This is a genomic window from Halomonas daqiaonensis, assembly GCF_900109725.1.
Lineage (GTDB): Bacteria > Pseudomonadota > Gammaproteobacteria > Pseudomonadales > Halomonadaceae > Halomonas > Halomonas daqiaonensis.
On the sequence record NZ_FOBC01000014.1, the window covers coordinates 56,380 to 97,488 of the forward strand.

Genomic DNA, 41,109 nt, shown 5'->3' on the forward strand with positions numbered 1-41,109 from the left:
CTGAAGCAGGAAGTCACGCGAGATATCCATGCCCAGGTAGCGGCTGGGACGCATCGCCTCCAGCAATAACCTGACCTTGCGGCTGGCGCCGCTGCCCAGCTCGACCATCAGCGATTCCGACCCGACCAGCGCGGCAATCTCGTCGGCGACCGCGGAGAGGATGCCCTCCTCGGTGCGGGTCAGGTAATACTCGGGCTGCTCGCAGATCGACTCGAACAGCCGCGAGCCCCGCTCGTCATAGAAATACTTGGGCGACAGGGCCTTGGGCGAGCGGCCGAGCCCGGCGAGCACCTCATCGCGAAACGAGAGCCCCGCCTCGTCGAGGTGCTGGTCATGAAACTGCACGGCAGTGGACATCACGGACCCTCGCTGGCGAATGATTCGGGTGGTAGGCGTCGACGCCACGTCAACGAACGGGATGGCGTTGTACCATCGATTCGCCTTTAGACTATGGCGGCAATGCCTCAGCCTCATCACGCAACTGCTTCACCAATCTAGAGCGAGCCTGACCATGCAACAACCGCAGCAGCCCCCGGAGTTACATGCGTTACGGGATATCGTCCTGGTCGGCGGCGGCCACACCCACGTGGGCGTGCTGAAGCGCTTCGCCATGAAGCCCGAACCGGGCGTCAGGCTCACTCTGATCTGCCGCGACACCCATACACCCTACTCGGGCATGCTGCCGGGCTACGTCGCCGGGCATTACACTTACGACGAGGTGCATATCGACCTGCGACGACTGGCGGAATATGCCGGGGCACGCTTCTTCCGCGACGAGGCCATCGGCATCGACCACGATGCGCGAACCATGCTCTGCCGCTCGCGGCCCCCCGTGCCCTATGACTGGTTGTCGGTCAATATCGGCTCGACGCCGCGTATGGATGCGGTCGATGGCGCCGGTGAGCATGCCGTCCCGGTCAAGCCGATCCACCGGTTCAACGACCGCTGGCAGGCACTGCTCCGGCGTATCCAGGAGCATCCCGGTCAGACCCGCATCGCAGTGGTCGGCGGCGGGGCTGGCGGCGTCGAGCTGCTGCTGGCCATGCAGTACCGGCTGGGCAGGGAGCTGGCCGCCCGGGCCGAGCTCTCCTTCGCCCTCTTCACCCGCGGCGAGCGGATACTGCCGACCCACAATGCGCGGGTGCGGGCACATTTCCGCGACACCCTGGCCAGCCGCGGTGTCGAGGTACACACCGCTACCGAGGTCGTCGACGTCGAGGCGGGCCGGCTGCAGGCCGCCGACGGCACCTGGCACTCCGCCGACGAGATCGTCTGGGTGACCAACGCCGGCGGCGCCGCTTGGCTGCGCGACACCCGGCTGGCCCTCGACGCCGACGGCTTCATCGAGGTCGACGACACCCTGCGCTCACCGTCGGACCCGCACATCTTCGCCGCCGGCGACATCGCCCGCCAGGTCAACCATCCGCGCGAGAAGGCCGGGGTCTTCGCCGTGCGCCAGGGCCGCCCGCTGGCCGACAACCTGCGCGCCGCCGCGACCGGCCGTTCCCTGACGCCCTACCGCCCCCAAGCGAAATGGCTGGCCCTGATCAGTACCGGCGACCGCCACGCCGTGGCCTCCCGAGGTAAGCTCTGCCTGGCCGGTGACTGGGTATGGCGCTGGAAGGACGGCATCGACCGGCGCTTCATGGCCAAGTTCAACGACCTGCCCCCCATGGACGAGAAAAGCAAGCCGGCCAGGAAGGCCAGCCGGGTGGTGCTGGACGAGGAGGAGAGTGCCCAGGCGATCTCGGCCATCGCCATGCGCTGCGGCGGCTGCGGGGCCAAGGTAGGCGCCTCGGTGCTCTCCCGTGCGCTGGCCACCCTCGAGCCGGTGGCGCGCGAGGAGGTGCTGGTCGGGCTGCATGCCCCGGACGACGCCGCCGTGGTGCGTGTCCCACCCGGCAAGGACATGGTGCATACCATCGACTTCTTCCGCGCCTTCATCGACGACCCCTACGTGTTCGGCAAGATCGCCGCCAACCATGCCCTGGGCGACATCTTTGCCATGGGCGCCGAGGCACAGACCGCTACCGCCGTGGCCACCGTTCCCCAGGGGCTCGAGGCCAAGGTGGAGGATACCGTCTACCAGTTGATGCGCGGCGCCGTGGAGGTGCTCAACGAGGCCGGTTGCGCCCTGGTCGGCGGGCACACCGGCGAGGGCAGCGAGCTGGCACTCGGGTTCGCAGTCAATGGCCTGATCGATGCCGGCGGTGCCAGCATCTCGAACGACACCGCCCTGACGAAAGGCGGTCTGCGCCCCGGCCAGGCGCTGATCCTGACCAAGCCCATCGGCACCGGCACCCTGTTCGCCGCCCACGCCCGGCTTGCCGCCCGCGGGCGCTGGATCGATGCCGCCCTGGAGAGCATGTGCCAGTCCAGCCGCCAGGCGGCGAGCAGCCTACGCGAACACGGCGCCACCGCCTGCACCGATCTCACCGGCTTCGGCCTGCTGGGGCACCTGGTCGAGATGACCCGCCCCTCGGGCGTGGATGCCGAACTCGACCTGGCCGCACTGCCACTGCTGGAAGGCGCAGAGGAGACCGTCGCCGCCGGCATCCTGAGCTCCCTTCAGCCAGCCAACGTGCGCCTGCGCCGCGCCATCCGCGACCAGGCCGACTGGGTCGAGCACCCCCGCTACCCGCTGCTCTTCGACCCCCAGACCGCCGGCGGCCTGCTGGCCAGCGTGCCGGCCGAACGCGCCGCGGGCTGCCTGGACGCCCTGCATGCCCTGGGCTATGACCGGGCCGCCCTCATCGGCCGGATCCTCGAACCCGGCGAGGCGCTGGAGCCCATCCATCTGATCGATGGCAATAAACACCCTCTCAGGGGGTGAGGCCACAGGCAGCGATGACCCTCGCCAGCCCATAGCGCTCAGCCTCGGGCCGGAATTGGGGCGCGCGCGCCAGCACCTGGCGGCGCAGGGTGCCGAGGAAGGCCGGCTCAACCTCGGTACGGCGCAGCAGGTCGCGCAGTGCTGCGGTATCGGCCACCGAGAAATAGCCGGCGTAGTCGTTCCCCAGCAAGCCGCGGTTGCCCGGGATATCCGAGGCCAGCACCGGCAGGCCAGCCACGCAGGCCTCGCTGACCACGTTGGCGCCCCCTTCCATGCGCGAACTGATCGCCATCAGCCGAGCACGAGCCATCCACTGGCGCACCCGCCAGCGGGGCAGGTCACCCAGCCAACGGTAGCGGGGATTGACCGCCATCTCGTCACGCGCCGCGTCGGCCCAGGCATCGTCGAGGGTGCCGCCCAGCTGGATGACCCTCAGGCGCGAATCCGCCGGCAGCTCGCGCACCGCCCGGGCGGCACGCAGCGGGTCCTTCTCTTCGCGCAGGTGACCGGCCACCAGCACGTCCAGGTGCCGGCGACCCGGCCGCGGGGCACGCGGCGGCAGGGGAAGCGCCGACTGGTGGACGACCTGCAGCCTCGGCAGGAAGCGAGAGGGAAGGTCCTCGGCCAGGCAGTCATGCAGGCCGACCAGCACATCCGCCGCGGCGAGGCTCTCGTGGAACACCTCGGGATGGCTGTGCTGGAAGCGATAGACGTCGGTGCCCGTCAGCACGACCACCAGGGAGCAGTCCGGAAAGGCTCGGCGACAGGCAAGAATGGCAGCATGGCTGCGCCAGGCATGCAGCGCCATCACCAGGTCGGGCGGGCGGCCGGCGATGCGGCATTGCGCCATGTCCTCCTGCGAGCCGGCCACCTTCACCTGGCAGCCCAGCGCGCGCAGCAGACCCACCCAGCGTGTCGCCGTTGCGCGGTTGCCGGCGCGTGACCCTCGACCCGTCGGGGTGATCAGGGCTACCTTCAATGCCATGCCGTCTCCTTGAAGAGGTCGAGATGCACGCTACAACACTCAGCACACCGCCGACGCCACCCCGGGCCGCCGATGAGCTGGCGGAGATGCTCGTAGATGCCCATACCCGCAGCCTGGCGCTGATGCGTGACACCCTCGAGGCCCGCGAGCTCGGCCCCCGGCTGGCGATCGTCAACCCGCCGCTCTGGGAGCTCGGCCACTTGGGGTTCTTCCACGACCATTTCGCCCTGCGCGGCCTGTATGGCCTGCCCGAGTACCAACTCGCCGACGCCGAGCGGCTGTTCGATTCCAGCAGCATCGCCCACGACGACCGTTGGGCGCTACCGCTACCTTCCCGCGAGCAGACCCTGGACTACCTGTCGCGGGTACAGCAGGCGATGCTCGAGCGACTGCCCGACGGCATGGCCAGTGCCGCCCAGAGCTATGTCTACCAGCTCACCATCCTGCACGAGGACATGCACGGCGAGGCCTTCCTCTATACCCGCCAGACTCTCGGCGACCCGGCTCCGGACCTGGGCTCGCCACCCCCTGGCCAAGCCGCCGAAGGTGGTCCCGCTGGCCCGCTGCCCGGCGATGCCGCCATCCCCGGCGGGCGCCATCGACTGGGTTCAGACGAGGGGGTTCCCTTCCGCTTCGACAACGAGAAGCCGCCCATGCAGGTCGAGGTGGCACCCTTCTCGATCGCCCGGGCGCCGGTCACCAACAGCGAGTTCGCCGCCTTCGTCGAGGATGGCGGCTACGCACGTCGCGAGCTGTGGAGCGAGGCCGGCTGGCGATGGCGCGAGCGGCAGACGCTGCAGGGACCCATCTACTGGCGCCGTGACGCCAATGACGGCTGGCAGGAGCGCTGCTTCGACCATTGGTTTCCATTGGCCCCCCACCAGCCGGTCGTGCACGTCAGCTGGTACGAGGCCGAGGCTTGGTGCCGCTGGGCCGGTCGGCGGCTGCCGAGCGAGGCCGAGTGGGAGGTCGCCGCCAGCCGTTCGCCCTCTCCGGACGGGGGCTCGCTCACACCCGGCAAGCGACGCTTCCCCTGGGGCGAGGCGCCGCCGGATGCCCGCCGCGCCAACCTGGACGGCTGGCGCCTGGGTCGGCTGGACGTGGCAACGCTGCCCGAGGGCGACAGCGCCTTCGGCTGCCGCCAGATGCTGGGCAATGTCTGGGAGTGGACGGCCTCGCCTTTCGCCCCCTTCCCGGGCTTCGAGCCCGAGCTCTACCGCGACTACTCGGCCCCCTGGTTCAAGGAAGGGCGCTACGTGCTGCGCGGCGGCGCCTGGGCCACCCGCTCGCGACTGGTCCACAACGGCTTCCGCAACTTCTTCACACCGGACCGCCACGACACCCTGGCCGGCTTTCGCACCTGCGCCCTGTAACGCAGGATGCCCCTGCCGGTCTCCCGACAGGGGCATCCTGCGTTGGCGGCTTGTCGTCCAGCTCACCTCGAGAGGCAGCCGTCACCGGTCCGCGACTCGCTCAGGTCACGAATGCCAACTTGGCACCTGACTTCTCCAGGCTATCCTCACTCTTCGTGCTGCTCGTACTCCTCCGCGGCGCGGATGGCTTCCGCTTCGGTTTCATGCTCCGAGACAGCGATCTCGTTCTGGGGGTCCGTCTCGTCGATGACATTCCAGCCGACGACCGGCAGGTTCGGGTCTTCGGCTTCGCGGATCGGCTCGACTCGGGCTTGCTTGGGTCCAGATTTCGGCATGCTGCCTCCTTTCGCTGAGTGCTGTTGCTGACGTATCGGCCAAAAGATCAGTGGTAAGCGTACAAGGCTGACCTCGGATAGGGAAAGCCCCGCACGTGCCATCCCTTTCACTTGTTCCCTTCACTCCGGCAGGTCTGTCACCGCCCCGGTGGAGGCCGAGCTCACTGTCCTGGCGTACTTCGACAGCACCCCCCGCGTGTAGCGCGGTGCCGGCTGTTGCCAGGCGGCGCGGCGGCGCATCAGCTCCTCGTCGGAGAGGTCGACGTCGATGGTATCGGCCTCGGCATCGATGGTGATCAGGTCACCATTCTCCACCAGCGCCAGGGGACCGCCGTCGAAGGCCTCGGGCGTCACATGGCCCACCACGAAGCCATGGCTGCCACCGGAGAAACGCCCATCGGTGATCAGCGCCACCTCGCTGCCCAGGCCACGGCCCATGATCGCCGAGGTCGGGGTGAGCATCTCGCGCATACCGGGTCCGCCCTTGGGCCCCTCGTAGCGGATCACCAGCACGTCGCCGGCCACCACGGTACCGTCATTGATGCGTGCCTGGGCCTCCTCCTCGGAGCCGAACACGCGTGCCGAACCCGAGAAGCGCGTGCCCTCCTTGCCGGTGATCTTGGCCACCGCCCCTTCCGGCGCCAGGTTGCCGTGCAGGATGCGCAGGTGGCTCTCGGCCTTCACGGGCCGATCCAGCGGGGCGATGATCTGCTGGTCGTCCGGGTAGGGCGCCACGTCCGCCAGGTTCTCGGCAAGCGTTTTTCCGGTCACCGTCAGGCAGTTACCGTGCAGCAGGCCAGCGTCGAGCAGCGTCTTCATCAGCGGCTGGATGCCGCCGATCGCCACCAGCTCGCTCATCATGTAGTGGCCGCTGGGCCGCAGGTCGGCGACCACCGGCACACGCCGGCCGATTTCGGTGAAGTCCTCTAGGGTGAGTTCCACCCCGATGGTGCTGGCCATGGCGATCAGGTGCAGCACCGCATTGGTGGAGCCGCCCAGCGCGATCACCACGGTGATGGCGTTCTCGAAGGCCTTGCGCGTCATGATGTCGGAGGGCTTGATGTTGCGCTCGAGAAGCTCCAGCACCGCCGCGCCGGCCGCCTCGCAATCGGCGCTCTTCTCGCCCGAGATGGCGTTCTGGGCCGAGCTGCCCGGCAGGCTCATGCCCAGCGCCTCGATGGCCGAGGCCATGGTATTGGCGGTGTACATGCCACCGCAGGAGCCGGGGCCGGGAATCGCCGTCTCCTCGATCTGCTTCACCTCGATCAGGTCCAGGTCACCTCGGCTGTAGGCGCCCATGGCCTCGAACACGGAGACGATGTCGGTATGGCCCTCACCGGGCAGGATGGTGCCGCCGTAGACGAAGACGCTCGGCCGGTCGAGCCGCGCCAGCCCCATCAGGCAGCCCGGCATGTTCTTGTCGCAGCCGCCGATGGCCACCAGGCCATCGAAGCCTTCGCAGCCGGCCACCGTCTCGATGGAATCGGCGATCACCTCCCGCGACACCAGCGAGTACTTCATGCCCTCGGTACCGTTGGCGATGCCGTCGGAGATGGTGATGGTGTTGAAGATCACCCCCTTGCCGCCGGCCGCATCGGCCCCGTCGCTGGCCCGGCGGGCCAGCTCGTCGATGTGGCTGTTGCAGGGCGTGAGATTGCTCCAGGTGGAGGCGATGCCTACCTGGGGTTTCACGAAGTCCTCGTCGGTGAAACCCACCGCACGCAGCATGGCGCGGCTGGCGGACTTGCCGACCCCGTCCACCACCTCGGCGGAATGACGGCGGCGGGGATCCTTCGGCGTATCGGACATGGGGGACTCCTCTGGTCGATCATCGGTGATGTACAAGAGTGGACCTCGGACCTGACGGCTGTCCATATCGCCACCGCACGACCTAGCCGCTTTCCTCGACTGAGCATCGCATGGACCGGACGGATGATTGGCGAGGGCCATGCTCCTTCTCACTGACCGACCCGCTCAGCGCGGCTGCACGGCGTCATGGAAGGCGCGCTCCTTCGCCACGGTGTCGCGGAAGCGCTCGGTCATGCGGGCGAAGGCAGTTTCGTCCAGCGCCATGGCCTCCTCGTCCAGGCGACGGCGCAGCCAGGCCACGAACTCCTGGAAAGGCGGATTGTCGTGCAGGTCGATCCATTCGGCCATCAGCGGGTGCAGCCCCTCGACACGCGTGACGCGCAGCGCCCACTCGAGATAGAGCCACTCGGTGACCACCAGCACGGCCAGGATCTCGGCGTAATGGCCGCCCTGGCCGATATCATGCAGCAGCTCGCGAAACGCCCGGGTCTCGGGCAGGTAGTCCGGCGCCTCATGCTGGCTCCCGGGCACATCGAAGGCCTCGAAGGTGCGCTGGAAGGTGCTGTTCTCATCGCTTGTGAGCATGCCCATGAACTGCCCCAGCACCACCCGGTCATCCATGGTCGGCGCCTGGCCGATGGCATGACCGATCAGAGCGGTGAAGGGGTCGACGAAGCCGTAGTCCTGCACCATGTAGGTGGCGAAGTCGTCACCCGATAGCCGCCCCTCTGCCAGCGCATCGAACAGCGGGTGGTTCACCGTGGCAGACCAGTCGGGCTCGCTGATCTCGCGCAGCCAATCGGTGATGCGGGCCGATTCTCGGCCGGCGGCCCAGGCGTTCCAGTCAGAACGGATCGTCATCAGGCGTCTCCCTTGCTTGCCAGGTAAAATCTCGCCCCCGGCCGAAGCCAGGCGATCAGCAGGCTGACCAGGGTGGAGGCGAGCAGCGCGCCCAGGAAGGGCGCCAGGGTCGGGATGCTGCCGGGGAAGCTCGCCGCCAGCACGCCGGCAGAAAGGCTGCCCTGGCTGACCCATCCCGGCAGCACCGCGCCGAACAGCCCCGCCAGGCCGCCACCCACTGCCGCCAGCGGCGACATGCGTTGCCACAGTCCCAGCAGCACCGGCACCACGATGGCGGCGCACAGCAGGTCGGCGATCAGGAACAGGCGCAGCACCGAGAAGCCCTGCAGGGCCACCCATACCACCGGCACCATCATCGCCACCGTGACCAGCCGTGCCGCCCGCACCGAAAGCCCGCGCCGCCCGGAGCTGGCCACCGCCATGGAGGCAATGGCGTTCTGCAGGGTATCCACGCTGGAAGCCACCAGGGTTACCGCCAGCACCAGCGCCGGCAGGCCCAGCCAGGCCGGCGCGGCGGAGAGCAGCGCAAAGAAGGGGATCGGTGGCTCGCCCAGCGCCAGTCCCTGCATGGCCGCCAGCATCCCGAGCCCGCCGATGGCCATCACCACCAGCAGGCTGCTGGTCGCGCCCAGCAGCGCCCCACGACCCAGCGCTCGGTCGTCCTCGGCCGCCCAGATACGCTGCCAGTAGCCCTGATGGAAGAGGTTGGCCGCGGTGACCGCAATCACCAGCGTCAGCGCCACGGAGAGGGCGCTACCGGCGGGCACCGAGGGCATCACCGCCTCGGCCGGCATGGGCGGCAGCCACCACCAGGCCACGCCGCCGACCAGCACCAGCAGGGCCAGCAGCAGCCACGCCTGCCAGCGATCCGTCGCCAGGCTTGCCCGCAGGCCACCCACGGTGGTGTAGGCCAGGGTGACCACAGCCAGGCCAAGAATCACCAGCGACGGCGGCACATCGGAGAGCAGCGCGGCGATGGCGCCGATGGCGGTGAGCTCGGCGGCCAGGAAGCAGGCCATGTAGGCCACGGAGACGAAGGAGACCCAACGCCGCACTCCGGCGCCGTAGCAGGCCTCGGCGAACTCACCGATACTGCGACCTTCCGGCAGGTAGCGGCGAATGGCGGGGCCATAGAGCCCCAGAACGATGAACGGCAGCGACGAACCGATGGCATAGCCGGCCAGCGCCACCGGCCCCACGAAGGCGCCGATCTCGGGGGGCGCGAAGAGGATCCAGGCGCCCATGCTGGACGCCAGGAACGACAGGCCGATGGCCTGGGCCCCCTGGGAGTTGCGGGCCGTCACGTAGTCATCGAGGGGGCCATCGGCCCGACGGGCCCTCAGGCCCAGGACAGCAAAACAAAGCAGCGCCGCGCCGAGCACGGCAGACGTCAGGTAGGGCATGTCGCACTTCCTCCGCCGGTATGAACCGGATCAGGTTCCAGGGTCAGCGCAGTGCGCTCTCTCAGCCCAGCCGACGCATACGGCAGCGGGACTCCCCTGGCGACAAATGAATGGATTGTGGGATCGCGCCTCAAGCCGTAGCCGGGATGGCCGATAGAGACGGGATCGAGGAGCATCATAGCGCCACCTCGTCATGACGACCACCCGTGCCGGAACCCCCGAGATGCCCTACACCGAAGCCAAGGAACATGTCCCGGGTCGCTTGCATGCGATCTTCATTGATCCCTACAGCGCCTTCGAAAACGCTGCCACAGAGCGCTTGCTGCACCTGCGCGTGGCTACCCAGGCGCTGGTACTGGCACCAATGCGAGACGCCAGGCTGGTACTTCGCGTCATCCACGGCTGGGCGAACGGCAGCTTCGAGCCCTCTGAGCTATGCCACAGCGATCATCGGCTGGGCTCCCTGGCGGAATTTTGCCGGGTGGCCGACGACTACCAGAACGCCTTCGAGAATCTGAAGCCGCTGCCCCGTGACGCCGCTTCCCTACTGGCCGAGCCGCTGGAACGGGCTATCGCAGCCGCCGAGGCGAACGGCCAGGCACTCGAAGAGGAAACCTGCACCATCCCCGCCCGCTGGCCCGCCTTCCCACAGGGCCTGACCCTCTACACCTTCTTCAAGGTCTACCACCGCCTCACCTACGGGGAAGATGATACCTACCGTTCGGTCCTCTGCCAGACCGCCGACGGGCCCCGTGAGATCCACGAGTTTCATCTGGAGGAAGGTGAATGTGCCGTGGTGGCGCCTCGCGAAGGCGAAATCGGCGACAGCGTGCTGATCCTGCACGAAAGCCAACTCAGGCCCATATTGCGGCTGATGGAGGAGAGCCAAGGCAGTTAGTGCCGATAGCACTCTCGAAAATGCCAATCGAGATAGTCGCGATTGGGAAACACTGAAGCCGTCAATTTCAAAGGCTGTCCATCGATATCGCTGAGCTGCCCTTTTAGCTGACCATTCAACCCTCCCTCAGCCAACTCTGGAGAGATTCGGATACATCCTCGGCCATCAATAGCCAATAAGCCTTTGTCGAAGGCACGATCATGCAGCGCATTGAGGCAGAGCCCGTTGGCAGGGTCAAGGCGACACTCGGGGCGCACCTGCCAGGGCACAATATGACTAGCAATCAGCAAGTCCTCATGACGAAGTCCCGTAATAACGCAGCGGGTGTCATAACGAATCATCACTGCTTTGCGGAATAGCGACTGCCCTACTCGCCGCTTCTGGATACTCGCTACGTCCTGTCCGGTGTAGTCAACCTCGACGTCGGATGGCGCCACTTTTTCGCCAAGGATCGACCAAATCTCCTCGCATTCACTGGCCAGAGCTTCTGGTTCGGCCATGAAGCGTTGCCATAGCAAGCGGTCCTGCTGGGAAGCGCCGGATAGCCCCTTCTTGCCAAGTGCCAATACTTCAGGATCGAGACTCGCATAGTTGGAAAGCTTCATCGCAACGGAATTGGCCGAGCGCCCCATCTGTTCAGCCAACTTGATAACCTCAGGCCGCCCCCGGTGAAGCTGCCCAAAGGTGAGTCGACAGTAGAGGGATAACACCAGCAATCTATCTTGATCCATCCATGTCTTTCTTTCCGCCGCCATGTGGGCCTCCCCAGTCTGGTTATCTTGAGCCTACGCTGGCGCCTCAATGGTGGCCAATACTGCTCACTTCTCCCGCGGCACCCTCCCCATCAGGTAGAACTCCTCGTTGGGCGGGGTGCCGGTGAGGGTGACCAGGCGATTGGAGAGGCCGAAGAAGGCGGTGATGGCGCCGATGTCCCAGATGTCGTCCTGGGTGAAGCCGGCCTCGGTGAGCCGGGCTTCCCATTCGTCGGTGAGCTCGCCCACCTCCAGGCCGCAGTACATGGCGAAATCCAGCATGGTGCGATGCCGCTCGCTGATCGGCGCGGTGCGGTGGTTGATGGCCACCTGGTCGGCAAGCAAGGGGTTCTTGCTGTAGATCCGCACCAGGGCACCGTGGGCCACCACGCAGTAGAGGCAGTGGTTTCGGGCGCTGGTGGCCACCACGATCATCTCTTTCTCGGCCTTGGTGAGCGTGTCGGACTCCCGCTCCATCAGGGCATCGTGGTAGGCGAAGAAGGCACGAAACTCGGCCGGCCGATGGGCCAGCATCAGGAAGACATTGGGGACAAAGCCGGCCTTCTCCTGCACGGCCAGCATGGCATCGCGTACGTCTGCGGGCAGGTCCTGGATCGATTCGGGGACGGGAAAGCGGCTGATCGGTGGGGTCATGGTGGCTCCAGGGATTGTTGTTGCTGGGCAAGCCGTCAAGATAGCAGTTGACGTTAACGTAAGCATATAGCCTTTGGCTCAAGATCAACCGAACCGCCGAGAGGGTGCAGCCCTTCATTGCCACAGGCTGGCAGCAAGGCTAGCATTACCGTATTACTTAAAAAATTCGGAAGGAGGCGAGCCATGTCCACCGCCAGCAGTCGTCTGACCAGCAAATACCAGGCGACGATTCCCGGTAACGTCCGCAGGGCACTGGACCTTCATGCCGGCGATACCATCTGCTTCGAGATCGAAGACGGTGAGATTCGACTTCGCAAGGCATCACCGCTCGACCTGGCCTTTACCCATGCGGTGGAAGAAACCCTGAGCGAGTGGAATTCCGAGGCCGACGAGGATGCCTACCGTGATCTTTGAGGCCTTCGATGTTGTGGTTGTGCCGTTTCCTTTCACCGACAGGAACACGACCAGGCGTCGGCCAGCGCTGGTCATCTCTTCTAACGAGGACTTTCATCGCTCTACAGGACAGCTCCTGATGGCCATGATCACCAGTGCCAACAACTCCTCCTGGCCGCTGGATATCGAAATCCAGGGTCTCGATGCCGCAGGCTTACCCGCGACTTCCATCGTGCGCATGAAGCTCTTCACTCTGGATGAACGCCTGATCATCCGCCAGGCTGGACGACTTGAGCAGGACGACCGACGCCGAGTGATCAGCGCCCTGAGGGCCCTGATGCCAGCCATCGTCCAGTAAATCGAGTAGGAGGGGGAGTCGCCTCCCCCGTCCTCTCACACCACCGGGCATACGGTTCCGTACCACGGCGGTTCACGAAGAACGGCTGAGCCCTCTTACCGTATCGAGTACCGTGATCATGCCCTGCCGGTCGAACCACTTGCGTGGCAAGGCCTGGTTCATGTGCGAGGCACCGGAATTCCACCAAGGGCCTCGCCCATTCCCCGCCGATTTCCAGGCACGATGCTCGTCCAGACCTAGCGCCAGAAGCTTCCGGCGTCGGGTCCTTGGCCGTTTCCACTGTCGCCAGATCAGGCAGCGCAGTCTACGGCGTATCCATCGATCCAGTGCTTCCAGCGGGCGCTTCACGTCGACAAGGCTGAAATAGCTGGCCCAGCCCCTCAGGACCGGGATCAACTCTTGGATGACTCGCCGAATATTGCGCCCGTTACCGCGCTTCAGGATCTCGCGGACACGCTGCATCAAGCGTGTCAGACTGGCCTTGGCCAGCGTCAACTTCGGCAGCTTGTGCCGGGTCAGCGTGTAGCCCAGATACCCTCGGTTCCAGGGACGATCCACCGCACTCTTGTCGCGATTGACCGTCAGCCGGAGCGAATTCTCGAGAAAATCACTCAGGCTGGCCATGACGCGCTCTCCCGCCCGCCGACTCTTGACGTACACCTGCATATCATCGGCGTAACGGCAGAAGCGGTGGCCCCGGCGTTCCAGTTCCTTGTCCACGTCGTCCAGCAGGATATTCGCCAGCAGCGGGCTTAACGGCCCGCCCTGGGGCGTACCCTGCTTGCGTGGCGTGGTCAGGCCATGCTGGAACATACCGGCTTCCAGATAGCGGCGGATCAAGCGCAGCACCCGCGTGTCGCGGACGCGGCGCGCGACCCGTGCCATCAGCAGGTCGTGGTTCACTCGGTCGAAGAAGGCTTCCAGGTCGAGGTCGACCACCCAGCGGTGGTCGGCGGTTACATGGGCCTTCATGGCCGAGACGGCCTGCTGGGCACTGCGTTTCGGGCGGTAGCCGTAGCTCGATTCGGAGAAGCCCGGATCGAAGAGCGGCGTCAGTACCTGCAACAGCGCCTGCTGGATCAGCCGGTCGCTGACCGTGGGAATGCCGAGCTGTCGGGTCCCACCCTTGGGCTTGGGAATCTCGACGGCTCGAATCGGGCTGGGATGGTACTCACCGGCCAGCAGCCGCTCGCGCAGCGTTGGCCAGTGCTGTTTCAGGTGATCCGCCAACTGTTGCACCGTCATGCCATCGGCACCCGGCGAACCTTGGTTGGCGACTACCTTACGGTAAGCCTGCGCCATGTTGGCTTTATCAACCACGGCCTCCATGAGCAGGGTTGGCTCCGCTTTCGTCCACGATGACGACGCCGGGACCGTCTCGACGCCCACCGGCCGGGACTCGGGGTGCCGCCCCTGCCCCTCTGGGTGGGTGGCGGTATCAGCGCCAGTTTCGGTCTTCATGATCGATCCTCGAGACGTCATTGCCTACTCGCGGTTCTTCATGTTCGGCCCTTGGTGCCGCGGTGAACCGGCACGTACTATGGCCTCTGCTGACGTCTGGTGGCCCATCCCGTCGCCTCTCGACGCCGGTAGCACCGTGGCAGACCACCAGACCTCCCAGGGTAAGACGCGCGACCTTCCTCCCACCTGCCCGCCGCATTTACTGCCGCCCCTCTGGATAGCTATTGGGCTTCGGGTGTCGTGGCCCCCTCGCCCAGGTGCGACAGCCTCGTATGCGATTCCTGTTCGTCGGGCCGGGAGTTTGCCTTAAGCTTCCTTCAGATTCCGCCTCGCGGCAGACACCCTTGCTGTTTGGCTAACGGTTCCCGCTATCAGGGTCCGTAGGGGACTTGCACCCCCAAGTCATCCCAGGGCACCACCCCCGGGAACAGCACCTGTCGGTGCTGCGCGCCATGCCTGGCGCACCACAACACGGCCCCGCCTCATGCGAGGCGGGGCCGCAGGTTCGCAGCGCTGGAAGGATCAGCCCAGCGAGATGGTGCTGTTGATGCCGCTGGAGACGTTTTCCGGCTCGAACCAGCGCGCGGTGACGGTCTTGGTCTGGGTCCAGAAGGCGATGGCCTGCTTACCGTTGGGGCCCAGGTCGCCCAGCTTGGAGCCGCGCGAACCGGTGAAGCTGAAGTAGGCGACCGGCACCGGAATCGGCACGTTGATGCCGATCTGGCCGACGTCGATGTCGGTCTCGAAGCGACGCGCCACCCAGCCGGAGTTGGTGAAGATGGAAGTGCCGTTACCGTTGGGGTTGGCGTTGATGAACGCGATCGCCTCGTCCAGGGTCTCGACGTTCACCACGCACAGCACCGGGCCGAAGATCTCCTCGCGATAGATGGTCATCTCCGCGGTCACGTCGGCAAACAGGGTGGGCCCGACGAAGTTGCCCTTCGGATAGCCTTCCACCTGGCAGCCACGGCCGTCGACCATCAGCTTGGCACCTTCCTTCTCGCCGGCGCTGATCAGGCGCTCCACGCGCTCCTTGGCCTGCGGAGAAACCAGCGGGCCCAGGTCGGCGTCACGCTGGGTGCCGGGGCCGACCTTCATGTTGCGGGCGCCCTCGACGATGTCGTCCAGCCACTCGCGGGCCTCGCCCACCAGCACCACCACGGAGTTGGCCATGCAGCGCTGGCCGGCGGCACCGAAGGCGGAGCCCAGCAGGTTGTTGATTGCCTGGCTGCGGTTGGCATCCGGCATCACCACACAGTGGTTCTTGGCACCCATCATCGATTGCATGCGCTTGCCGGCGGCTGCGGCGCGGTTGTAGAGCAGCGAGCCCACGTGGCTGGAACCGATGAAGGAGAGCGCCTTGATGTCAGTATGGTCGGCGATCTGGTTGGCCACGTCCGGCCCGCCATGGACCACGTTGAGCACGCCGGCCGGCACGCCCGCCTCATGCGCCAGCTCGACCAGACGCATGGTAGAGGTCGGGTCCTGCTCGGAAGGCTTCAGAACGAAAGTGTTGCCGGTGGCGATGGCCAGCGGGAACATGAAGCACGGCAGCATGATCGGGAAGTTGAAGGCGGTGATGCCGGCGCCCACGCCCAGCGGCTGGTGCATGGTGTAGACGTCCACCTCGCTGGCGGCGTTCTCGGCCAGCTCGCCCAGCTGCAGGGAGGTGATCGAGCAGGCATGCTCCACCACTTCCAGGCCGCGGCCCACCTCGCCCTCGGCGTCGGGCAGGGTCTTGCCGTGCTCTTCGGTGATCAGCGCGGCAAGCTCGGCGGTATTGTCGCGGATCAGCGCCTGCAGCTTGAGCATGATGCGCATGCGCTTGCCCAGCGGTACCTTGCGCCAGGTCCTGAAGGCCTCCTTGGCGCTGGCGACGGCCGTCTCTACCTCCTCGGCAGTACAGAACGGCACGCGGGCCACCACTTCCTGTGTGGCCGGGTTGACCACATCGCGCCACTCCTGGCTCTGGGACTGGACGGGCTGGCCGTCGATATACATGGGGATTTCGCGAACGGACATGGGGCGTACTCCTTTTTATCTATGCGGTCACTGCCGGGAATCGACTTGTGGCTGGATCGCAGCCGCGGATCGCCCAGGCATTAGACTTTGTGTGTATAAATACACGGAAGATCATGATAATGAGTCTATCCGCACGCCGGATAGCGTGACAACGGGTACTCGGGCACATTGTTTGTGCGTTAATGCACAACACTTCGATGGCCAGGGCTCGGGCACAAACTACGAGCGCGAGGACCTCCATGCTTGACTGGCAGGACATCCAGATCTTTCTCGAGGTGGCGCGCAGCGAGCGCCTCACCGATGCTGCCCGCCGCCTGGGGCTGGACCACTCCACCCTGTCGCGGCGGACACGGCGCTTCGAACAGGCGCTCAATACCCAGTTGTTCGAGCGCAGCACCCACGGCTACCACCTCACCGAGGCCGGCCAGCAGCTTCTCGCCCACGCCGAGGAGATGGCCCGCCACGCCTTCGAGGCCGGTGAGAGCCTTACCGACAAGAATCACCAGATCAGCGGCCAGATCCGGCTGGGCGTCACCGAGGGCTTCGGTACCTGGGTGATCGCCCCGCTGCTCTCCGCCTTCTGTGAGCGCCACCCGGGCGTCACCCTGGACCTGCTCGCCCTGCCGCGGGTGGTCAACCTGAGCCGCCATGAGGCCGACCTGGCCATCACCGTGGAGCGGCCGGTGAGCCCCGGCCTGGTGATCTCGCGACTGTGCGACTATCGGCTGCGGCTCTACGGCAGCGACGCGTACCTGGCCCGCCAAGGCATGCCGGAGCGACTCGCCGAGCTGGGCGCCCACCGACTGGTGGGCTATGTGGATGACCTGATCTTCAGCGAGCAGCTCAGCTACCTGGAGCCGCTGCTCGATCCCGCCGTGGTGGGCCATCCCGGGCCACACTTCGCCATGCGCAGCACCAGCGTCACCACCCAGCATGCCGCCTGCCTCCACGGGGCGGGGCTCGCGGTGCTGCCCTGCTTCATGGCCAGCGCCTCGGAAACGCTGGTGAACGTGCTGCAGGAAGAAGTAGCGATCGATCGCCAGTTCTGGATCACCGCCCGCCAGGAGCAACGCCGCCTGGCCAGGGTACGCCTGCTTTGGGATTTCCTGCGCGAGGCCCTGGAGGCCAACAGCTCCTTCCTGATGGGCGAGACACGCACCCTGACAGTGCCGGCCCTGCCTCCAATACAGAATAGCTATCGAGATGGTCGGTAATGTCACATTGAGCTGTTGGACTATCGGAGCGTAAGTTGGAGGGAGGGGGCAGTGAGAACCGGCCGTGGCGCATGGTTGAGAGGACTCATTGTCCCGCGGGACTGCCATCGTCTATATACAGGTAGCAGCTCAAACAACGTAGCCAGATTGGAGAGTGAAATGGGAGATCAGCAGAGTGCCGGCAAGTGCCCGGTGATGCATGGAGGCCAGACCGCAAGCGGTCATTCCAACACCGACTGGTGGCCGGAGTCCCTGAATCTGGACATCCTTCATCAGCACGATCACAAGACCGACCCGATGGGCGAGGACTTCGACTATCGCGAGGAGGTCAAGAAGCTCGATTTCGACGCGCTCAAGAAAGACATGCATGCCCTGATGACCGAGAGCCAGGAGTGGTGGCCGGCCGACTGGGGCCACTACGGCGGCCTGATGATCCGCATGGCCTGGCACGCGGCGGGCACCTACCGCATCGCCGACGGACGCGGCGGCGGCGGCACGGGCAACCAGCGCTTCGCTCCGATCAACTCCTGGCCGGATAACGGCAACCTCGACAAGGCGCGGCGCCTGCTCTGGCCGATCAAGAAGAAGTACGGCAACAAGATCAGCTGGGCCGACCTGATCATCCTCGCCGGCAACGTGGCCTATGAATCCATGGGCTTCAAGACGTTCGGTTTCTCGTTCGGCCGCGAAGACATCTGGCATCCCGAGAAAGACATCTACTGGGGGGCAGAGAAGGAGTGGCTGGCGCCGTCCGACGAGCGCTATGACAGTGTCGATAAGCCCGACACCATGGAGAACCCGCTGGCCGCGGTCCAGATGGGCCTGATCTACGTTAACCCCGAGGGGGTCAACGGCCAGCCCGATCCGCAGAAGACCGCCGAGCAGGTTCGCGAGACCTTCGCTCGCATGGCCATGAACGACGAGGAGACCGCGGCGTTGACCGCCGGCGGCCATACGGTCGGCAAGACCCACGGCAACGGCGACGCCGAAGCTCTTGGGCCCGAGCCGGAAGCCGCCGACGTCGAAGCGCAGGGCTTCGGCTGGCTCAACCCGAACCTGCAGGGCAAGGCCACCAACGCCATCACCTCGGGCCTTGAGGGTGCCTGGACCAAGAACCCCCTCGAGTTCGACATGGGCTACTTCGACATGCTGTTCGGCTACGAGTGGGAGCTCACGAAGAGCCCCGCCGGTGCCAACCAGTGGGAGCCCGTCGACATCAAGGAAGAGGACAAGCCGGTCGATACCAGCGACCCCTCCGTTCGCCGCAATCCGATGATGACCGACGCGGACATGGCAATGAAGGTGGACCCGACGTACCGGGCCATCTGCGAGAAGTTCATGAAGGATCCGGAATACTTCAAGGACTGTTTCGCCCGCGCCTGGTTCAAGCTGACCCATCGCGACATGGGCCCGAAGCCCCGCTACATCGGTCCGGAAGTGCCGGCCGAGGATCTGATCTGGCAGGACCCGGTACCGGCCGGCAACACCAACTATTCCGTCGAAGCCGTCAAGGAGATGATTGCCGAGAGCGGTGTGTCCATCAGCGAGATGGTCAGTACCGCCTGGGACAGCGCCCGCACCTTCCGCGGTTCCGACATGCGCGGCGGTGCCAATGGGGCGCGCATCCGCCTGGCCCCGCAGAAGGACTGGGAAGGCAACGAGCCGGAGCGCCTGACCAGGGTGTTGAAGGCCTATGAGAAGATCGCCGCCGACAGCGGTGCCAGCGTGGCCGACGTGATCGTGCTGGGCGGCAGCGTGGGCATAGAGCAGGCGGCGAAGGCCGCCGGCCACGAGATCCTGGTACCCTTCTCCCCGGGCCGTGGCGACGCCTCCGACGAGATGACCGACGCCGACTCGTTCGAGTACCTGGAGCCGCTGGTCGATGGCTTCCGCAACTGGCTTAAGAAGGACTATGTGGTCAAGCCGGAGGAGATGCTGCTCGACCGCGCCCAGCTGATGGGGCTGACCGGCCCGGAGATGACCGTACTGATCGGCGGCATGCGCATGCTCGGCACCAACCACGGCGGCAGCAAGCATGGCGTGTTCACCGATCGCGAGGGTCAGCTGACCAACGACTTCTTCGTCAACCTGACCGACATGAACAACACCTGGAAGCCGGCGGGCAACAATCTCTACGAGATTCGCGACCGCAAGAGCGACCAGGTGAAATGGACGGCCAGCCGCATCGACCTGGTGTTCGGCTCCAACTCCATCCTGCGCTCCTATGCCGAGGTCTACGCCCAGGACGACAACCAGGAGAAGTTCGTCAAGGACTTCGTCAAGGCCTGGACCAAGGTGATGAACGCCGACCGCTTCGACCTGGAGAAGCTCCAGAAATCATGAGGCGTTAAGCGTGCCATGAGGCCAGGCGGCAAGCCTGGCCAGTGATAGAGACGCTCGGGTGAAAGCCCGGGCGTCTTCTTGTCTGCCCCCTGCCAGCACCCTGGGTCGAGCTGTTCCAGGCACGAATCCATGCCGGTGCAGGTGACCCCCCTTCCCGTCTTTGACAGCCTCCTGTCGTTGGACGACAACTATTTACAAGGAACCGCGTCATCCGGACACCTTCAGCCTGCGAGCCTCCGTGTGCGAGGAGATTCGAACATGGCCCATGCCACAGGAGAACCATTATCCCCGGCCCCAAGAGAGGCCGGGTGGCAGTGCCACCGGTATTATCCCGGAGTCCGCCTGAACGAGGGTATCGGCCGGCTCCAGGCATTCGCTGTGCACCTGGCCAGTCCCGTCCAGCTTCTGGAACCTCCACGCGGCCATGTCGCACTGGTTATCGGCTTCGGCAATCCCATCCGCATCACTCCCTTGACCACACCGGATACGGAAGGCACCTATGACTCCTTCGTGGTCGGTCCAGACCATCCGCCCCTGATCATCAGGTATGGCGGAGAACGCACTTGCTTCGAGATTCTCCTCTCCCCTTGCGCCGCCTATGAGCTGTTCGGGGGTGGGACCCAAGGGCTCGATGGGCGAGTGATACCACTCGACGCAATTCTCGGCGACACAGCGAATCGGCTTACCGAACAGCTCATTGTGGCTGCCTCCTGGGGACAACGGTTCGCCTTGCTGGAGAAAACGTTGGCCAGGTACCTGGACCGGCAACCCTGGCAGGTGCGTACAGAAATCCACTGGGCCTGGCACTGCCTGGAGCAGGCCGGGGGCGCCATGCCGGTCTCAGCCCTCGTCAGCGCCCTGGGCTGGAGCCACCGCCACTTCGTGCGCGCCTTCCAGCACTACACCGGCATGACGCCCAAGGTATCCGCTCGTTACCTGCGGCTCGCCCAAGCGCTTGCTTGCCTCGACCAATCGCCGGAAGAGGCACTGGCGGAAGTGGCACTGGAGTGTCACTACTGCGACCAGAGCCACCTGACCCGGGAGTTCCAAGCCCTAGCGGGTTGTACGCCAGCAACCTACCGTCAACAGTGCCTTGGACACTTCCTGCCCGCACCCCCTCCTGCGGCAAGGTCAGATTTTTTCAAGACGCCGCCCGCGCCTTCAGCCTAGGCTTGCTGCACCGCTGAAGGGCTCGATGCCCTGCATGGCGGCAAGAGGTGATCCCGTCTGAATGGAGGTAGACACCATGAACCAGACACTGATGACCCTAGGTGGCGCAACAGCACTCGTTGTCGCCAGCGCCCTGACCCCGGCCCAGGCGGACACAACGTCAATCCTGAAGACGACGTTCGAGGACCTGGAGGGCATGGAAGCGAACATCGTCCGCTTCGACGTAGATAAAGATTGGGTAACCGATCGCCATATCCACCCTGGCCACGTCTTCGTCTACGTAACCGAGGGTAGTATCGAGATCGACGTCGAGGGACAGGAAGCCAGGACCGTTTCCGCCGGCGAGGCCTTTCAGGAGCCACCCGACAGACCAATGGTGGCGCGCACCCTGAGCTCTGACGGTGCGAGCTTCATCGTCTTCCAGATCGGGCCGGAAGGCGAACCACTGATGGTCGCCCAGCCGGAGTGAATCAAGCTTCACCGAGGAAAGTGGCCAGGGGCATTCCCGAGACATGATGCCCCCGGCCACTACTCTGCCTGGCCAAAAAGATTACTCAGGTGTCCGTGACGCTGAAGCATCACTGGCTGGTCACCCCAGGCACATAAGTGCGCCGCTCGAGAAGGCCAAGTAAGCTCGCCACCGTGGAAGTAAGCACCAGATAGATCAGACCTGCCCAGAGGAAGACCAGGAAGAAATCAAGGGTGCGTGAGCCAATGTCATAGGCGATGGAGGTAATCTCCACTACGCCGATGGTGTAGGCGATGGAGGTGAACTTGAGTTCAATGATCGCTTCATTCGACCATTGCGGAATCACCCGGCGTAGCGCCTGGGGCACCATGATGTGCCGAATCGCCTGCCACTGGGTCATGCCGCAGGCCCTCGCCGCCACGAGTTGGCCCTTCGGTACCGACAACACCGAGCCACGGAAGTACTCAGCCTGATAAGCCGCGCTGTTGAGGGTGATGGCGATCACCGCGGCAGTGAAGGCGTCGAATACGATACCCACATGGGGCAGGCCCAGGTAGATGAAGAACATTTGTACCAGCATCGGCGTACCACGAAAGAGTTCCACGTAGACGGTGCTGAACCAGTAGAAGAGCCTATTGCCGTAGACCCTGGCCCAGCAAAGCAAAAGCCCGAGGAAAAATCCCAGGGTGATGGCGATCACCCAAAGCGCCAACGCTACCGGCACGCCCTTGAGAAGCTCGGGAAGCCACTCGATGCCGAAATAGATGAATTCCAGCATGGCTCACCCGTGCTCCGCGATGACATTGAGGAAGGCCCGAGTCCGCTCGTGCGTGGACTCGGTAAACATGGCTTCTGGTGGCCCTTGCTCGACGATGTGGCCCTTCTCGATAAAGATAATCTCGTCGGCAGCCTGGCGAGCGAAGCTCATCTCGTGGGTTACCACCACCATGGTCATACCCTCGACGGCCAGTTGCTGCATCACCCTCACCACCTCACCGGTCAATTCCGGATCCAGGGCCGAGGTAGGCTCATCGAACAGCAGGACGTCCGGGTCCATTGCCAACGCCCTTGCGATGGAGACGCGCTGCTGCTGGCCGCCGGAAAGCTCGGCCGGATAAGAGTCGGCCTTGTCGCCCAGGCCAACCCGCTCCAGTTCACGATGCGCCCGCTGGGTAGCGGTCTCCTTGTCCGCTCCGTTGACCTTAATCTGGCAGATGCGCACGTTATCGAGCACCGTCAGGTGAGAGAAAAGGTTGAAGTCCTGGAAGACGAAGCCCATACGCGCACGCATGGCATCGATGTTGGTATTCAGCACTTCCTCACCGTTGAGGTAGATGCGCCCCGCATCCGGCACAGTGAGGTAATTGATACAGCGCAACAAGGTACTCTTGCCCGAGCCGGAGGGGCCGATCAGCACCTTGGTCTCACCCTTTCTCAGACTGAAGCCAATACCCTTGAGAACCTCCAGGCCGTCATAGGCCTTCTTCACATTCTGTACGTCCAGAATCAGGTCGTCGGCCATTATCGGCGTTCCTCTTGCGTCATTTCTCGAACCCCGGCACAGCCAGCTTGCGTTCAAGGGAATACAGCAGGCTATTGCCTGTCCGATTGAGAATGAAATACAGCAGCGCCACCACGGCAAATACCGTCAACACGTTGCCCTGGGTGCTGGTGATGATGTAATGAGCCTGACGGGTCAGCTCGACCACCCCGATGACATAGGCTAGGGAGGTCTCCTTGATTTCCGAGGAGAACTCGTTGGTCCAGGGGCCGATAGCATGCCGAGCCGCCTGGGGAAAGAGGATATGGCGGATTGCCTTGACCTTGGACATGCCCATGGCCCGGGCAGCCATCATCTGGCCGGTTGGTACCGACTGAAAGGCGCTACGGAATATCTGGGACTGGTAGGCCGCCGAGCGTAACCCCATGGCCAGTATCGCGGCACCGAAGGCCGAGATATCGAAAATACCCGACATGCCATAGAAGAAGATGAACAACATTATGATGATCGGCACGCCCCTGAAGACACGCTCATAGAGCGTCAGTGGCCACTGCACCAGCCGTGTCCTTGGGCCATAGAGCTGCACCAGGCAGATAGCAATTCCCAGCACGAAGCCGATCAGCAGCAGGGCGGCCAACAGCACGATGGCCACCCCAAGCCCCTTCAACAGGAAGGGAAAATCGCGTAGCAGTACGTCGTATATATCCATGCTGACTTCCCTGACATGACGGGCGCCCTGCCTTCAGGAAAGGCGCCCGACGTCATAGCGACTTATTCGTTACCCAAATCGGGAAGGCCGGCTACCGGTTTCTGGTAGGTATCGACGAAATTCGGCATGTGCCCCGGAATCGCAGGGATGGTCACACCCGGGATGTATCCATTGACAATATCCCCCCATTCACCGGATTCATAGATGGCCAGGATTCCCTGATTCAGGTCGCCGAGAATCTCCTGGGGGTCATCCTTGGATACCGCCAGCGCCAGCGGTGCACGTATGAAGATCTTGCCCGCCATCTTCACTGGCTTGCCAGCGTTGATGTACTCTTGGGCGGAGGTGTCGTCGACGATCACGGAAGAGATACGACCGATCGCCATGTCATCAACTGCGGTAACATAATTGTCGTATTTGGCCAGCTCGACATCGATATCACTGGAATTCACCACGTTCTCTTCCATCCAGGCCTGCTGGGAAGAGCCGCCCTGCACGCCCACGCGGGCCCCGCAACAAACGGCGGTAAAGACGTTGAGTTCGGAATCTTCGGGCACCAGCACGACGTCGTTGGTTTCCCACCAGGGGATAGTGAAGTCGATGTTCTCGCTACGCTCTTCGGTGACAGTGAGGCCGGTGGCAAGAATATCGATCTTCTCCGCCGCGAGTGCCGGAATCAGCGATGGGAACGGCATATCCTGGAACTCTATCTCGATGCCTCTCTCCTCGGCGATTGCCTCCATGGCATCAATGGCAATCCCCTTGAACTCTCCCCCTTCAACATAGGCCCAGGGTGGGAAGGAGGCCTCGACGCCGACTGTGTAAGGATCCTGTGCAGAGGCGGACGACGCCATTCCGCTGCCGATAACCATGGTCCCCATCAGGGCGGCAGGCAGAAGCGATGCTTTTATTCCTTTCATGATCGTCTCACTTGTTGGTGGATTTTGTTATTTCACCAACTACATATGAGTACGTCGTTTCACAACTGTCAAATCAAAGGGGGAATCCACTCCACGGCTCCTATGCAGGGAACCCGTGTGGCCATGCCCACGAAGACGTGACCCCTCGAGCTCCTGGCACAGTGACATGCCGAACGGCTGATCGAATACCTGCAACGGATGGCGTTACAGATTCTTCGGAAGAGTGGAGTGCCACCAAGCCTCAGGAATCGTTTCGATTGGCGGAGGAGGCGCTTATTGCTGCAAGCCTGCTCAGGTCCCGCAGAAGGTGCGGAATACGGCCTCGGTGGGCGGTGCCGGCAGGGCATATGCCTCGCGGCCGGGCTGCTCGGTGAAGGGATCGGCCAGCACCTCACGCAGCGTCTCGAAGTACGTGAAGTCCCCCTCGGCGGCAGCGGCCAGGGCCTCCTCGACCTTGTGGTTACGGGGAATATACAGAGGGTTGACCGTGCGTATTTGCTCGGCGATCGCCTTCCTGTCGACGTCCTCCCGAACCAGCCGCTCGCGCCAGCGGGGCAGCCATTCCTCGATGCCTTCCCGAACCTCGAACAGCTCGAGCAGCGCGGGGGCATCCTCATCGACCGCCTCGCTCAGGCGGCGGAAGGCCAGCGTGAAGTCGGCACGACCGGCCTGCATGGCCTCAAGGAAGGCCTCGACCAACACACGGTCGCCCTCCTCCTCCTTCTCCAGCCCGAGCTTCTCGCGCATCACCGCCAGCCACTCGGCCTCGTACTGCCCCTCGAAGGCCTCGATCACCGCGGTGGCACGTTCCACCCCGCGCTCCTGGTCATCATCGATCAGCGGTAACAGGGTCTCGGCGAAACGCGCCAGATTCCATCGGGCGATCCACGGCTGGTTGCGATAGGCATAGCGGCCACCCTCGTCGATGGAGCTGAACACCGTGGCCGGGTCATAGGCCTCCATGAAGGCGCAGGGGCCATAATCGATGGTCTCGCCGGCGATACTGCAGTTGTCGGTGTTCATCACCCCATGGATGAAGCCCAGGCCCATCCACTTCGCCACCAGTGCCGCCTGGCGAGCCTGTGCCGCTTCCACCAGGGCCAGGTAGCGCTCGCTTTCCTGTCTGTCGGCAAGCTCGGGCCCCAGAAGATGTGGATAGTGACGCTCGATGGCCAGGTCGGCCAGGGTACGCACGGCATCAAGGTCTTCGCGCGCGGCGAAGTACTGGAAGGTGCCCACTCGCAGGTGGCTGGCGGCAACGCGGGTCAGCACGGCACCGTGTTCCGGCACTCGCCGGAACACGCGTTCGCCGGTGGTCACCGCGGCCAGGGCCCGAGTGGTGGGCACACCCAGGATAAACATCGCTTCGCTGACCAGGTATTCGCGCAATACCGGGCCCAGGGGGGCACGGCCATCGGCGCCGCGCGAGAAGGGCGTGCAGCCGGCACCCTTGAGCTGGATATCGCGCAGCCGGCCCTCGCGGTCGGTCACCTCGCCGAGCAGCACCGCCCGGCCGTCGCCCAGGCGGGGGTTGAAGTGGCCGAACTGGTGGCCGGCATAGGCCTGCGCCAGCGGCTCGGCGCCTTCCGGCACGGTATTGCCCGCGAACCACTCGGCGGCCTGGCGCTCGTCGAAGACGGCCAGATCGAAGCCCAACTGCTCGGCCAGCGGCCGATTGAAGGCCACCAGCCGCGGCGCCTTCACCGCCACAGGATCGAAGCGCAGGTAGAAACGCTCGGGCAGGCGGGCGTAGCGAAGGGTGAACTCGGGAAACATGGCGACTCCGATCGGCGGCCGAGGCCCGGCCTGGGATGAATACCCGAGTATAACGCTCAGGTTTGCAGCTTTCGACCTGTCGCCGTCCTGGCCTGCCTCAGGCCAAGGGGCCTGCCGGAGAAAGTTGCTCGCGAATCAGCTCGGCCAGGCGCCGGGCCGGCTCGGTGGGCCGCCGGGCGGCACGGTGCAGGGCCAGCTCCACGGAAGGCAGCGGCGGCAGGCCGCTCGTTTCGTCCAGGGCGCGCAGTTGAGGCGTCAGCATGCTGCGGGTCACCACCACGATGGCCAGCCCCGCCTGCACCACCGGGCCCAGCCCGACCATGGATTGGCTCATGTAGGCCACCCGCCAGTCGCGACCGGCGGCGGCCAGCGCCTCCTCGGCGACCTCGCGGAAGAGGTCGGCACCGGGTGAGTAGAGCCCCAGGGGAAGCGGGTCGGACAGCGCAGGCTGGTACTGCAACCCGACCGCCCAGGCCAGCGGCTCGCGACGGATCATCTCGCCTCCCGGAGAGTTTCGCTGGCGGGTGACCAGCGCCAGGTCCAGCTCGTCGGCGCGCACCCGCTCAAGCAGGTGAGCACTGGTGCCGCAGGTCACCTGCAGGCGAACCTCGGGGTAAAGCTGGTGGAACCAGGAGAACACCGAGGTGAGCAAGCTGGCGTAGTCCTCGGGAATCCCCAGGTTCAGCTCACCGGTGACGCGCCGCGCCCGCATGTCGGCCAAGGCCTCGTCATTGAGCGCCAGCAGCCGCCGAGCATGGCCCAGCAGGCGATCCCCTTCGGCGGTGAAGCGCAGGCGGCGGCCCTCCCGCTCGTGCAGGGAAATGCCCAGCGCCCCCTCCAGCCGCTGCAGCTGCATGCTGACGGTGGACTGAGTATAGGCAAGGCGCCGCGCAGCACCGGTGACGCTGCCCGTGTCGGCGACGGCCACCAGGGTACGCAGCAGGACGAGATCCAGGGTCGGGGCGCGCATCGATACATCACCAATCTTGATGAACAGAATCAACAATGATCGTTATCGTGATGTTTGTGAACCCCCTAGGATGGCCTCGTCACCCACAGAGCAAGAAGGTCATCACCATGTACAGCCAGACATCCGGACTCACACGCTTCTCCTGGCATGGCGCCGGCGCCGCCGGGCTGGCGGTGGTGCTCTGGGCGCTGGTACCTCTGCTGGTGAGTGCCGCCGGGGAACTGCCGCCGCTGCGCCTCTCGGCCCTGGCGCTGCTGGCCGGAGCCCTGGGCACCCTGCCCATGGCCCGCGGCCGCAAGCGCCGCGAGGGGTCGCTCTCGAAGGGCCATGGCGTGGTGGTCCACCTCGGCGTTCCGCTGCTGATGGCCGGGGCGGTGGGGGCCAGCTTCGCCAGCCTTTCCTTGGCGCCAGCCGCCGAGGCGGCACTGATCATCTACTCCTGGCCGGTGCTTTTCCTGCTGGCCAGCCGCTGGCTGGTACTGCGCCACATCCCGCGCACCACGGTGATTGGAGCCTTGCTGGCGTTCTCGGGTGCCGCCCTGCTGGTCGCGCCCCAGGCCCTGGCGAGCGGCTTTTCAGGCGCCTGGAGCGGCTACCTGCTGGCGCTGGTGGCGGCGCTTTGCTGGGCGCTCTATTCGCTGGCCTGCCAGGTGCCGAGCTATCGGCTCGGCGAGCGCATGCCACACCTGCTGCTGATTGCCAGCGTGATGACCGGCGTCGCCAGCCTGGCCCTGGAGGGAGTGAGCGAACTGCCCTCGCCATCGGCACTGCTGGCTACTGCGGCCCTGGGCCTGGGCCCCTACGGCATCGCCATGCTCGCCTGGGATCGTGCGATGCGCGACCCGCAGGCGGGCCGGGTCGGCAACCTGGCCCACGCCGTGCCGGTCCTCGCTACACTTTTCCTGGTGCTGGCCGGTGTCACGGCGCCGGACTGGCGGCTACCGGTGGCGGCAGTGCTGGTGCTCGCCGGCAGCATGACCGCCTCCCACCGATAGCAGCACGCGTTGCGCGTCACTCAAGGAAGGGACGTCCCGGCAGTCCTGTCACGGGCCACGCCAGACGCCTGACCGGCCCCGTCAGACGGCGCCGAGCCGGGTCCCGAAACGGCGCACGCTGGAAACGAAGTCGCTGAAGCGCTCACCCTGGATCAGCACGTGCTCACGCAACAGGCATTCCGCCCCCTCTGCGTCGCCGCGCTCGATGGCTGCGAGGATCTCGCGGTGCTCGGCCAGGGAGCGGCTCATGCGCTTGCGGACCTGCAGTTGCAGGCGGCGATAGGGCTTGAGGCGTTGCTTGAGCTGGCGCGCTTCCTCGGCAAGGAAGCCATTGTGGCTGGCCGCGTAGATGGCGTGATGGAAGCCCTCGTTCTCGTAGTAGTACTCGTCGGTGTCGCCGGCCCTTGCGGCGGCTTCGCAGCGCACCATGGCCTCACGTAGGGCGACAAGCTCCTCCTCGGTGTTGCGCCGTGCGGCGAGCCGTCCGCACATGCCCTCCAGCTCCGCCATCACCTCGAACATCTCGATCAACTGGTCGAGGCCCACCCGGGCGACGAAGGTGCCCTTCTTGGGCGTCACCGTGACCAGGCCGCTGGCCACTAGCTGCTGGATGGCCTCGCGCACCGGCGTGCGCGAGACCTCGAAATCCTGGCACAGGGCCTCGGGGTCGAGACGCTCGCCGGGCGCCCGGCGGCCATTGATGATGTCGTCCTCCAGGGCATCCCGGAGCCGCTGGGCGTTGGACCGTTTCATGCGTTTTCCCCCTCCTTCCCTGCACCGATTCGGTGCCGAATACGGCAGGGCTTCCACCTTTGTCTAGCCCGTCCGAATTGACACTAGTATAGCTAGAGGTCTATTGAAGTATACATCAGCATTGCTGATGAACATTTCACAACAACAACGTCCCTGGAGATGCCATGAAATCCTCACTCACCCCCATTGTGGCGGGCCTGGCCCTGGCCGCCATCGCCGCAAGTTCCACCGCCTCCGCCCAGACCGTTCTGCGCGCCTCCCACCAGTTCCCCGGAGGACAGGGAGACGTGCGCGACGAGATGGTGCAGATGATGGCCGACAAGGTCGCAGAGGCTGACGTCGGTCTGGAAATCCAGGTCTATCCCGGCCAGTCGCTGTTCAAGGCCGACGAGCAGTGGGGGGCCATGGTTCGCGGACGCCTGGACATCACCGCCCTACCGCTGGATTACGCCAGCGGTCGCCATCCCGAGTTCTCCGCCACCCTGATGCCCGGCCTGGTTCGCAACCACGAGCACGCCCAGCGCCTCAACGACTCCGAATTCATGGGCATGATCAAGGAAGTCATCCGGGAAGGCGGTGCCCGGGTACTGGCCGATGCCTGGCTCTCGGGCGCCTTTGCGTCCAGCCTGAACTGCATCACCTCGCCGGACACCGTGGAAGGACAGAACTTCCGCGCCGCCGGTCCTGCCTTCGAGCAGATGCTGGAGGCCGCAGGCGCCTCGATCGCCTCCATGCCTTCCTCGGAGATCTATACCGCCATGCAGACCGGCGTTCTGGATGCCGCCAATACGTCCTCCATGTCCTTCGTCTCCTACCGCCTCTACGAGCAGGTGGACTGCCTGACCGCGCCGGGCGAGCACGCCCTGTGGTTCATGTACGAGCCGATCCTGATCTCCGAGCAGGTCTGGCAGGATCTCGACGAGGCGCAGCAGGAGGCTCTGATGTCGGCCAGCCAGGAGGCCGAGGCGTTCTTCGCCGCCGAAGCCGCCAACCTCGACCAGCAGATGGTCGAGGTGTTCGAGGAGAACGGCGTCGAGGTGGTCAACATGAGCAAGGAGGACTACGACGCCTGGCTGGAAATCGCCAAGCAGAGCTCCTACAAGAACTTCGCCGATAGTGTCGAGAACGGCCAGGCACTGATCGACGCCGCCCTCGCGGTGGAATGACACCAACGCGCCGATCCAATCGGACCCGACCGGCCGCCCCTGCGAGGGCGGCCATCCCGTCATATCGGAGGGCCTAATGGAACACTCCCGCGCTGACGCCACGACGCCCGGCGGGCTCGTCGGCGGCTATATACGCCTGATGGACAGGCTCTCTCGCGCTACCGCCTATCTCGCCGCGGTGCTGTTCGTCGCCGGGGTAGTCGTTGTATGCCAGATGGTGTTCGTGCGCTATATCCTCGGCATGAGCACCAGCTGGCAGACCGAATTCACGGTCTTTTCCGTGACCGCCGCGATGCTGATGGGCAGTCCCTACGTCCTGATGACTGGCGGCCATGTCGCCGTCACCGTGCTGCCCGACGCTCTCTCGGGACTGCCGCGGAAGCTGATGCGCCTGGCGGCCTCCCTGGTGGGTCTGGGTTTCTGTGCCGCCCTGGCCTATGCCTCCTGGGTGTATGTCGCCGAGGCCTGGCACGGCGAATGGACCACCGGCTCCGTATGGAATCCGCCCCTGTGGCCGGCCCTGCTGCCCATGGCCGTCGGCATCACCTTGCTGACGCTGCAGTACGTCGCTGAAATCCTGCGCGGGGAGGAGTGATCATGGATCCCGTCACTGCCGGCATTCTCGTCGCCATCGGCCTGATCGTGCTGATGGCCATCGGCACGCCAATCGCCTTCGCCCTGGGCGCCATTTCCCTGATCGCCCTGGTCGCCGACCGCGGCATGGTGGAGCTGACCTATTTCGGCGAGACCTTCTTCGATCGCATTGCCGAGTTCGGCTTCGTCGCTATCCCCATGTTCATCATGATGGGTGCCGCGGTAGCCTCCTCGCCCACCGGACGCGACCTCTATCGTTCGCTGGATCTCTGGCTCGGCAAGCTGCCAGGTGGCCTGGCGATCTCCAACATCGGTGCTTGCACGATCTTCTCTGCCCTCTCGGGCTCATCACCCGCCACCTGTGCCGCCATCGGCAAGATGGGCATCCCCGAGATGCGCAAGCGCGGCTATCCGGATGGCGTGGCCGCCGGTTGCATCGCCGCGGGCGGCACCCTGGGCATCCTGATCCCGCCCTCGGTGACCATGATCATCTATGGCATCTCCACCGAGACCTCGATCGGACGCCTGTTCATCGCCGGCGTGGTGCCCGGCTTCATGCTCGCCGCACTCTTCATGATCTGGACCCTGATCGCCTGCAAGCTGGCCGGTGGCTACGACAACCCCATGGCCATCAACAGCGAGAAGGTCAAGCAGACGATCCGCCAGAACGTCGACGCCAACCTCAAGGCACTGGTCAGGGTGCTGCCCTTCCTGGGCGTGGTGCTCGGCATCCTCTTCGCCCTCTACGGCGGCGTGGCGACACCCTCGGAGGCCGCCGGTGTCGGCGCCTTCATGTGCCTGTTGCTCGCCATCCTCATCTACCGCATGTGGCAGGTGAGGCCCATCAAGCTGATCATGCGCGATTCGCTGCGCGAGAGCGTGATGATCATGCTGATCATCGCCGCCGCCGAGGTCTTCGCCTATGCGCTGTCGTCGCTGTTCATCACCCAGACGGTAGCCGGCGCCATCGCCGATCTCGAGGTCAACCGCTGGGTGCTGATGGGGGTGATCAACGTCTTCCTGCTGGTCGCCGGATTCTTCCTGCCGCCGGTAGCGGTGATCGTGATGACGGCGCCGATCCTGCTGCCGATCATCCTGTCGGCCAATTTCGATCCCTACTGGTTCGCGGTGATCCTGACCATCAACCTCGAGATCGGCCTGATCACGCCACCAGTGGGCCTCAACCTCTTCATCATCAACAGCATCGCACCGGACATCTCCCTGCGTAACGTGCTGATGGGCAGCCTGCCCTACGCGCTGTGCATGGTCCTGGGGATCCTGCTGCTCTGCCTGTTCCCGGGGCTGGCCCTGTGGCTGCCCGACCTGCTGATGGGCTGAAGGAGTCACCACCATGAACATGACCTTCCTGCAGGAGATGTTCCAGTCGATCACCCATCGCGACGCCCTGCTGCGCAGCCGCCAGGGCGACGGGACGCCGCCGGATCACCGCCGCCTGCTGGATGCCTGCCAGCGCCTCCTGGCGAGCGACGGCGAGGCCTCGAGCATTGCCCTGGCCAGCCGTGCCCTGGGCATGTATCAGCGCCTGGAGCCTGAAGAGCGTCTGCGCTTCTTCGAGCGGCTGGCCAGCGACTTCGCCGCCGAGCCGACGGAGATCGACGCAGCCTACGCGCGCTATGCCGAGCAGCGTGACAACGACAGCCTGGAGGTGCTGTTCGAGGCCTGCGAGCCGCGCCGACAGGAGTTGATCCGCCGTCTCAACCTGACCAGCGGTGGCACCGTCGAGCTGGTACAGATGCGCGTGGACCTGCTAGGCCTGCTGCGCGAGCATCCCGAGCTCTCGGCCATCGATGCCGACTTCGCCCACTTGTTCGGCTCCTGGTTCAACCGCGGCTTCCTGATGCTCAAGCGCATCGACTGGGACACCCCGGCCTCGATACTCGAGAAGATCATCCGCTACGAGGCGGTGCACGAGATCCGTGACTGGAACGACCTGCGCCGTCGCCTCGATGCCCGGGACCGGCGCTGCTTCGCCTTCTTCCACCCGGCGATCGGCAATGACCCGCTGATCTTCGTGGAGGTGGCCCTGCACAGGGGGCTGCCCGACCAGATCCAGCCCATCCTGTCTGGGGAGAGTGTCGGCAAGGATAGCGGCGTGGAGGAGCCCGAGGAGGCGGACACCGCGGCCTTCTTCGGTATCAGCAACTGCCAGGCCGGCCTTCGCGGCATCTCCTTCGGCAACTTCCTGATCAAGCAGGTCGTCCAGGAGCTCAAGCAGGAGCTGCCCCAGCTCAAGCACTTCGTCACCCTCTCGCCGGTGCCCGGCTTCAGCCAGTGGCTGGCCGAACAGCGTGAGGATGAAGCCCTGCCCGAAGCGGTGCGAGAGACCTTGGACGAGATGCAGGCGCCCGACTGGCACGAGGACCCCGAGCGGGCCAAGCGACTCAAGGCGGTGGTCAAGCCGCTAGCCGCCCGCTACCTGGTCGACGAGAAGAATGCCCGTGGACTGCCCCTCAACCCGGTGGCCCGCTTCCACCTGGGCAACGGCGCCGAGCTGCATCGCATCAACTGGCTGGGCGACGTCTCGGCCAAAGGCCTCAAGCAGGGCGCCGGCCTGATGGTCAACTATCTCTATGTGCTCGACGACATCGAGCGCAACCACGAAAATTACACCGCCAACGCCACCGTGGCCCGGTCGAGTGGAGTCAAGGACCTCGTCCGCAAGGCCAGGAAGCTGGCCAAGGGAGAAACCGCCAAATGAACCAGAACCTCTTCGCCACTTTCGCTCGGCGTATGCGCGAGCGCGGCGACGCCGACTTCATCACCACCCGCCAGGGCCGCGGCTATCGTTACGCCGAGGCCTTGGCCACCACCGCGCGACTGGCCGGCGCCCTGATCGAGCTTGGCGTGACGCCGGGCGACCGGGTGGCGGTGCAGGTCGAGAAGAGCCCCGAGGCGATCCTGCTCTACCTGGCCACCCTGCGCGTGGGCGGGGTCTACCTGCCGCTCAACACCGGCTACACCGGGGAGGAGATCCACTACTTCCTCGCCGATGCCGAGCCGGCGCTGTTCGTCTGCCGGCCCGGGGATGCCGAGAACGCACGCAGTATCGCCGCCGACACCGGCTGCCCGAAGGTCGCCACCCTAGGCACGGCGGCCGATGGCAGCCTGATGGAAGCGGCCGACAAGGCCACGCCCCGCGAGGACATCGTCCAACGCGACGACAACGACCTGGCGGCGATCCTCTACACCTCGGGCACCACCGGGCGCTCCAAGGGCGCCATGCTCACCCACCGCAACCTCGGTTCCAACGCTGCCACCCTGGCCGAGATCTGGCGCTTCAGCGAGGAGGATCGGCTGATCCACGCCCTGCCGATCTTCCACACCCACGGCCTCTTCGTGGCCTGCAACGTCACCCTGATGGCCGGCGCCAGCATGCTGTTCCTGCCGAAGTTCGACGCCGATGTGATCTTCGATGAGATGCCGCGCGGTACGGTGCTGATGGGCGTGCCGACCTTCTACACCCGGCTGGTGGCCGACGAGCGCCTGACCCCGGAAGTCACCGCCAACATGCGTCTGTTCGTCTCGGGCTCGGCGCCGCTGACCGCCGAGACCCACAGGGCGTTCGAGCAGAAGACCGGCCATGCCATCCTCGAGCGCTACGGCATGACCGAGACCAACATGAACCTCTCCAACCCCTACGACGGCGAGCGCCGCGCCGGTACCGTGGGCATGCCGCTGCCCGGCGTGGAGTATCGCATCACCGACCGCGAGACCCATGAGTCGGTGCCGAAGGGCGAGATCGGCATGCTGGAGATCCGCGGGCCCAACGTCTTCGTCGGCTACTGGCGGATGCCCGAGAAGACCCGTGAGGAGCTCCTCGAGGACGGCTTCTTCGTCACCGGCGATCTGGCGGTGGTCGATGAACGCGGCTACGTGCACATCGTCGGCCGCGACAAGGACCTGGTGATCTCCGGTGGCTACAACGTCTATCCGAAGGAGGTCGAGCAGGTGATCGACGAGCTGGAGGGCGTCCACGAGTCCGCGGTAATCGGCCTGCCCCACGCCGACCTGGGCGAGGGCGTGACCGCGGTCGTGGTGCCCGAGCCCGGGGCAAACCTGGACGAGGCGCGGGTGCTCGACCACCTGCAGGGCCAGCTGGCCAAGTACAAGCAGCCCAAGCGGGTCTTCTTCACCGATAGCCTGCCACGCAACACCATGGGCAAGGTGCAGAAGAACCAGCTGCGCGAGCTGTACCAGGATACCTATCGCTGAGGGGCATCCGTCATGCCGCAACGGCCTGCCGGCCTGGCCGACGTCCAGGCCCTGACCTTCGATGTCTTCGGTACCGTGGTGGACTGGCGCAGCAGCGTCATCAGCGAGGGCGAGGCGATGGGCGAGCGCCTGGGCCTGACGGTGGACTGGGCGGCCTTCGCCGATGCCTGGCGCGGCGACTATGCACCCGCCATGGACCGGGTCCGCCACGGCGAGCTGCCCTGGACGCGCCTGGATGACCTGCACCGCATGACCCTCGACCGCCTGCTCGAGGCATTCGGCATCGCCAACGCCCTCGACGAGGCAGAGCGGCAGACCTTCAACCGTGTCTGGCACCGCCTGGATCCCTGGCCGGACAGCGTGACCGGCCTAGCCCGGCTGCGCGAGCGCTACGTGCTGGCCACTCTCTCCAACGGCAACATCTCGCTGCTGGTGAACATGGCGAAGCGGGCCGGCCTGCCCTGGGACTGCGTGCTCTCGGCGGAGCTCGCCGGCCACTACAAGCGCGACCCCGAGGTCTACCGCATGGCCGCCCGCCTGCTCGACCAGCCTCCCGAGCGGATCATGCTGGTCGCCGCCCACCAGGACGATCTCCAGGCCGCCCACCGCGAGGGCTTCCGCACCGCCTTCGTCAGACGCCCCCTGGAGCATGGCCCCGACGCCACGCCCGACCTGTCCGTCGATCCCCGCTTCGATCTGGTGGCCGACGACTTCCATGAGTTGGCCGACCGGCTCAATCTCTCCTAGGAGCGGCCTTCAGCCACCGCGCGCCTGGCGGCTCATAGCGCTGCCCGAGGCTGGGCGCACCACCTCGAAGAGATCGGTGGTGCGGGCATAGTCATTGCCGGCCATGCGCCCAATGGGCCTGAGCCCCTCGATGCTCACGTGGCGGCCGTCCCAGAGGGCGTCGTCAATATGGATCGATACCACCTCGGCCAGCACCAGGTTGCCGGCCAGGGGCTGGTCGCCGAAGCGGACGATCTCGCGAAGCCGGCAGCCGAAGGCCACCGGCGCCGAGGCCACCCGCGGCACCGAGACACCCGGCATGGCGACCTTCTCCAGGCCCGCATGGGCAAATTCGTCCTCGCCGCGCGCCAGCCCCGCGCTGGTGGCGTTCATCTCCTCGACCAGTCCCTCGCCGCTGATGTGCACCACGCACTCCGCCACCTCGTCGAGGTTACGGATAGTATCCTTGGGGTTGGCGTCGCCATCGAGCAGCGGCGAGAAGCCAAGCACTGGCGGGTTGACGCTCACCACGTTGAAGAATGAGAAAGGCGCCAGGTTGGTATTGCCCGCTGCGTCACGGGTCGAGACCCAGGCGATGGGCCGGGGGCAGATGCTTCCCGAGAGCAGGCGATAGATCTTGCCCGGGCTGAGCCCGGGCTCCTCCAGCAGGTAGTCGCTCATGATGTGGACTCGCTTAATGGATCGAGTCCGAAAGTGTCCCCCCGGGGGGCGCGCTTGTCCAAGGGGGGAGAAGCGACGTGACTATTCTTCGAAGCTGGTGCAGACGGGCGCCTGCACGGACGGGTCGTGGGCCACCTCGAGGCTGACCGGCTCGGTGATGTCCGTGAGAGCAACCCGCCACTGGTGATCCACGTTCACCGGGTCGCAGCTACCCTCGCTGCCGCCGCCGAAATTGGAGTCGATCCAGTAGTGAACGTCGTAGAGCTTGCCCTCCTCCAGCACGCCGGGGAAGGTGAAGGAGAAAGCCGGCGGCTCGTTCGACCCCACCTGGCCCTCTTCGGTGGCCACGACCTCCCCGGCCACCACGTCGAACACCGCCACCTGGATGGCCTGGCCGCCGTGCGGCCCGAAGAAGGTGCCATCGCCGGCGAAGGTGAGGTCATGGCCTTCATTGGCCAGGGCGGGGGCAGCCGCAAGCAGCAAGGTGACGGCGATGGAGCACGAGGAGCCCTTGGCGGTAGAGATAAAGCGTGTCATGAGATGCCTCCTTTCGGGTCTTCCGGATATGGGCAGGGCCTGGTTGGCCTGCTTTCAAGCGTAGTTCACATGGCCAGAACCGTGGCGGGCAGCGCTCTCAATCGCTCGTGGCATGGACTCGTTGTTCCGAGCCAGCGTCATTCCATGCCTGGAAGGTGCAATAGTCCTGGTGTACGCAGTCGGCGTAGCCTAGCGCCAGGGTGGTCACCATCTCCACGCAAAGGTCGAGTCGCTCCTCGACACAGGTACCGACCGCGCGGGCGAAGCGACCGGGGTCTTCGGGGCTCAGGGCATGGGCACCGCGCAGGTGTTCCCGGGCCAGGATGCGTCCCCACTGCTTGACCAGCTTGCGATAGGGCTTGGCGCCATCGAGCTTGTGGGTCGGGAAGTCTTCCTTGTAGGGCGAGCGCTCGCGCACCGAAAACACCATGTCCCCGAGGTGCAGCCAGCCCAGGTAGCGGTCGGGGTGCTCGGCGATGGCCGTGAAGGCGGCCGCATGTCGCATCCCCTCGTGGGGAAAGGCGCGACGCCAGGCACGCTTCTCGGCGCCGTCCATCAGCCGCCAGCCCTCCGGCGGGGCCTGCTGCTTGACGTCGAGGATGACGTCATCGTGCTCGTGTTCCTGCCCGCCCTCGATCAGCACATAGTAGCGCTCCAGGCCCAGCGAGCCGGTGCCGGCATCGAGCCGCCGGGCCATGTCCTTGACACGGAAATGATCGGCCTCCGCCTCGGCCGGTGCGACGCTCAGGGTCTGGCGGTACTCCTCCTCGACGGCCTTGCGCAGCTGGCTGGCCAGGTGCGCCGGCAGGGCCGCCAACTTGTCGGGGCGCTCGGCGAAGCGACGGCCGTCATCCGTCACTTGGGTCCACTTGTCCAGCATCTTCCTCCGGCTCTTCTTCTTGGCCACCTTCTTCATGAAGGGCTCGAGCGGCCCCTTGGCGGTCGCCAGGGTCACCGCACCGGGCACCTCGCCCTCCACGTGGTGGGCCAACTCATCATGGTAGCTGGTGACCAGCGCCTTGAGCGCCTTGCGAATCCCCTTGCCCGAGAGCTCCGTATTCTCCCGGGCATCCAGGACCAGGCTGATGGCCAGGCGCCACAGGTCATACTGGTAGTCGCTGATGATGGCGTCGTCGAAATCGTCCATGCCATAGCGCACGGCATCATCGTGATGGCCGTAAGCGCCGAAGTTGTAAGCGTGAGCATCGCCCTGCAACCAGGTCTGGGTCTCCGGCAAACCGCCGAACAGCGCGAAGCGCCAGTCGTGCCAGACGTCCCGCCAGTAGAGATGGTTGGTGCCGCGAAAGAAGCGATAGGGCGACTCGGCGAGCTTGGCGTACTTTGCCGCCCGGTCCTGGTCGGAGAGCGGGACATTGGCCGCAGCGATCTCGTCGAGTACCTGGCGGGCACGATTGTGGCGGGTCAGCGGTTGGGACATGCCGAAATTCCATCCGTTAGCGGGAGCAAGGGCCAGTCAAGCAGGCCCCCAGAAAAGTGGCAAGGACGCAAGGCAGCCCGGGGAGCCAACGATCCACCTCGGTCCTTTTACGGTAATTGGAAGCAATTCCCTCCCCGTATCGAGACAGGTTGGACATTTTTTTCACCAGGACATTAAGAAATTGTCTCACGGGGCGAGTCTTCTTTCTCCCATCCGAGAACCCGCCCTGTCGGTCAGTATCGCCAGGTGCAGCGTTACCAGCATCACCTCTTGGCGCACGACACTTTAGCCAGCTCCCCCTTATCCAGCGTTTCCAGTACCGAGAAGTGATGTGTCTTCTTCACACTGATCACGTCCACCTCTCCCAGATGCGTCTTACATCGCCGAGCAAGTTCCCGGGCCTGCCAATAACCACCGTGAAGGAACACCATCAGCGACACGCCCGGACGCCGGGCCGGCGGCTGAGGACGGTCCGGGCCTGCGCCCCTCAAGGTCCGATTCCGGCTAGTCGTCGCTGCCCCAGGCGATACACTGGAAGCCCGGAACTCATCTTGAGGAGCACCGCCATGGTGGACACCGCCCAGTGCCGCCAGGCCCGCCTGGCCCGGGATGCCCGCTTCGACGGCCGCTTCTTCGTCGGTGTGACCACCACCGGCATCTATTGCCGGCCGGTGTGCCCGGCGACGCCTCCCCATGAGCGCAACGTGCGCTACTTCGACAGTGCCTTGGCCGCGGCGGAGGCCGGCTTTCGCCCCTGCCTGCGCTGCCGGCCGGACAGCGCCCCGGACTCGCCGGCCTGGCGCGGTACCCACACGACACTGGAGCGTGCCCTGCGGCTGATCGACGATGGCGCTCTGCAGGAGGCGACGTTGACGGCGCTCTGCGACCGGCTGGGCATCGGCGAGCGCTACCTGCGCCGGCTCTTCCAGCAACGCATCGGCGTCTCGCCCAAGGCCTACGCCCAACACCGCCAGTGCCTGTTCGCTAAGCTGCTGCTGCACCAGACGACGCTGCCGGTCACCGACATCGCCTACGCCAGCGGCTTTCGTAGCCTGCGCCGCTTCAACGACGCGTTTCGCACTCGCATCGGCCTGGCGCCCCGGGACCTGCGCCGTCGGGCCGGGGTTGCCGGCGAGGGCCTGACGCTGCAGCTGGCCTATCGCCCACCCTATGCCTGGGGACCGCTACGCGACTTTCATGCCAGCCGCGCCATCGAGGGTCTGGAATGGGTCGGCGAGCGGCACTACGGCCGCTGCATCCGCTGGCAGGCGGCGACGGGTCGCTTCACTGCCGAGCACGACTCGGATCGTCAAGCCTTTCGGGTCCGCCTCGAGCTCGATGACCTGCGCGCGCTGGCCCCGGTGGTGCGACGCATCCGCCGCCTGCTCGACCTGGACGCCGACACCGCCACCATCGAGGCTCATCTGGGCCGCGCCCTGCCCGGCCTCGCATTGATCGAGGGACTGCGCCTGCCCGGCGTCTGGTCGCCGTTCGAGGCCGGCGTGCGGGCCATCCTCGGCCAGCAGGTCGCGATCGGCGCCGCCCGCCGGCTGGTCAGCCGCCTGGTGGCGGAACTCGGCGAGCCGGCCGGCGACGGATACCGCTGCTTCCCCACGTCCGCCGCCATCGCCAGTAGCGACCTGATCTTCCTCGCCATGCCCGGGTCGCGCCGCGAGACCCTGCGCCGCTTCGCGGCCTGGTACGCTGGCGGGGAAGCGAGCGACGACCCGGCCGCCTGGACAGTACTCAAGGGCATCGGCCCCTGGACAGCTGACTATGCGGCCCTGCGCGGCACCGGCCACCCCGATATCTGGCTGGCCGGCGATGCCGGCCTACGCCGGGCGCTGCCCCGGCTCGACGGCGCCGATCCAGCGCGTGCCTCCCCTTGGCGCAGCTACCTGACCCTGCAACTCTGGTCTCAAGAACGCCCATCGCAAGAACCAAGGAGCCAAGCCGATGAGTGATGACGCCCTGGACTATTATCAGCCACCGGAGACCGAGGCCCTGGGCCTGATCCGCCTGCGGGTCGCGACTACCGGCCTCACCGAGATCGCCTTTGTCATGGAGGCCGACGAGACGGCCCGCCCCAATGCGCTCACCGAGCGTGCCCGCAACCAGCTGGCCGAGTACTTCGCCGGCACGCGCCAGGCCTTCGACCTGCCGCTGGCGCCAGAGGGCACCGATTTCCAGCAGCGCGTCTGGCAGGCGCTGGCCACCATCCCGTTCGGCGAGACACGTTGCTACGCCGAGATCGCCGAGCAACTGCGTTGCAAGGGCGGCCAGCGCGCCGTGGGAGCCGCCAACGGCAAGAACCCGCTGGCCATCGTGGTGCCCTGCCATCGGGTGATCGGCAGCGACGGTCGGCTCACCGGTTATTCAGGCGGGATCGGCCGCAAACAGTGGCTGCTGGCCCATGAGGCCGGCGAGGTGCCCTTTGCACTGGAATAGCTCTGGGCTAACGACTGGGCTACCGACACAGCGGCGTCTCCATCACCGAAATCTGTTCGAAGGGGGCCGGCAAGGGACTGCGACTCGACAGCGGCAGGCTGATGGTGCCCAGCGCCGCCCGGGCACCGCCGTACTGGTCCTTGCAGGGACCGAAGGGAGTCGCCGCGAGGGTAATGGCGCTGTCGTCGCGGGACAGGGTCAGCGAATAGATCCGTTCGGCTGCATAGAAGGGTGCCCCCAGGGCTATCGCAGTTAGATAAGTAGTCGTCCATAGACACGCTGCCCGCATCGTAGGCACTCTTGCCGGTATCCGCTATGTGCCGGTATCA

At 65.4% G+C, this 41,109-nt stretch carries 39 protein-coding genes and 1 riboswitch (1 of these 40 only partly in view); of the genes, 18 read left to right on the forward strand and 21 right to left on the reverse strand.

Going from position 1 to position 41,109, the window contains the following annotated elements:
• Window positions 1–357: the beginning of an L-histidine N(alpha)-methyltransferase gene (gene egtD / locus BMY30_RS12045; RefSeq protein WP_089714005.1), read on the reverse strand. Its footprint begins 606 nt before the window's first position; only the first 357 of its 963 coding nucleotides appear in the window; the start codon lies at window positions 355–357; its stop codon lies beyond the left edge, outside the window.
• Window positions 358–511: 154 nt separating this feature from the next.
• On the opposite strand from egtD, the gene selD reads away from it, so the two are divergent.
• On the forward strand, window positions 512–2,833 hold the full coding sequence (selD, locus tag BMY30_RS12050) for a selenide, water dikinase SelD (protein ID WP_089714007.1): 2,322 nt from the start codon (window positions 512–514) through the stop codon (window positions 2,831–2,833).
• Here the strand turns inward: selD and senB are convergent.
• Window positions 2,823–3,818 carry a selenoneine biosynthesis selenosugar synthase SenB gene (gene senB / locus BMY30_RS12055; RefSeq protein ID WP_211607320.1) on the reverse strand — a complete coding sequence of 332 codons (996 nt, stop codon included), beginning with the start codon at window positions 3,816–3,818 and terminating at the stop codon, window positions 2,823–2,825. The two genes, selD and senB, sit on opposite strands and share 11 nt — an antisense overlap.
• A gap of 23 nt (window positions 3,819–3,841) precedes the next feature.
• Between senB and senA the strand changes: the two genes are divergently transcribed.
• Entirely contained in the window at window positions 3,842–5,191 is a 1,350-nt protein-coding gene (senA, locus tag BMY30_RS12060) for a selenoneine synthase SenA (protein WP_170840132.1), read from the forward strand.
• A gap of 146 nt (window positions 5,192–5,337) precedes the next feature.
• Here the strand turns inward: senA and BMY30_RS12065 are convergent, their stop codons facing one another.
• The 4 genes from BMY30_RS12065 to BMY30_RS12080 form a co-directional block, all read right to left on the reverse strand.
• A complete protein-coding gene (locus BMY30_RS12065) occupies window positions 5,338–5,526 on the reverse strand; it encodes a hypothetical protein (protein ID WP_089714010.1) in 189 nt (62 codons plus the stop codon).
• A 120-nt stretch (window positions 5,527–5,646) separates the two neighbouring features.
• Entirely contained in the window at window positions 5,647–7,335 is a 1,689-nt protein-coding gene (ilvD, locus tag BMY30_RS12070) for a dihydroxy-acid dehydratase (protein ID WP_089714012.1), read from the reverse strand.
• Window positions 7,336–7,500: 165 nt separating this feature from the next.
• Window positions 7,501–8,196, reverse strand: a complete 696-nt coding sequence (locus tag BMY30_RS12075) for a TenA family protein (RefSeq protein ID WP_089714014.1) — start codon at window positions 8,194–8,196, stop codon at window positions 7,501–7,503.
• Window positions 8,196–9,599, reverse strand: coding sequence for a sodium:solute symporter family transporter (locus tag BMY30_RS12080; protein WP_089714016.1), 1,404 nt, complete (start codon window positions 9,597–9,599; stop codon window positions 8,196–8,198). Before BMY30_RS12080 ends, BMY30_RS12075 begins: the two co-directional genes overlap by 1 nt.
• Window positions 9,589–9,707: riboswitch (TPP riboswitch) on the reverse strand. (Overlaps the previous gene by 11 nt.)
• 85 nt (window positions 9,708–9,792) lie before the next feature.
• Between BMY30_RS12080 and BMY30_RS12085 the strand changes: the two genes are divergently transcribed.
• Window positions 9,793–10,497 (forward strand): hypothetical protein, encoded by a 705-nt coding sequence (locus BMY30_RS12085; RefSeq protein ID WP_342027786.1) that lies wholly within the window; start codon window positions 9,793–9,795, stop codon window positions 10,495–10,497.
• On the opposite strand, the gene BMY30_RS12090 is transcribed toward BMY30_RS12085, so the two are convergent.
• Both BMY30_RS12090 and BMY30_RS12095 read right to left on the reverse strand, forming a co-directional pair.
• The gene (locus tag BMY30_RS12090) at window positions 10,494–11,252 is read right to left on the reverse strand and encodes an HNH endonuclease (protein WP_089714018.1); all 759 of its coding nucleotides are present in this window, start codon (window positions 11,250–11,252) and stop codon (window positions 10,494–10,496) included. The two genes, BMY30_RS12085 and BMY30_RS12090, sit on opposite strands and share 4 nt — an antisense overlap.
• 63 nt (window positions 11,253–11,315) lie before the next feature.
• Window positions 11,316–11,903, reverse strand: coding sequence for a peroxidase-related enzyme (locus BMY30_RS12095; protein WP_089714020.1), 588 nt, complete (start codon window positions 11,901–11,903; stop codon window positions 11,316–11,318).
• Between the two features lie 183 nt (window positions 11,904–12,086).
• Between BMY30_RS12095 and BMY30_RS12100 the strand changes: the two genes are divergently transcribed.
• On the forward strand, window positions 12,087–12,317 hold the full coding sequence (locus BMY30_RS12100) for an AbrB/MazE/SpoVT family DNA-binding domain-containing protein (protein ID WP_089714022.1): 231 nt from the start codon (window positions 12,087–12,089) through the stop codon (window positions 12,315–12,317).
• The gene (locus BMY30_RS12105) at window positions 12,298–12,654 is read left to right on the forward strand and encodes a type II toxin-antitoxin system PemK/MazF family toxin (protein ID WP_244516198.1); all 357 of its coding nucleotides are present in this window, start codon (window positions 12,298–12,300) and stop codon (window positions 12,652–12,654) included. Before BMY30_RS12100 ends, BMY30_RS12105 begins: the two co-directional genes overlap by 20 nt.
• A gap of 72 nt (window positions 12,655–12,726) precedes the next feature.
• Here BMY30_RS12105 and ltrA read toward each other — a convergent pair whose 3' ends face one another.
• A complete protein-coding gene (gene ltrA, locus BMY30_RS12110; protein WP_089714027.1) occupies window positions 12,727–14,115 on the reverse strand; it encodes a group II intron reverse transcriptase/maturase in 1,389 nt (462 codons plus the stop codon).
• Between the two features lie 522 nt (window positions 14,116–14,637).
• Complete coding sequence (locus BMY30_RS12120; protein WP_089714029.1) at window positions 14,638–16,137, reverse strand: CoA-acylating methylmalonate-semialdehyde dehydrogenase; 1,500 nt, start codon at window positions 16,135–16,137, stop codon at window positions 14,638–14,640.
• Between the two features lie 239 nt (window positions 16,138–16,376).
• Here BMY30_RS12120 and BMY30_RS12125 point away from each other — a divergent pair, with 239 nt between their 5' ends.
• The 4 genes from BMY30_RS12125 (at window position 16,377) to BMY30_RS12140 (ending at window position 21,333) form a co-directional block, all read left to right on the forward strand.
• The gene (locus BMY30_RS12125) at window positions 16,377–17,351 is read left to right on the forward strand and encodes a LysR family transcriptional regulator (RefSeq protein WP_089714032.1); all 975 of its coding nucleotides are present in this window, start codon (window positions 16,377–16,379) and stop codon (window positions 17,349–17,351) included.
• 159 nt (window positions 17,352–17,510) lie between these two features.
• Entirely contained in the window at window positions 17,511–19,694 is a 2,184-nt protein-coding gene (gene katG / locus BMY30_RS12130; protein WP_089714034.1) for a catalase/peroxidase HPI, read from the forward strand.
• Between the two features lie 258 nt (window positions 19,695–19,952).
• The gene (locus BMY30_RS12135) at window positions 19,953–20,864 is read left to right on the forward strand and encodes an AraC family transcriptional regulator (RefSeq protein WP_170840133.1); all 912 of its coding nucleotides are present in this window, start codon (window positions 19,953–19,955) and stop codon (window positions 20,862–20,864) included.
• Window positions 20,865–20,940: 76 nt separating this feature from the next.
• A complete protein-coding gene (locus tag BMY30_RS12140) occupies window positions 20,941–21,333 on the forward strand; it encodes a cupin domain-containing protein (protein ID WP_170840134.1) in 393 nt (130 codons plus the stop codon).
• 109 nt (window positions 21,334–21,442) lie between these two features.
• Here the strand turns inward: BMY30_RS12140 and BMY30_RS12145 are convergent, their stop codons facing one another.
• From BMY30_RS12145 to BMY30_RS12170, 6 genes are all read right to left on the reverse strand, one after another.
• Window positions 21,443–22,111, reverse strand: coding sequence for an amino acid ABC transporter permease (locus tag BMY30_RS12145; protein WP_089714039.1), 669 nt, complete (start codon window positions 22,109–22,111; stop codon window positions 21,443–21,445).
• Window positions 22,112–22,114: 3 nt separating this feature from the next.
• On the reverse strand, window positions 22,115–22,855 hold the full coding sequence (locus tag BMY30_RS12150) for an amino acid ABC transporter ATP-binding protein (protein ID WP_089714041.1): 741 nt from the start codon (window positions 22,853–22,855) through the stop codon (window positions 22,115–22,117).
• Window positions 22,856–22,874: 19 nt separating this feature from the next.
• Window positions 22,875–23,543, reverse strand: coding sequence for an amino acid ABC transporter permease (locus BMY30_RS12155; RefSeq protein ID WP_089714043.1), 669 nt, complete (start codon window positions 23,541–23,543; stop codon window positions 22,875–22,877).
• A gap of 62 nt (window positions 23,544–23,605) precedes the next feature.
• A complete protein-coding gene (locus BMY30_RS12160; protein WP_089714046.1) occupies window positions 23,606–24,463 on the reverse strand; it encodes an ABC transporter substrate-binding protein in 858 nt (285 codons plus the stop codon).
• Between the two features lie 291 nt (window positions 24,464–24,754).
• The gene (locus BMY30_RS12165) at window positions 24,755–26,239 is read right to left on the reverse strand and encodes a protein adenylyltransferase SelO (RefSeq protein WP_089714048.1); all 1,485 of its coding nucleotides are present in this window, start codon (window positions 26,237–26,239) and stop codon (window positions 24,755–24,757) included.
• A 97-nt stretch (window positions 26,240–26,336) separates the two neighbouring features.
• Window positions 26,337–27,209 carry a LysR substrate-binding domain-containing protein gene (locus BMY30_RS12170; RefSeq protein WP_089714101.1) on the reverse strand — a complete coding sequence of 291 codons (873 nt, stop codon included), beginning with the start codon at window positions 27,207–27,209 and terminating at the stop codon, window positions 26,337–26,339.
• 107 nt (window positions 27,210–27,316) lie between these two features.
• Here BMY30_RS12170 and BMY30_RS12175 point away from each other — a divergent pair, with 107 nt between their 5' ends.
• The gene (locus BMY30_RS12175; protein WP_089714104.1) at window positions 27,317–28,204 is read left to right on the forward strand and encodes a DMT family transporter; all 888 of its coding nucleotides are present in this window, start codon (window positions 27,317–27,319) and stop codon (window positions 28,202–28,204) included.
• Window positions 28,205–28,285: 81 nt separating this feature from the next.
• Here BMY30_RS12175 and BMY30_RS12180 read toward each other — a convergent pair whose 3' ends face one another.
• Window positions 28,286–28,957 carry a GntR family transcriptional regulator gene (locus tag BMY30_RS12180; RefSeq protein WP_089714051.1) on the reverse strand — a complete coding sequence of 224 codons (672 nt, stop codon included), beginning with the start codon at window positions 28,955–28,957 and terminating at the stop codon, window positions 28,286–28,288.
• 164 nt (window positions 28,958–29,121) lie between these two features.
• Here BMY30_RS12180 and dctP point away from each other — a divergent pair, with 164 nt between their 5' ends.
• The 6 genes from dctP to BMY30_RS12210 all read left to right on the forward strand — a co-directional run bounded on the left by dctP (window position 29,122) and on the right by BMY30_RS12210 (window position 35,697).
• A complete protein-coding gene (gene dctP / locus BMY30_RS12185) occupies window positions 29,122–30,123 on the forward strand; it encodes a TRAP transporter substrate-binding protein DctP (protein ID WP_089714053.1) in 1,002 nt (333 codons plus the stop codon).
• A 76-nt stretch (window positions 30,124–30,199) separates the two neighbouring features.
• Window positions 30,200–30,718 (forward strand): TRAP transporter small permease subunit, encoded by a 519-nt coding sequence (locus tag BMY30_RS12190; protein ID WP_089714056.1) that lies wholly within the window; start codon window positions 30,200–30,202, stop codon window positions 30,716–30,718.
• Between the two features lie 2 nt (window positions 30,719–30,720).
• Window positions 30,721–32,055, forward strand: coding sequence for a TRAP transporter large permease (locus tag BMY30_RS12195; RefSeq protein ID WP_089714058.1), 1,335 nt, complete (start codon window positions 30,721–30,723; stop codon window positions 32,053–32,055).
• A gap of 13 nt (window positions 32,056–32,068) precedes the next feature.
• Window positions 32,069–33,436, forward strand: coding sequence for a malonyl-CoA decarboxylase (locus BMY30_RS12200; protein ID WP_089714061.1), 1,368 nt, complete (start codon window positions 32,069–32,071; stop codon window positions 33,434–33,436).
• Window positions 33,433–34,950, forward strand: a complete 1,518-nt coding sequence (locus BMY30_RS12205; protein ID WP_089714064.1) for a malonate--CoA ligase — start codon at window positions 33,433–33,435, stop codon at window positions 34,948–34,950. The genes BMY30_RS12200 and BMY30_RS12205 overlap by 4 nt, the downstream gene beginning before the upstream one ends.
• Before the next feature lie 12 nt (window positions 34,951–34,962).
• Window positions 34,963–35,697 carry a haloacid dehalogenase type II gene (locus BMY30_RS12210; protein WP_089714066.1) on the forward strand — a complete coding sequence of 245 codons (735 nt, stop codon included), beginning with the start codon at window positions 34,963–34,965 and terminating at the stop codon, window positions 35,695–35,697.
• A gap of 9 nt (window positions 35,698–35,706) precedes the next feature.
• Here BMY30_RS12210 and BMY30_RS12215 read toward each other — a convergent pair whose 3' ends face one another.
• The 3 genes from BMY30_RS12215 to BMY30_RS12225 form a co-directional block, all read right to left on the reverse strand.
• On the reverse strand, window positions 35,707–36,357 hold the full coding sequence (locus BMY30_RS12215) for a flavin reductase family protein (RefSeq protein ID WP_089714070.1): 651 nt from the start codon (window positions 36,355–36,357) through the stop codon (window positions 35,707–35,709).
• An 81-nt stretch (window positions 36,358–36,438) separates the two neighbouring features.
• Entirely contained in the window at window positions 36,439–36,894 is a 456-nt protein-coding gene (locus BMY30_RS12220; RefSeq protein WP_089714073.1) for a hypothetical protein, read from the reverse strand.
• A gap of 97 nt (window positions 36,895–36,991) precedes the next feature.
• A complete protein-coding gene (locus BMY30_RS12225) occupies window positions 36,992–38,332 on the reverse strand; it encodes a DUF2252 domain-containing protein (protein WP_089714075.1) in 1,341 nt (446 codons plus the stop codon).
• 566 nt (window positions 38,333–38,898) lie between these two features.
• On the opposite strand from BMY30_RS12225, the gene BMY30_RS12230 reads away from it, so the two are divergent.
• A complete protein-coding gene (locus tag BMY30_RS12230; RefSeq protein ID WP_089714077.1) occupies window positions 38,899–40,296 on the forward strand; it encodes a DNA-3-methyladenine glycosylase 2 family protein in 1,398 nt (465 codons plus the stop codon).
• On the forward strand, window positions 40,289–40,780 hold the full coding sequence (locus BMY30_RS12235) for a methylated-DNA--[protein]-cysteine S-methyltransferase (protein ID WP_089714079.1): 492 nt from the start codon (window positions 40,289–40,291) through the stop codon (window positions 40,778–40,780). Before BMY30_RS12230 ends, BMY30_RS12235 begins: the two co-directional genes overlap by 8 nt.
• Before the next feature lie 19 nt (window positions 40,781–40,799).
• On the opposite strand, the gene BMY30_RS12240 is transcribed toward BMY30_RS12235, so the two are convergent.
• The gene (locus BMY30_RS12240) at window positions 40,800–41,069 is read right to left on the reverse strand and encodes a hypothetical protein (protein ID WP_089714081.1); all 270 of its coding nucleotides are present in this window, start codon (window positions 41,067–41,069) and stop codon (window positions 40,800–40,802) included.
• Between the last annotated feature and the right edge of the window lie 40 nt (window positions 41,070–41,109).

Excerpts from the sequence above, each read along its gene's own strand:
- selD (WP_089714007.1), top strand. The coding sequence starts at position 512 with ATGCAACAACCGCAGCAGCCCCCGGAGTTACATGCGTTACGGGATATC.
- senB (WP_211607320.1), bottom strand. The coding sequence starts at position 3,818 with ATGGCATTGAAGGTAGCCCTGATCACCCCGACGGGTCGAGGGTCACGC.
- senA (WP_170840132.1), top strand. The coding sequence starts at position 3,842 with ATGCACGCTACAACACTCAGCACACCGCCGACGCCACCCCGGGCCGCC.
- BMY30_RS12065 (WP_089714010.1), bottom strand. The coding sequence starts at position 5,526 with ATGCCGAAATCTGGACCCAAGCAAGCCCGAGTCGAGCCGATCCGCGAA.
- ilvD (WP_089714012.1), bottom strand. The coding sequence starts at position 7,335 with ATGTCCGATACGCCGAAGGATCCCCGCCGCCGTCATTCCGCCGAGGTG.
- BMY30_RS12075 (WP_089714014.1), bottom strand. The coding sequence starts at position 8,196 with ATGACGATCCGTTCTGACTGGAACGCCTGGGCCGCCGGCCGAGAATCG.
- BMY30_RS12080 (WP_089714016.1), bottom strand. The coding sequence starts at position 9,599 with ATGCCCTACCTGACGTCTGCCGTGCTCGGCGCGGCGCTGCTTTGTTTT.
- BMY30_RS12085 (WP_342027786.1), top strand. The coding sequence starts at position 9,793 with ATGACGACCACCCGTGCCGGAACCCCCGAGATGCCCTACACCGAAGCC.
- BMY30_RS12090 (WP_089714018.1), bottom strand. The coding sequence starts at position 11,252 with ATGGCGGCGGAAAGAAAGACATGGATGGATCAAGATAGATTGCTGGTG.
- BMY30_RS12095 (WP_089714020.1), bottom strand. The coding sequence starts at position 11,903 with ATGACCCCACCGATCAGCCGCTTTCCCGTCCCCGAATCGATCCAGGAC.
- BMY30_RS12100 (WP_089714022.1), top strand. The coding sequence starts at position 12,087 with ATGTCCACCGCCAGCAGTCGTCTGACCAGCAAATACCAGGCGACGATT.
- BMY30_RS12105 (WP_244516198.1), top strand. The coding sequence starts at position 12,298 with ATGCCTACCGTGATCTTTGAGGCCTTCGATGTTGTGGTTGTGCCGTTT.
- ltrA (WP_089714027.1), bottom strand. The coding sequence starts at position 14,115 with ATGAAGACCGAAACTGGCGCTGATACCGCCACCCACCCAGAGGGGCAG.
- BMY30_RS12120 (WP_089714029.1), bottom strand. The coding sequence starts at position 16,137 with ATGTCCGTTCGCGAAATCCCCATGTATATCGACGGCCAGCCCGTCCAG.
- BMY30_RS12125 (WP_089714032.1), top strand. The coding sequence starts at position 16,377 with ATGCTTGACTGGCAGGACATCCAGATCTTTCTCGAGGTGGCGCGCAGC.
- katG (WP_089714034.1), top strand. The coding sequence starts at position 17,511 with ATGGGAGATCAGCAGAGTGCCGGCAAGTGCCCGGTGATGCATGGAGGC.
- BMY30_RS12135 (WP_170840133.1), top strand. The coding sequence starts at position 19,953 with ATGGCCCATGCCACAGGAGAACCATTATCCCCGGCCCCAAGAGAGGCC.
- BMY30_RS12140 (WP_170840134.1), top strand. The coding sequence starts at position 20,941 with ATGAACCAGACACTGATGACCCTAGGTGGCGCAACAGCACTCGTTGTC.
- BMY30_RS12145 (WP_089714039.1), bottom strand. The coding sequence starts at position 22,111 with ATGCTGGAATTCATCTATTTCGGCATCGAGTGGCTTCCCGAGCTTCTC.
- BMY30_RS12150 (WP_089714041.1), bottom strand. The coding sequence starts at position 22,855 with ATGGCCGACGACCTGATTCTGGACGTACAGAATGTGAAGAAGGCCTAT.
- BMY30_RS12155 (WP_089714043.1), bottom strand. The coding sequence starts at position 23,543 with ATGGATATATACGACGTACTGCTACGCGATTTTCCCTTCCTGTTGAAG.
- BMY30_RS12160 (WP_089714046.1), bottom strand. The coding sequence starts at position 24,463 with ATGAAAGGAATAAAAGCATCGCTTCTGCCTGCCGCCCTGATGGGGACC.
- BMY30_RS12165 (WP_089714048.1), bottom strand. The coding sequence starts at position 26,239 with ATGTTTCCCGAGTTCACCCTTCGCTACGCCCGCCTGCCCGAGCGTTTC.
- BMY30_RS12170 (WP_089714101.1), bottom strand. The coding sequence starts at position 27,209 with ATGCGCGCCCCGACCCTGGATCTCGTCCTGCTGCGTACCCTGGTGGCC.
- BMY30_RS12175 (WP_089714104.1), top strand. The coding sequence starts at position 27,317 with ATGTACAGCCAGACATCCGGACTCACACGCTTCTCCTGGCATGGCGCC.
- BMY30_RS12180 (WP_089714051.1), bottom strand. The coding sequence starts at position 28,957 with ATGAAACGGTCCAACGCCCAGCGGCTCCGGGATGCCCTGGAGGACGAC.
- dctP (WP_089714053.1), top strand. The coding sequence starts at position 29,122 with ATGAAATCCTCACTCACCCCCATTGTGGCGGGCCTGGCCCTGGCCGCC.
- BMY30_RS12190 (WP_089714056.1), top strand. The coding sequence starts at position 30,200 with ATGGAACACTCCCGCGCTGACGCCACGACGCCCGGCGGGCTCGTCGGC.
- BMY30_RS12195 (WP_089714058.1), top strand. The coding sequence starts at position 30,721 with ATGGATCCCGTCACTGCCGGCATTCTCGTCGCCATCGGCCTGATCGTG.
- BMY30_RS12200 (WP_089714061.1), top strand. The coding sequence starts at position 32,069 with ATGAACATGACCTTCCTGCAGGAGATGTTCCAGTCGATCACCCATCGC.
- BMY30_RS12205 (WP_089714064.1), top strand. The coding sequence starts at position 33,433 with ATGAACCAGAACCTCTTCGCCACTTTCGCTCGGCGTATGCGCGAGCGC.
- BMY30_RS12210 (WP_089714066.1), top strand. The coding sequence starts at position 34,963 with ATGCCGCAACGGCCTGCCGGCCTGGCCGACGTCCAGGCCCTGACCTTC.
- BMY30_RS12215 (WP_089714070.1), bottom strand. The coding sequence starts at position 36,357 with ATGAGCGACTACCTGCTGGAGGAGCCCGGGCTCAGCCCGGGCAAGATC.
- BMY30_RS12220 (WP_089714073.1), bottom strand. The coding sequence starts at position 36,894 with ATGACACGCTTTATCTCTACCGCCAAGGGCTCCTCGTGCTCCATCGCC.
- BMY30_RS12225 (WP_089714075.1), bottom strand. The coding sequence starts at position 38,332 with ATGTCCCAACCGCTGACCCGCCACAATCGTGCCCGCCAGGTACTCGAC.
- BMY30_RS12230 (WP_089714077.1), top strand. The coding sequence starts at position 38,899 with ATGGTGGACACCGCCCAGTGCCGCCAGGCCCGCCTGGCCCGGGATGCC.
- BMY30_RS12235 (WP_089714079.1), top strand. The coding sequence starts at position 40,289 with ATGAGTGATGACGCCCTGGACTATTATCAGCCACCGGAGACCGAGGCC.
- BMY30_RS12240 (WP_089714081.1), bottom strand. The coding sequence starts at position 41,069 with ATGCGGGCAGCGTGTCTATGGACGACTACTTATCTAACTGCGATAGCC.